Origin of the sequence: Pseudosulfitobacter koreensis (assembly GCF_024733015.1) — a bacterium.
GTDB lineage: Bacteria > Pseudomonadota > Alphaproteobacteria > Rhodobacterales > Rhodobacteraceae > Pseudosulfitobacter > Pseudosulfitobacter koreensis.
In genome coordinates this window covers 112,014-168,072 of the sequence record NZ_JANKJG010000007.1, presented here as the reverse complement: position 1 = coordinate 168,072, position 56,059 = coordinate 112,014, and the positions used below count along the sequence as shown (strand labels likewise).

Annotated in this window: 53 protein-coding genes, 1 tRNA gene and 1 other RNA gene (2 of these 55 only partly in view); 28 read left to right on the top strand and 27 right to left on the bottom strand. The window is 64.8% G+C overall.

Going from position 1 to position 56,059, the window contains the following annotated elements; all coding sequences use genetic code 11:
- Nucleotides 1-290 carry the 3' portion of a hypothetical protein gene (locus tag NTA49_RS11260; protein WP_258294865.1) on the top strand. The gene continues 13 nt to the left of window position 1, outside the view, so the window shows 290 of its 303 coding nt (coding positions 14-303); the start codon falls outside the window, past its left edge; its stop codon occupies nucleotides 288-290.
- On the opposite strand, the gene NTA49_RS11255 is transcribed toward NTA49_RS11260, so the two are convergent.
- A complete protein-coding gene (locus NTA49_RS11255) occupies nucleotides 272-1,021 on the bottom strand; it encodes a YebC/PmpR family DNA-binding transcriptional regulator (RefSeq protein ID WP_258294864.1) in 750 nt (249 codons plus the stop codon). The genes NTA49_RS11260 and NTA49_RS11255 overlap by 19 nt on opposite strands.
- Nucleotides 1,022-1,279: 258 nt before the next feature.
- Between NTA49_RS11255 and NTA49_RS11250 the strand changes: the two genes are divergently transcribed.
- From NTA49_RS11250 to NTA49_RS11240, 3 genes are all read left to right on the top strand, one after another.
- The gene (locus NTA49_RS11250) at nucleotides 1,280-3,052 is read left to right on the top strand and encodes an SLC13 family permease (RefSeq protein ID WP_258294863.1); all 1,773 of its coding nucleotides are present in this window, start codon (nucleotides 1,280-1,282) and stop codon (nucleotides 3,050-3,052) included.
- A gap of 207 nt (nucleotides 3,053-3,259) precedes the next feature.
- Nucleotides 3,260-4,462, top strand: a complete 1,203-nt coding sequence (locus NTA49_RS11245; RefSeq protein ID WP_258294862.1) for an aminopeptidase P family protein — start codon at nucleotides 3,260-3,262, stop codon at nucleotides 4,460-4,462.
- A gap of 125 nt (nucleotides 4,463-4,587) precedes the next feature.
- Nucleotides 4,588-6,243 (top strand): FAD-binding dehydrogenase, encoded by a 1,656-nt coding sequence (locus NTA49_RS11240; RefSeq protein WP_258294861.1) that lies wholly within the window; start codon nucleotides 4,588-4,590, stop codon nucleotides 6,241-6,243.
- Nucleotides 6,244-6,248: 5 nt separating this feature from the next.
- Here NTA49_RS11240 and NTA49_RS11235 read toward each other — a convergent pair whose 3' ends face one another.
- From NTA49_RS11235 to mgtE, 5 genes are all read right to left on the bottom strand, one after another.
- Nucleotides 6,249-7,280, bottom strand: coding sequence for an AI-2E family transporter (locus NTA49_RS11235; RefSeq protein ID WP_258294860.1), 1,032 nt, complete (start codon nucleotides 7,278-7,280; stop codon nucleotides 6,249-6,251).
- A gap of 76 nt (nucleotides 7,281-7,356) precedes the next feature.
- Nucleotides 7,357-9,135 carry an SLC13 family permease gene (locus NTA49_RS11230; RefSeq protein WP_258294859.1) on the bottom strand — a complete coding sequence of 593 codons (1,779 nt, stop codon included), beginning with the start codon at nucleotides 9,133-9,135 and terminating at the stop codon, nucleotides 7,357-7,359.
- A gap of 135 nt (nucleotides 9,136-9,270) precedes the next feature.
- Complete coding sequence (locus tag NTA49_RS11225; RefSeq protein ID WP_258294858.1) at nucleotides 9,271-10,095, bottom strand: TIGR00282 family metallophosphoesterase; 825 nt, start codon at nucleotides 10,093-10,095, stop codon at nucleotides 9,271-9,273.
- Nucleotides 10,096-10,206: 111 nt separating this feature from the next.
- On the bottom strand, nucleotides 10,207-10,761 hold the full coding sequence (locus NTA49_RS11220) for a 5-formyltetrahydrofolate cyclo-ligase (RefSeq protein ID WP_258294857.1): 555 nt from the start codon (nucleotides 10,759-10,761) through the stop codon (nucleotides 10,207-10,209).
- Entirely contained in the window at nucleotides 10,758-12,167 is a 1,410-nt protein-coding gene (gene mgtE, locus NTA49_RS11215; protein ID WP_258294856.1) for a magnesium transporter, read from the bottom strand. The genes NTA49_RS11220 and mgtE overlap by 4 nt, the downstream gene beginning before the upstream one ends.
- A gap of 116 nt (nucleotides 12,168-12,283) precedes the next feature.
- Here mgtE and guaD point away from each other — a divergent pair, with 116 nt between their 5' ends.
- A complete protein-coding gene (guaD, locus tag NTA49_RS11210) occupies nucleotides 12,284-13,573 on the top strand; it encodes a guanine deaminase (protein ID WP_258294854.1) in 1,290 nt (429 codons plus the stop codon).
- A 111-nt stretch (nucleotides 13,574-13,684) separates the two neighbouring features.
- On the top strand, nucleotides 13,685-14,572 hold the full coding sequence (locus tag NTA49_RS11205; RefSeq protein WP_258294853.1) for a cation diffusion facilitator family transporter: 888 nt from the start codon (nucleotides 13,685-13,687) through the stop codon (nucleotides 14,570-14,572).
- Nucleotides 14,573-14,584: 12 nt separating this feature from the next.
- Here the strand turns inward: NTA49_RS11205 and NTA49_RS11200 are convergent, their stop codons facing one another.
- The 4 genes from NTA49_RS11200 to NTA49_RS11185 all read right to left on the bottom strand — a co-directional run bounded on the left by NTA49_RS11200 (nucleotide 14,585) and on the right by NTA49_RS11185 (nucleotide 18,440).
- The gene (locus NTA49_RS11200) at nucleotides 14,585-15,925 is read right to left on the bottom strand and encodes an 8-oxoguanine deaminase (protein ID WP_258294852.1); all 1,341 of its coding nucleotides are present in this window, start codon (nucleotides 15,923-15,925) and stop codon (nucleotides 14,585-14,587) included.
- On the bottom strand, nucleotides 15,922-16,707 hold the full coding sequence (gene hisN, locus NTA49_RS11195; RefSeq protein ID WP_408637140.1) for a histidinol-phosphatase: 786 nt from the start codon (nucleotides 16,705-16,707) through the stop codon (nucleotides 15,922-15,924). Before hisN ends, NTA49_RS11200 begins: the two co-directional genes overlap by 4 nt.
- A gap of 73 nt (nucleotides 16,708-16,780) precedes the next feature.
- Nucleotides 16,781-17,152, bottom strand: coding sequence for a helix-turn-helix domain-containing protein (locus tag NTA49_RS11190; RefSeq protein ID WP_258294850.1), 372 nt, complete (start codon nucleotides 17,150-17,152; stop codon nucleotides 16,781-16,783).
- 412 nt (nucleotides 17,153-17,564) lie between these two features.
- On the bottom strand, nucleotides 17,565-18,440 hold the full coding sequence (locus tag NTA49_RS11185; protein ID WP_258294849.1) for a LysR family transcriptional regulator: 876 nt from the start codon (nucleotides 18,438-18,440) through the stop codon (nucleotides 17,565-17,567).
- A gap of 126 nt (nucleotides 18,441-18,566) precedes the next feature.
- Between NTA49_RS11185 and NTA49_RS11180 the strand changes: the two genes are divergently transcribed.
- From NTA49_RS11180 to NTA49_RS11170, 3 genes are all read left to right on the top strand, one after another.
- The gene (locus tag NTA49_RS11180) at nucleotides 18,567-18,782 is read left to right on the top strand and encodes a DUF1127 domain-containing protein (protein WP_258294848.1); all 216 of its coding nucleotides are present in this window, start codon (nucleotides 18,567-18,569) and stop codon (nucleotides 18,780-18,782) included.
- A gap of 149 nt (nucleotides 18,783-18,931) precedes the next feature.
- Nucleotides 18,932-19,669, top strand: a complete 738-nt coding sequence (locus NTA49_RS11175; RefSeq protein ID WP_258294847.1) for a Bax inhibitor-1/YccA family protein — start codon at nucleotides 18,932-18,934, stop codon at nucleotides 19,667-19,669.
- Nucleotides 19,670-19,763: 94 nt separating this feature from the next.
- On the top strand, nucleotides 19,764-20,231 hold the full coding sequence (locus tag NTA49_RS11170; RefSeq protein ID WP_258294846.1) for a GNAT family N-acetyltransferase: 468 nt from the start codon (nucleotides 19,764-19,766) through the stop codon (nucleotides 20,229-20,231).
- Between the two features lie 362 nt (nucleotides 20,232-20,593).
- Here NTA49_RS11170 and rpmG read toward each other — a convergent pair whose 3' ends face one another.
- The 6 genes from rpmG to gatC form a co-directional block, all read right to left on the bottom strand.
- On the bottom strand, nucleotides 20,594-20,761 hold the full coding sequence (rpmG, locus tag NTA49_RS11165; protein ID WP_258294845.1) for a 50S ribosomal protein L33: 168 nt from the start codon (nucleotides 20,759-20,761) through the stop codon (nucleotides 20,594-20,596).
- Nucleotides 20,762-20,887: 126 nt separating this feature from the next.
- An RNA gene (rnpB, locus tag NTA49_RS11160) (RNase P RNA component class A) lies at nucleotides 20,888-21,297 on the bottom strand.
- An 83-nt stretch (nucleotides 21,298-21,380) separates the two neighbouring features.
- Entirely contained in the window at nucleotides 21,381-21,986 is a 606-nt protein-coding gene (locus tag NTA49_RS11155) for an N-acetylmuramoyl-L-alanine amidase (protein WP_258294844.1), read from the bottom strand.
- An 84-nt stretch (nucleotides 21,987-22,070) separates the two neighbouring features.
- On the bottom strand, nucleotides 22,071-22,775 hold the full coding sequence (locus NTA49_RS11150) for a hypothetical protein (RefSeq protein WP_258294843.1): 705 nt from the start codon (nucleotides 22,773-22,775) through the stop codon (nucleotides 22,071-22,073).
- A gap of 50 nt (nucleotides 22,776-22,825) precedes the next feature.
- The gene (gene gatA / locus NTA49_RS11145) at nucleotides 22,826-24,313 is read right to left on the bottom strand and encodes an Asp-tRNA(Asn)/Glu-tRNA(Gln) amidotransferase subunit GatA (protein ID WP_258294842.1); all 1,488 of its coding nucleotides are present in this window, start codon (nucleotides 24,311-24,313) and stop codon (nucleotides 22,826-22,828) included.
- Nucleotides 24,313-24,600 carry an Asp-tRNA(Asn)/Glu-tRNA(Gln) amidotransferase subunit GatC gene (gene gatC, locus NTA49_RS11140; protein ID WP_258294841.1) on the bottom strand — a complete coding sequence of 96 codons (288 nt, stop codon included), beginning with the start codon at nucleotides 24,598-24,600 and terminating at the stop codon, nucleotides 24,313-24,315. Before gatC ends, gatA begins: the two co-directional genes overlap by 1 nt.
- A gap of 235 nt (nucleotides 24,601-24,835) precedes the next feature.
- Here gatC and NTA49_RS11135 point away from each other — a divergent pair, with 235 nt between their 5' ends.
- Nucleotides 24,836-25,528 carry a metal-dependent hydrolase gene (locus tag NTA49_RS11135; protein WP_258294840.1) on the top strand — a complete coding sequence of 231 codons (693 nt, stop codon included), beginning with the start codon at nucleotides 24,836-24,838 and terminating at the stop codon, nucleotides 25,526-25,528.
- Nucleotides 25,529-25,763: 235 nt separating this feature from the next.
- Here NTA49_RS11135 and NTA49_RS11130 read toward each other — a convergent pair whose 3' ends face one another.
- A complete protein-coding gene (locus NTA49_RS11130) occupies nucleotides 25,764-26,213 on the bottom strand; it encodes a nucleoside deaminase (protein WP_258294839.1) in 450 nt (149 codons plus the stop codon).
- Nucleotides 26,214-26,276: 63 nt separating this feature from the next.
- Between NTA49_RS11130 and NTA49_RS11125 the strand changes: the two genes are divergently transcribed.
- The 16 genes from NTA49_RS11125 (at nucleotide 26,277) to NTA49_RS11050 (ending at nucleotide 43,910) form a co-directional block, all read left to right on the top strand.
- A complete protein-coding gene (locus NTA49_RS11125) occupies nucleotides 26,277-27,395 on the top strand; it encodes a pseudouridine synthase (RefSeq protein WP_258294837.1) in 1,119 nt (372 codons plus the stop codon).
- 282 nt (nucleotides 27,396-27,677) lie between these two features.
- Nucleotides 27,678-27,872 (top strand): hypothetical protein, encoded by a 195-nt coding sequence (locus tag NTA49_RS11120; RefSeq protein WP_258294835.1) that lies wholly within the window; start codon nucleotides 27,678-27,680, stop codon nucleotides 27,870-27,872.
- The gene (locus NTA49_RS11115; protein ID WP_258294834.1) at nucleotides 27,872-28,816 is read left to right on the top strand and encodes a 5-bromo-4-chloroindolyl phosphate hydrolysis family protein; all 945 of its coding nucleotides are present in this window, start codon (nucleotides 27,872-27,874) and stop codon (nucleotides 28,814-28,816) included. The genes NTA49_RS11120 and NTA49_RS11115 overlap by 1 nt, the downstream gene beginning before the upstream one ends.
- A 26-nt stretch (nucleotides 28,817-28,842) precedes the next feature.
- Complete coding sequence (locus NTA49_RS11110) at nucleotides 28,843-30,039, top strand: toxic anion resistance protein (RefSeq protein WP_258294833.1); 1,197 nt, start codon at nucleotides 28,843-28,845, stop codon at nucleotides 30,037-30,039.
- A gap of 54 nt (nucleotides 30,040-30,093) precedes the next feature.
- Nucleotides 30,094-31,008, top strand: coding sequence for a DUF2927 domain-containing protein (locus NTA49_RS11105; RefSeq protein ID WP_258294832.1), 915 nt, complete (start codon nucleotides 30,094-30,096; stop codon nucleotides 31,006-31,008).
- An 83-nt stretch (nucleotides 31,009-31,091) separates the two neighbouring features.
- Nucleotides 31,092-32,207 (top strand): SPFH domain-containing protein, encoded by a 1,116-nt coding sequence (locus tag NTA49_RS11100; RefSeq protein ID WP_258294831.1) that lies wholly within the window; start codon nucleotides 31,092-31,094, stop codon nucleotides 32,205-32,207.
- A 57-nt stretch (nucleotides 32,208-32,264) separates the two neighbouring features.
- A complete protein-coding gene (locus NTA49_RS11095; RefSeq protein ID WP_258294830.1) occupies nucleotides 32,265-32,921 on the top strand; it encodes a hypothetical protein in 657 nt (218 codons plus the stop codon).
- The gene (locus NTA49_RS11090) at nucleotides 32,911-34,026 is read left to right on the top strand and encodes a TFIIB-type zinc finger domain-containing protein (RefSeq protein WP_258294829.1); all 1,116 of its coding nucleotides are present in this window, start codon (nucleotides 32,911-32,913) and stop codon (nucleotides 34,024-34,026) included. Before NTA49_RS11095 ends, NTA49_RS11090 begins: the two co-directional genes overlap by 11 nt.
- A 12-nt stretch (nucleotides 34,027-34,038) precedes the next feature.
- Complete coding sequence (locus NTA49_RS11085) at nucleotides 34,039-34,710, top strand: nitroreductase family protein (RefSeq protein WP_258294828.1); 672 nt, start codon at nucleotides 34,039-34,041, stop codon at nucleotides 34,708-34,710.
- Complete coding sequence (gene dtd / locus NTA49_RS11080) at nucleotides 34,710-35,153, top strand: D-aminoacyl-tRNA deacylase (protein WP_258294827.1); 444 nt, start codon at nucleotides 34,710-34,712, stop codon at nucleotides 35,151-35,153. The genes NTA49_RS11085 and dtd overlap by 1 nt, the downstream gene beginning before the upstream one ends.
- 378 nt (nucleotides 35,154-35,531) lie before the next feature.
- Nucleotides 35,532-36,617 carry a DUF4147 domain-containing protein gene (locus NTA49_RS11075; protein ID WP_258294826.1) on the top strand — a complete coding sequence of 362 codons (1,086 nt, stop codon included), beginning with the start codon at nucleotides 35,532-35,534 and terminating at the stop codon, nucleotides 36,615-36,617.
- Between the two features lie 51 nt (nucleotides 36,618-36,668).
- On the top strand, nucleotides 36,669-38,684 hold the full coding sequence (locus NTA49_RS11070; protein WP_258294825.1) for a CocE/NonD family hydrolase: 2,016 nt from the start codon (nucleotides 36,669-36,671) through the stop codon (nucleotides 38,682-38,684).
- A 149-nt stretch (nucleotides 38,685-38,833) separates the two neighbouring features.
- Nucleotides 38,834-40,438 (top strand): ABC transporter substrate-binding protein, encoded by a 1,605-nt coding sequence (locus NTA49_RS11065; RefSeq protein WP_258294824.1) that lies wholly within the window; start codon nucleotides 38,834-38,836, stop codon nucleotides 40,436-40,438.
- A 13-nt stretch (nucleotides 40,439-40,451) separates the two neighbouring features.
- Nucleotides 40,452-41,408 (top strand): ABC transporter permease, encoded by a 957-nt coding sequence (locus tag NTA49_RS11060; RefSeq protein WP_258294823.1) that lies wholly within the window; start codon nucleotides 40,452-40,454, stop codon nucleotides 41,406-41,408.
- A 55-nt stretch (nucleotides 41,409-41,463) separates the two neighbouring features.
- Nucleotides 41,464-42,276, top strand: a complete 813-nt coding sequence (locus NTA49_RS11055; RefSeq protein ID WP_258294822.1) for an ABC transporter permease — start codon at nucleotides 41,464-41,466, stop codon at nucleotides 42,274-42,276.
- Nucleotides 42,273-43,910, top strand: coding sequence for an ABC transporter ATP-binding protein (locus NTA49_RS11050; RefSeq protein WP_258294821.1), 1,638 nt, complete (start codon nucleotides 42,273-42,275; stop codon nucleotides 43,908-43,910). The genes NTA49_RS11055 and NTA49_RS11050 overlap by 4 nt, the downstream gene beginning before the upstream one ends.
- 46 nt (nucleotides 43,911-43,956) lie before the next feature.
- Here NTA49_RS11050 and NTA49_RS11045 read toward each other — a convergent pair whose 3' ends face one another.
- The gene (locus tag NTA49_RS11045; RefSeq protein ID WP_258294820.1) at nucleotides 43,957-44,316 is read right to left on the bottom strand and encodes a DUF1428 domain-containing protein; all 360 of its coding nucleotides are present in this window, start codon (nucleotides 44,314-44,316) and stop codon (nucleotides 43,957-43,959) included.
- Nucleotides 44,317-44,389: 73 nt separating this feature from the next.
- Here NTA49_RS11045 and NTA49_RS11040 point away from each other — a divergent pair, with 73 nt between their 5' ends.
- A complete protein-coding gene (locus NTA49_RS11040; RefSeq protein WP_261368272.1) occupies nucleotides 44,390-44,836 on the top strand; it encodes a MarR family winged helix-turn-helix transcriptional regulator in 447 nt (148 codons plus the stop codon).
- Nucleotides 44,837-44,922: 86 nt separating this feature from the next.
- A complete protein-coding gene (locus NTA49_RS11035) occupies nucleotides 44,923-45,759 on the top strand; it encodes an alkaline phosphatase family protein (RefSeq protein WP_258294818.1) in 837 nt (278 codons plus the stop codon).
- Nucleotides 45,760-45,773: 14 nt separating this feature from the next.
- Here the strand turns inward: NTA49_RS11035 and NTA49_RS11030 are convergent, their stop codons facing one another.
- The 9 genes from NTA49_RS11030 to urtA all read right to left on the bottom strand — a co-directional run.
- Nucleotides 45,774-46,709, bottom strand: coding sequence for an alpha/beta hydrolase (locus tag NTA49_RS11030; protein ID WP_258294816.1), 936 nt, complete (start codon nucleotides 46,707-46,709; stop codon nucleotides 45,774-45,776).
- A 3-nt stretch (nucleotides 46,710-46,712) separates the two neighbouring features.
- The gene (locus tag NTA49_RS11025) at nucleotides 46,713-48,611 is read right to left on the bottom strand and encodes an acyl-CoA synthetase (RefSeq protein ID WP_258294815.1); all 1,899 of its coding nucleotides are present in this window, start codon (nucleotides 48,609-48,611) and stop codon (nucleotides 46,713-46,715) included.
- Nucleotides 48,612-48,772: 161 nt separating this feature from the next.
- Nucleotides 48,773-50,593 (bottom strand): ABC transporter transmembrane domain-containing protein, encoded by a 1,821-nt coding sequence (locus NTA49_RS11020; RefSeq protein ID WP_258294814.1) that lies wholly within the window; start codon nucleotides 50,591-50,593, stop codon nucleotides 48,773-48,775.
- 109 nt (nucleotides 50,594-50,702) lie between these two features.
- Nucleotides 50,703-50,776 (bottom strand) — tRNA-Gly (locus NTA49_RS11015).
- A gap of 124 nt (nucleotides 50,777-50,900) precedes the next feature.
- Complete coding sequence (urtE, locus tag NTA49_RS11010; protein WP_258294813.1) at nucleotides 50,901-51,596, bottom strand: urea ABC transporter ATP-binding subunit UrtE; 696 nt, start codon at nucleotides 51,594-51,596, stop codon at nucleotides 50,901-50,903.
- 2 nt (nucleotides 51,597-51,598) lie between these two features.
- Entirely contained in the window at nucleotides 51,599-52,339 is a 741-nt protein-coding gene (gene urtD / locus NTA49_RS11005) for an urea ABC transporter ATP-binding protein UrtD (protein ID WP_258294812.1), read from the bottom strand.
- On the bottom strand, nucleotides 52,336-53,565 hold the full coding sequence (urtC, locus tag NTA49_RS11000; protein WP_258294811.1) for an urea ABC transporter permease subunit UrtC: 1,230 nt from the start codon (nucleotides 53,563-53,565) through the stop codon (nucleotides 52,336-52,338). The genes urtD and urtC overlap by 4 nt, the downstream gene beginning before the upstream one ends.
- Nucleotides 53,566-53,569: 4 nt before the next feature.
- Nucleotides 53,570-55,528: an urea ABC transporter permease subunit UrtB gene (urtB, locus tag NTA49_RS10995; protein ID WP_258294810.1), complete on the bottom strand. Its 1,959-nt coding sequence runs from the start codon at nucleotides 55,526-55,528 to the stop codon at nucleotides 53,570-53,572.
- A gap of 62 nt (nucleotides 55,529-55,590) precedes the next feature.
- Nucleotides 55,591-56,059: the 3' portion of an urea ABC transporter substrate-binding protein gene (gene urtA / locus NTA49_RS10990; RefSeq protein WP_261368262.1), read on the bottom strand. 827 nt of this gene lie beyond the right edge of the window; only the last 469 of its 1,296 coding nucleotides appear in the window; its start codon lies beyond the right edge, outside the window; the stop codon is at nucleotides 55,591-55,593.

Below are 56,059 nucleotides of genomic sequence, written 5' to 3'. Positions count from 1 at the left end.
CCCTGAGCCTTGAACTGACAGAAACCGATTTCGCGATGATCGAAAGCGCTTTGGAAACTCAGGAAAAGATCCTTGCCGTGCAGGCCCGCGCCGGGGGCGAAACCGCCAATGACCGGCTGTCCGCCCTGCGGTCGGTGATGCGCCGTCTACGCCGCCAACGTCCGCAGGCCGCCGTGTCCCATGGGTGGGGCAGCATTGCGCGCGGTCTGTTCTGCAACAAAAACGCCGCTCCGACGACGGAGCGGCGCACGGATGTTGCCGGTGGTATGGGTTACTCGTCGCCGAGCTGATCCATCACCGCGTCCGACGCTTCGAAGTTGGCGGTGACGCGCTGCACGTCGTCATCGTCTTCCAGCGCGTCGATCAGCTTCATCAGCTTTTGCATGCTTTCCAGGTCCATCTCGGTGGTGACGGTGGGTTTCCACACCAGCCGGGTCGCGTCGCTTTCGCCCAGCTCGGCCTCGAGCGCGGTCGACACCTCGTTCAGGTCCGTATCGGCGCACCAGATCACGTGACCGTCCTCGGTGCTTTCCACGTCTTCCGCGCCCGCCTCGATCGCGGCCATCATCACGGTGTCGGCGTCGCCGATGGCGGCCGGGTAGACGATCTCGCCCTTGCGGTCGAACATGAAGCCGACGCTGCCGGTTTCGCCCAGGTTGCCGCCGTTCTTGGTGAAAGTCGAGCGTACCACCGAAGCGGTCCGGTTGCGGTTGTCGGTCATCGCCTCGACGATCACCGCGACGCCGTTGGGGCCATAGCCCTCATAGCGGATTTCTTCGTAATCCTCGCTGTCGCCGCCCTGCGATTTCTTGATCGCGCGGTCGATCACGTCCTTGGGCACGGAAACCGACTTGGCCTCCTTGATCGCCAGTCGCAGACGCGGGTTCTTGTCGGGATCGGGGTCGCCCATCTTGGCGGCCACGGTGATTTCCTTGGACATCTTCGAAAACACCTTGGCGCGCAACTTGTCCTGACGCCCCTTGCGGTGCTGGATGTTCGCCCATTTTGAGTGGCCTGCCATAACGCCTCCGATATACAACTGACATGCGCCGCCGCGCGGCTTTGCTGGCTGCTATAGTGCACGCGACAGGGGGCCTGCAAGCCTTGGCACACGGGACGGCGTCCGGTGTTTCTCTTGGCCGCAAATATCCCGGGGGAGGCGCGCATGCGCCGGGGGCGGAGCCCCTGCCTGCCGACACCTCCAAGAATGCGCTGGCCAAGAATGCGCTGGCCAAGAATGCGCTGGTCCATGCCGCGACCGCACTCTAGGTTGCCGCGCATGACAACAGATCAGATTATTCTCTTCACGCTTTTCGGTGCCGTCTTCGGGATGCTGCTGTGGGGCCGGTTCCGCTATGACATCGTGGCCTTTGCAGCACTTATGACCGGCGTGGTGCTGGGCGTGGTGCCCGAAAAGGACGCGTTTTCCGGCTTTGGCCACCCCGCGACGCTGATCGTGGCGCTGGTGCTGGTGGTCTCGGCGGGGCTGGTGCGGTCGGGCGCGGTGTTGCTGATCACCCGCACGCTGATCGACGCGGGCCGCTCCTTGGGCGCGCATATCACCATCATGGGGGCCGTGGGCGGTGTGCTGTCGGCGTTCATGAACAACGTGGCCGCATTGGCGCTGCTGATGCCCGTCGACATCCAGACCGCGCGCAAGGCGGGCCGCCAGCCGGGGTTGAGCCTGATGCCGCTGAGTTTTGCCACCATCCTGGGCGGGATGGCCACGCTGATCGGGACGCCGCCCAATATCATCATCGCGTCGATCCGGCAGGAATCGCTGGGCGAGCCGTTTCGGATGTTCGACTTTGCCCCCGTGGGCGGGATCGCGGCGATTGCCGGTCTGGCCTTTGTGGCGCTGATCGGCTGGCGGCTGATCCCCACGCGCGAGGATGCGACGCTGAACAAGGAAGACATCTCGCAATACATCGCCGAATTGCGCGTGCCCGCCGAAAGCAAGCTGATCGGCCAGCGGATTGCCGAGCTGCAGGAGGCCGCGGACAGCGCCGACGTGGCCATTCTGGGGCTGATCCGCGACGGCAAGCGCCGCTATGGATCGGCGCGCAACGTCGAATTGCAGGCCGATGATGCGCTGGTGATCGAGGCGACGCCCGACGCGCTGGACGAATTCCGCACGACGCTGAACCTCAGCCTTGCCGATGCCGACCGCGAGGAACGGCTGAACGCCGATGGCGAAGGTGTCGAGATCATCGAAGTGGTGGTGCGCGAAGGCTCGCGGCTGGACGGGCGGTCGGCGCAGACCGTGGGGCTGGCGTGGCGTCAGCGCACGGTGCTCTTGGGCATTTCGCGCAGGGGTCGCAAGATCACGTCCGAGTTGCGCAAGACCGCGTTGCAGGCCGGCGACATCCTGTTGCTGCTGGTGCCGCGCGACACCGCAGGGCACGTCACCGACTGGCTGGGGGTGCTGCCGCTGGCGGATCGCGGGCTGGCCGTCACCGAGAATTCCAAGGTCTGGCTGGCGATCGGCCTGTTCGCCGGGGCCGTCGCTGCCGCGAGCTTTGGCCTGATCTACCTGCCCATTGCCCTGGGTCTGGTGGTCATCGCCTATGTGCTGGCGCGCATTGTGCCGCTGTCGGAACTTTACACCCATATCGAATGGCCTGTGGTCGTGCTCCTGGGTTCGATGATCCCGCTGGGGGCGGCGCTGGAGACCTCGGGCGGCACCGAGTTGATCTCGGGCGCGCTGGTCGGTCTGACCGACGGCATGCCCGCCTGGGTGGTGTTGAGCGTGCTGATGGTCGTCACCATGACGCTGTCGGATGTGCTGAACAACACCGCCACCACCATCGTCGCAGCGCCCGTGGGCATCCAGATGGCACAGACGCTGGACGTGTCCCCCGATCCGTTCCTGATGGCGGTGGCTGTCGCCGCCTCCTCGGCGTTCCTGACGCCCATCGGGCACAAGAACAACACCCTGATCCTGGGTCCCGGCGGCTACCGCTTTGGCGACTACTGGCGCATGGGGCTGCCGCTGGAGATCATCGTGGTCTGCGTCTCGATCCCGGCGATCCTGTTCTTCTGGCCTTTGTGAGAGGTTAGAGGCCCGCGCCCAGAAAAATCTTGCCTTCGACAGCGGTTTTCGATCATAGAATTCCGAAGGGTCGGCGATGGCGTCGCCAGCATTTACGTGCACCCCCCTTTTCCCCTTCCTGAACGCCGGGATTTTTCTTTGCTGCCGCGCAGTCGAGGAAGGTCGCCTTCCTTCGGTCCGCGCCGCGGCATGATGAAGGAGCCAGAAATGGATCGTCCAGAATTCTTTCGTTTCCATCAGGGTGAAAAGACCCTTCCCTTTGACGCGCAGGAGTACGAAACGCGCCTGGCGCGCCTGCGGGCGGACATGCAGGCCAACGGCGTTGACGCCTGCGTGTTCACCTCGATGCACAACGTAGCCTATTACTCGGGCTTTCTCTACTGTGCGTTCGGGCGGCCCTATGCTCTGGTCGTGACCCAGACCGAGGATGTGACCATCAGCGCCGGGATCGACGCGGCCCAGCCGTGGCGACGCAGCCATGGCGACAACATCACCTATACGGATTGGCAACGGAACAACCACTGGCGGGCGGTCTTGTCCGTCACCGGTGCGGGCCGAAGCATCGGATACGAGGCGGATCACCTGACCCTTGCCCAACGCGATCTGCTGGTCAGCTTCCTGAAGCCTGCAGCAACCTTGGATGTCGCGCCGATCACGATGCGTCAGCGGATGCACAAATCTGCGGCTGAAATCGCGCTGATCCGGTCCTGCGCGCAGGTGGCGGATGTGGGTGGCTATGCCATCAGGGACGCGATCAGGGCAGGCACCCGCGAAATCGACGTCGCCATGGCGGGCCGTGACGCGATGGAGTTGGAAATCGCCCGGCGTTTTCCGGATGCCGAGTACCGCGATACATGGGTGTGGTTCCAGTCCGGCATGAACACGGATGGCGCACATAACCCCGTCACCGGACGCGTGTTGCAACCGGGCGACATCCTCAGCCTGAATACCTTTCCGATGATCAGCGCGTATTACACGGCGCTTGAGCGGACGCTGTTCGTGGACACGGTGGACGCCGCCAGCCTTGCGATCTGGGAGGCCAATGTCGCCGCGCATGAATACGGCATGAGCCTTTTGAAACCGGGGGCAAGCTGCGCGGACGTGACGGACCGGATCAACGCATTCTTCGCAGAACGTGACCTGTTGCAATACCGCACCTTCGGCTACGGGCACTCGTTCGGCATCCTGTCGCATTACTATGGCCGCGAGGCGGGTCTGGAACTGCGCGAGGACATCGACACGGTCCTCGCGCCGGGCATGGTCATCTCGATGGAGCCGATGCTGACCGTGCCAGAAGGCACGCCCGGCTCCGGCGGGTATCGCGAGCATGACATCCTGGTGATCACCGATGAAGGCCACGAGAACATCACCGGCTATCCTTACGGGCCCGCGTTCAACGTGATCTGCTGACGCTAGGGGTGCAGGGGGCCTTTGGCCTGCGGTTTTCCGCAGGGCGGTTGCGTGCCCTGCACCCCTCACAAAACACTGGAACCCCTCGCCCCTGCGCGGCTACGCTCTCCCTAAGGGAGAGCATCATGGACAAGGCAGACGCCATCATCGTGGGCGCGGGGCTGGCCGGACTGGCCGCCGCGGCCGAGCTGGGCGACCGGGGCAAGCGGGTCATCGTCGTCGATCAGGAACCGCGCAGTGGCCTCGGTGGTCAGGCGTTCTGGTCGCTGGGCGGCCTCTTCATGGTCGACACGCCAGAGCAGCGGCGCATGGGTATTCGCGACAGCCGCGACCTGGCCTTGGGCGACTGGATGGGCAGCGCGGGCTTTGACCGGACCGAGGACGCATGGCCGCGCAAATGGGCCGAGGCCTATATCGACTTTGCCGCAGGCGAGATGCGCCCCTGGCTGCACGGGATGGGCCTGCGCTGGTTCCCGGTGGTGGGCTGGGCCGAGCGCGGCGGCGGTTTTGCCGACGGTCACGGCAATTCGGTGCCGCGGTTTCATATCACATGGGGCACCGGCCCCGGCACGCTCGAACATTTCAGCCGCCGCTGTCTGGAGCATGAAGCTGCCGGGCTGATCGACTTTCGCTTTCGCCACCAGGTCGACCGCATCGACATGGCGAACGGGACAGCGACCGGCGTGTCGGGCACCCTTTTGGCCGACGACCCGACCCCGCGCGGGGCCTCGACCAGCCGTGAGCCTGTGGGGGATTTCACGCTCAAGGCCGCCTCGGTCATCGTGACGTCCGGCGGCATCGGCGGCAATTTCGAGATGGTGCGCAAGGCCTGGCCGACCCAGCGGCTTGGCCCCGCGCCCAAGGAGATGATCGCGGGCGTGCCCGCCCATGTCGATGGCCGGATGATCGCGATCGCGCAGCAGGCGGGCGGGCATGTCATCAACGGCGACCGCATGTGGCATTATACCGAAGGCGTGAAGAACTGGGACCCGATCTGGCCCGCGCACGGCATCCGCATTTTGCCGGGGCCCTCGTCGATGTGGTTCGACGCCACCGGCAAGCGTTTCGCGCCGCCCGCCCTGCCCGGTTTCGACAGCATGGGCACCCTGCGCGCGATCCTGGCGACGGGCCATGATTACAGCTGGTTCGTGCTGACCCAGAAGATCATCAAGAAGGAATTCGCTCTGTCCGGGTCCGAGCAGAACCCCGATTTCACATCCGGAAAATGGGCCGAGGTGATCCGCCAGCGCATTCTGTCGGGCAGGCGCGCGACAGCCCCCGTAGAGGCGTTCAAGGAACATGGCGCGGATTTTGTCGTGGCCGACGACCTGGACACGCTGGTCGCGGGGATGAACCGCATCGGGGATGTGCCGCTGGAGGTGGATGCCTTGCGCGCGCAGATCGTGGCGCGCGATGCGCAGGTCGACAATCCATTCTCGAAAGATGCGCAGATGATGGCGATCCACGCGGCGCGCAACTATCGGGGTGACAGGCTGATCCGCACCGCCAAGCCGCACAGGTTCCTAGATCCCGCGAACGGCCCGCTGATCGCGGTCAAGTTGCACATCCTGACGCGCAAGACGCTGGGCGGGTTGCAGACCAACCTCGACAGCCAGATGATCGGCGCGGACGGGGCACCGGTGCCGGGGCTGTTCGCGGCAGGCGAAGTCGCGGGCTTTGGCGGCGGCGGCTATCACGGCTACAACGCGCTTGAGGGCACGTTTTTGGGCGGCTGCATCTTTTCGGGTCGCAATGCGGGACGGTCGCAGGCGATCGGCTGACCGCCTCAGACCTTGCCGTTCGCCGACAGCAGCATCGCGATAGGCCGCGCCGACTGGATCTCGGCCAGCACGATCACCAGACTGGCGGTCAGCGGCACCGCCAGCAGCGCACCCGGCAAGCCCCAGAGCGTGCTCCAGAACGCCAGCGCCAGCAGCACCACGAAGGGGCTGAGGTTGAACGCGCGGCCCATCAGGCGCGGCTCGAGGTAGGCACCGACAAAGACCTGCGCCGCCGTCAGCGCCACCAGCACCGCCCCCGCCATGCTCAGCGTGCCGAATTGCGCGAGGCTGAGCAGCACCGGAAAGATCACCCCGATCAGCGAGCCGATGTAGGGGATGTAGTTCAGGAATGCGATCAGAACCGCCCAGAACAGGGCAAATTCGATCCCCAGCAGCAGCATGATGCCGAACGACAGCGCGCCCAGGATGATGTTGAGCGTGGTCTTGACGAAGAGGTACTGCCCGATCCGGTCGTTGACCCGCGACAACAGCAGGATGGCACGGCTTCCGGCCTCCTCGCCGCCCATGACCATCACCACCTTGCGGGTCATCGCCCCGCGCTCGGCGATGAAAAAGCTGGCGTAGAGCACGACCAGAAACAGCGTGGTGCCGAAGCCGCGCAGCGACAGCAGCGCGGGCGCGATCCAGTTGCGGATGTCCACCTGGTCCAGCGTGACGCTGCGCACGTTTTCCCAGGTCGGCTCGTCCTCGATCCCCAAAAGGCTCGCGTTGCGGGTGATCAGCTGTTCCAGGTTGCTCTCGTAGCGCGGCAGGACGGTGGCGACCTGCGCCAGGTTGTTGATGACAAGGATGAACAGCAAGATCACGACCAGCGTGAACACCAGCAGGATGAACGTCCGCCGCGCCCAGTCGGGCAGACGGCCCAGCACCGGCAGGTTCTGCATGGCGGCGGCAGCGGCCAGCAGGATATACACCGAGATCAGTGCGGCAAGCACCGGCAAGAGCACCGGCTTGCCGATCCAGAAGAGCCAGCCAAGCATCAGGGTGAGGGCAACGCCGTAGGTCGTGTTCCGCATTCTGTTCCTGTCTCCCGCCGTCTCGAAGCGCGGTGCGCCCTGGTGTTCGGTCATGCGCTGCCCCTGCCCTGCGCCCTCATAGCGGCCACATCATCGGAATGATCGCCGAGGCCAGCAGGCCGACGCTGAGGTTCAGCGGGATGCCCACGCGCATGAAATCGGTGAACTTGTAGCCGCCGGGGCCGTAGACCAGCATGTTGGTCTGATAGCCGATGGGCGTGGCAAAGGATGCACTTGCCGCCACCATCACCGCCACCACCAGTGCGCGCGGGTCGATGCCCAGCGCCGTGCCGAGGCCGATGACGATGGGCGTCATCACCACGGCCACCGCGTTGTTGCTGACCAGTTCGGTCAGCACGCTGGTCAGCAGGTAAATTGCCCAGATGATGAAGAAGGGCGGGAAATCCCCGATCACCGGCGCGATGCCATTGGCGATCAGCGCCACGGCCCCCGATGCCTCGAGTGCGGCGCCGATGGCCAGCATCGAGAAGATCAGCGCCAGCAGACTGCCGTCGATATATTCAAACGCCTCGTCCGCGTCGATGCAGCGGGTGATCAGCACCAGTGCCACCGCCAGCACGCTCAGAAGCAGGATCGGCGCCACGCCGAAGGCCGCCAGCGCCACGATGCCGATCAGCGCGCCGATGGCAATCGGGGCATGGCCGCGCCGGAACGCGCGGCTGGAGGGATGCGAGACGTCGACCATGTCCATGTCGGACGCCAGCCGCGCGATGTCTTCCTGCGCGCCTTCCAGCAGCAGCGTGTCGCCCACGCGCACCACCAGATCGTCAAGCTGCTGGCCGATGTTCTGGTTGCGACGGTGCACCGCCAGCGTATAGACGCCGTAGCGCCGCCGCAGCCGCATCGACCCCAGAGAGCGCCCGATCATCTTGCAGCCCGGCGTGATCAGCACCTCGACGGTCTGGGTCTCCACCGCAGACACCTGATCGACGCGCTTGAGTTCCTTGTTGCTTTGCAGGCTGAGCAGTTCGGTCATCTGCGTGCGCAGCACCACGCGGTCGCCGACCTGCAGGCTGACGCCCGCCAGATTGCGCCGCAACGACAGATCGCCGCGCACCACGTCGATCAGCCGCACGCCTTCGCGTTTGAACAGCTGCACGCCCGAGACTTCACGTCCGATCAGGTTGCTTTCGGGGGGGATCACCGCCTCGGTGAAGAACTTCATCTTGCGCTTGTCGCTGAGCAGGTTGGCCATGCTGTCGCGTTCGGGCAGCAGCCAGGGGGCGATGAAGCGCAGGTAGATCATGCCCCAGACCACCAGGATGGCCCCCAGCGGCGTCACCTCGAAGATCGTGAACGGTGCCAGCCCGTTGGCCCGCGCCGCGCCGTCCACCAGCAGGTTGGTCGATGTCCCGATCAGGGTCAGCGTGCCGCCAAGGATCGCGGCATAGCTCAGCGGGATCAACAGCTTGGACGGGGCCAGGCCCATGGTCTTCGAGATCTGCATGAACACCGGGATCATCACCACCACGACGGGCGTGTTGCTGACGATGGCGCTGGACCCCACGACAAAGGCCATCAAGAGCCCGATGGCCAGCGCCGGATTGGTGCGCGCGTGGCGGCTGGCAAGGGCCGTGAACGCATCCAGCGCGCCGGTGCGCACCAGCGCGCCCATGATGATGAACATCGCGGCAATCGTCCACGGCGCCGGGTTCGCCAGCACCAGGCGCGCGTCATCATAGGGCAGAACGCCGGTGGCCAGCATCACGGCGGCCCCGGCGATCGCCACCACTTCGGTCGGGAAGGTCTCGCGCAGGAACAGGATGAACATGACCCCGACGATGCCTAGCGTCAGGAAGGCGCCGCCGGTCTGCGAAAGCTCGAAAAGGCCCATATGTGGCGGCTCTACCTTGTGAAAATGCCCGTTGGACACTTTTGCCGATCACAGGGGGGGCTGCAAGCAGATGTGGGTGTCAGATTGCTTGTCAGGTCGACAAACGCGTCAGATCATGCCGCAAAAGCACAAAACTCAGGCCACGGGCGCAGGACCCGCCGCAGGCAGCCGCCCGCCCTGACGCACCATCTCGATGCGGGTGGCCTTGCCGGTCTTGTCGTCGGTCTCGATATAGACGCCCGAAAGCGTGACCTCGCCAAGTGCGGGGGTGAACCGCTCCTTTGGCATGCCGGTGATGAAGCGGCGCAGCGGCTCGTCGCGCTGCATGCCGATGACGCTGTCGTAATCGCCGCACATGCCTGCATCGGACAGATAGGCGGTGCCCTTGTTCAGGATCATCGCGTCCGCCGTGGGCACATGGGTGTGGGTGCCCACCACCAGCGACGCGCGCCCGTCGCACCAGTGGCCCATCGCCATTTTCTCGCTGGTCGCCTCGCAGTGGAAATCGACGATCACCGCCGAGGCCTGACCGCCCAGCGGATGGGTGCGGAACACCGCTTCGGTGGCCGAGAACGGATCGTCGAAGGGGCGCTTCATGAACACCTGCCCCAGCGCCTGACAGACCAGCACCTTGCGCCCGCCACGGGCCTCGAACAGGCGCGCGCCCTTGCCCGGAGCGGACTTGGAAAAGTTCAGCGGCCGGATGATGCGCGGCTCGGCCTCGCAGAACTGCAGCATGTCCTTCTGGTCGAAGGCATGATCGCCCAAGGTGACGCAATCGGCCCCCGCGTCCAGAATGCCGCGCGCATGTGCCGCCGACAGCCCCATCCCCGAGGTCGCGTTCTCGCCGTTGACCACGACAAAATCCAGCTTCCACGCTTCGCGCAGCTTCGGCAGACCGTCGGTCACCGCCTGCCGGCCCGCGCGGCCCATCACATCGCCCAAAAACAATATCTTCATGCCGCCCCTCTTATGCGTCCCAGCCTGCCCCGAACAAGCCCCCGCATTTCTTTTGGCCAAAAATATCCTGGGGGAGCGCCGAAGGCGCGGGGGCAAAGCCCCCATACCCATTCAAAACGTAATCACACCCGTCTCGGTCACGATCATGTCCAGCGGCTGGTCCACGGGCTCCAGCGGCAGCGCCTCGGCCTCCTGCGCGGCAAAGGCAAAGCCCACCGCCAGCACGGGGCCGCGCGCGCGCAGGCCTTCCAGCGTGCGGTCGTAAAAGCCGCCGCCATAGCCCAGCCGCCCGCCGCGCCGGTCGAAGGCGACCAGCGGCACGATCAGGATCTGCGGCACCACCCAGGCATCGACCGCAGGCAGACGCGCGCCGAACGGCCCGTCGCGCAGGGGCATGTCCGGCTCCCACAGCGAAAACAGCAGCGGCTGGGCTGGCCCCTGGTTCACCGGCACGCCGACCGGGCCATAGGCAGATGCCTCGGCCATCGCGGGCAGCGGGTCGATCTCGGAGCGGATCGGCATGTAGCCTGCCAGTGGCACACCGCGGTGTCCCGCCAGCACTTCGGAGAGGACGCCGCTTGCGCCGGGGGGCGCTGCGGCGAAGGCCGCCTCGCGCCGCGCGAATGCCGCCGTGCGCGCTGCGGCCTTCTGCTGCGCCAGCGTCACAGCAGGACCGCCGCCGCCAGTCCGAGAAAGGCGAAGAAGCCGACAACATCCGTCACCGTCGTCACGAAGGCGCCCGAGGCCAGCGCCGGGTCGACCCCCACGCGGTCGAGCACGACGGGGATCACGGTGCCCGCAAAGCCCGCGACCACCATGTTGACCACCATCGCCGCCGCGATCACATAGCCCAGCGCGGGTGAGCCGAACCAGACCAGCCCGACGATGCCCATCACGACGGCAAAGACCAGCCCGTTGATCAGCCCTACCAGCACCTCGCGGCGGATCACCCGCCAGACGTTGCTGCCGGTGAGGTCCTTGGTCGCAATCGCGCGCACCGCCACGGTCAGCGACTGGGTGCCCGCGTTGCCGCCCATTGACGCCACGATGGGCATCAGGACCGCCAGCGCCACGATCTGCGCGATCGCCATCTCGAACTGCGCGATGACCAGCGAGGCGGCGATCGACGTCAGCAGGTTGACCGCCAGCCACGGCATCCGCTGCTTGGTGGTGTCGAGCACGCGGTCCGAGAGCGAGCCTTCGCCGACGCCCGCCAGACGCATGATGTCTTCCTCGTGTTCCTCGTCCAGCACGGCCATCGCGTCGTCGATGGTGATCAGGCCGATCAGGCGGCCCTCGTCATCGACCACGGGGGCGGAAATCAGGTGGTACTGGTTGAACGCATAGGCCACGTCGCCCTCGGCCTGCATGGCGGGGATCACCTGAAAGGTGTCCTCGACGATGTCCAGCAGCGGCACCTCGCGGCGCGAGCGCATCAGCTTGCCAAGTGTGACGTTGCCGACGGGGTGCAGGCGCGGATCGACCACGACGATGTGGTAGAACTGGTCGGGCAGGTCCTCTTCGGGTGTGGCGCGCAGATGGTCGATGGCGTCGCCCACCGTCCAGTGTTCGGGCGACATCACGACCTCGCGCTGCATCAGGCGGCCTGCCGAAAATTCCGGGTAGGACAGCGCCTGACGCACCGCCATGCGGTCTACGTCTTCCAGCGCGTCCAGGATGGCACCCTGCTGGGTGTCGTCCATGTCTTCGACCAGATCGACCACGTCGTCGCTGTCCAGATCGCGCACCGCCTGCGTCAGCACCTGCGGCGTCAGCAACGAGATCACCTCGTCGCGGATGCTTTCATCAAGTTCGGACAGGATGTCGCCGTCGAATTCGCGGTCATAAAGCCGGATCAGCCGCGCACGGTCGAAGGCGTTCACCTGTTCCAGAAGGTCGGCGATGTCGGCGGGGTGCAGCGGCTCCATCAGCTCGATCAGCTTTTCCTGATCTTCGATGTCGACCGCATAGAGGATCGCGGCAACCGCCTTGCGGTCCAGCTCGTAGGCCTCGTCTACGCGTTCCTCCTGGGCCTTGTGCTCTTCTTCGATTTCCTGGATTTCATCTGACATGGCACTGGTCCCCGCGTTAAGTCCGCGACCATAAACGCGGGTGTTTCAACAGACAATGGTGCGACAGTAGCAAAGGTCAATTTACCTTTTGTGATCGCCCGCTTATCTTGCGCGCCATGACACAACAGATCCTTTTGACCGGCCATGTGCTGACCACCACAGGCGACCCTTTTGCCGATCCGGACGCGGTGCAGATCCACGCAGGCCACGGCGTGCTGATCGAAGGCAGCCGCATCGTCGCCACCGGACCCGCCGACAGGTTGCGCGCGCACGCACCGCAGGCCGAGGTGCATGACCACGGCAGCCACCTGATCCTGCCCGGCTTTGTCGATGCGCATGTGCATTACCCGCAGACGGCGATCATCGCGAGCTGGGGCAAGCGGCTGATCGACTGGCTGAACACCTATACGTTCCCCGAAGAATCGCGCTTTGGCGATGCGGAGTATGCGGCACAGGTGTCGGAAAGCTATCTGGACCTCGCGCTGGCGCATGGGACCACGACGATGTGTTCCTTTGCCACCATCCACCCCGCGTCTGTCGATGCGTTTTTCGAGGCCGCCGCCACCCGTGACATGCGCGTGGTCGCGGGCAAGACCTGCATGGACCGCAATGCGCCGGACAGCCTGCGCGACACCGCGCAAAGTGCCTATGACGACAGCAAGGCGCTGCTGACCCGCTGGCACGGCAAGGGGCGCGCGCACTATGCGATCACGCCGCGATTCTCGCCCACGTCGACGCCTGAACAGCTTGCGGCACTCGGCGCGCTTTGGGCCGAGCACCCCGATTGCCTGATGCAGACGCACCTGTCGGAACAGGTCGATGAAATTGCATGGGTGCGGGATCTCTATCCGCAGGCGCGCGATTATCTGGACACCTACGAGGCGCATGGGCTCTTGGGTGCGCGCGGCGTTTATGGTCATGCGATCCACATGGAGCCGCGCGAGGTGGACAGGCTGGCCGAGGTTGGCGCGGCCGTGGTGCATTGCCCGACGTCGAACACGTTCATCGGGTCGGGGCTGATGGATCTGGCGGGGCTTGCCGCGCGCGGCATTGCCGTGGGGCTGGCCACGGACACCGGCGGCGGGTCGTCGTTTTCGATGCTGCGCACGATGGCTGCGGCCTATGAGATCGGCCAGCTGCGCGGCACGCCGCTGCACGCGCGGCACCTGCTGTGGCTGGCGACCGCCGGGTCGGCGCGCAGTCTGCACCTGCAGGACCGCATCGGCACGCTGGCGCCGGGGTACGAGGCGGACATCTGCGTGCTCGACCTGGCCTCGACCCCTGCCATCGCGCAGCGGGCGGCGAACGTGTCCGACATCTGGGAGGCGGTTTTCGCCACCATCATGATGGGCGACGACCGCGCGGTCGCGCAGGTCTGGGTGAACGGGCGGGCGGTGGCGCGGTAGCGGATCACCGCGCGCTGAAATGCGGATGATTTTCATTCGCATATTCAACAGCTTGAGCTTCGCGCCCGCGTTGCGTATCTGCAAGGTCAAGCGGCGATAAGGACGGCCACCATGACCACGATCAAGCTGGCGATTGGCAGTATTTTCATAGGCTTCGCCGTCCTGGGTCTGAAATCACTGGCCTATTGGATGACCGGATCGGTCGCACTTTTGTCCGATGCGCTGGAAAGCACGGTCAACGTCGCCACCGCCTTTGCCGCCCTGATCGCCATTCGCGTCGCCGCCAAACCCGCCGACGAAGGCCACCCCTGGGGCCACCACAAGGCCGAGTTCTTCAGCGCCGTGCTGGAAGGGGTGATGATCATCCTTGCCGCCCTGCTGATCCTGCGCGAGGCCTATGACGGGTTCATGACCCCTGCAGCGCTGGACGCCCCGATCGAGGGGCTTGCGGTCAACCTGGGGGCCACGCTGATCAACGGGCTGTGGGCCTGGGTGCTGATCACCAACGGGCGCAGGCAGAAATCGCCCGCGCTGGTGGCGGATGGCAGGCACCTGGTGACGGACGTGCTGACATCGGTGGGCGTGGCGGTCGGCGTGGTGCTGGCGGTGGTCACGGGGTGGTGGATACTGGACCCGATCCTGGCCTCGCTGGTGGCGGTGAACATCCTGTGGTCAGGCTGGAAGATCGTTCGCGAATCGCTGAGCGGGCTGATGGACGAGGCGGTGTCCGACGCCACGCTGGGCCGTATCCGCGAGGTGATCGCCGCCGAGGCGAACGGCGCGATGGAGGCGCATGACCTGCGCACGCGCCATGCCGGAACCGCGATCTTCATCGACTTTCACCTGGTGGTGCCGGGCGAGACCACGGTGTTCGAGGCGCATGAGATTTGCGACCGGATCGAGAACGCGCTGAAAAAGACGCTGGACGTGACGCATATCACCATCCACGTGGAGCCCGAGCACAAGTCGAAAGAGGACGGCGCGATCATCCTTGAGTGAGGTTTGCGCAGTCTAGAGCGCGTCCTGCAACCGCCGGGCCAGCCGGTTCTGGCGGGCGATCACAGCACCCAAGTCCAGCGTGGTGATCTGCCCGTCGCGCACGATCTGGCGACCCTCGACAAAAAGATCGCGCACTGTCGTGGGCCCCGCCATGAGCAATGCTGCGGGATCCCAGCTGCCCGCACTTTCGATACCGCTGATGTCCCAGATTGCGAGATCCGCGCGCTTGCCCACGGCGATGCGCCCACAGTCGGGACGGCCCAGAATGTCGGCCCCGCCACGGGTGGCGATTTCCAGCGCCTCGCGCGCGCTCATGGCATCGGCGCCGTTGGCGACACGTTGCAGCAGCATCGCCTGCCGCGCCTCGGAGACCAGATTGCCCGCGTCGTTGCTGGCCGATCCGTCGACGCCAAGGCCCACGGGCACGCCCGCGTCGCGCATGGCGCGCACCGGTGCGATGCCGCTGCCCAGACGGCAGTTCGAGCAGGGGCAATGGGCGACGCCGGTGCGGGTGCGGGCAAAAAGAGCGATCTCGGACGGGTCCAGCTTGACGCAGTGGGCGTGCCAGACGTCGGGGCCGACCCAGCCGAGGCTTTGGGCATAGTCACCGGGGCGCATGCCGTATGCGGCCAGGCTGTAGGCGATGTCTTCGTCGTTTTCGGCCAGATGGGTGTGCAGCATCACGCCCTTGTCGCGGGCCAGCAGGGCGGTGTCGCGCATGAGGTCCGTGCTGACCGAAAACGGCGAACAGGGGGCGAGACCGACGCGGCACATCGCCCCCTCGGAGGGATCGTGGAAGGCGTCGATGACGCGGATACAATCGTCGAGAATCGCGGCCTCGGTCTCGACCAGCGTGTCTGGGGGCAGACCACCCGCGCTTTCGCCGATGCTCATGGAGCCGCGCGTGGGATGAAAGCGCAGGCCAAGGTCGGCGGCGGCGTGAATGGTGTCTTCGAGCCTTGAGCCATTGGGATAGAGGTAGAGGTGATCCGACGACAGCGTGCAGCCCGACAGCGCCAGTTCGGCCAGACCGACCTGCGCCGAGGTGTGCATGTGATCGGGCGTGAAGCGCGCCCAGATCGGATAGAGCGTTTTGAGCCAGCCGAACAGCAGCGCATCCTGTCCGCCCGGCACGGCGCGGGTGAGCGTCTGGTAGAGGTGGTGGTGGGTGTTCACGAGACCGGGGGTGACCACGCAGCCGCGGGCCTGCACTGTCTCGCCCGTGGTCCTCAGCCCCTGCCCCACGGCGGCGATCTGGCCGTCGCGCAGCAGGATATCGGCGCCTTTCAGCTCGCGGCGGGTGTCGTCCATCGTCAGGATGTGGTCGGCGCCCTGAATCAGAACCTCGGTCATGGGTGGCGCGCGAGGATCGCCAGCGCTTCGGCGTGGATTTCGGGGTTGGCGGCTGCCAGTGCGCGCCCGCCGTTGTGGGCCGGATTGCCCTGCCAGTCGGTGACGATGCCGCCTGCGGCCTCGATCACCGCGATGGGGGCCTGGATGTCATAGGCGTTCAGGCCCGCCTCGATCACCAGATCGGCCTGCCCTGCGGCGACCAGCGCATAGGCGTAGCAATCCATGCCGTAGCGTGTCAGCCGTGCGCGCCCTGCCACATCGACGAAGGCTGCGGCGTCGGCGGGGGTGCCGACCTCGGGGAAGGTGGTGAAGACGGTGGCCTGTGACAGCGGGCGGGGGCTGCGGGTTTTCAGTGGCGCACGCCCCTGTGGCCCGTGCAGCCATGCGGCCTCGGGCGTGCCGATGAACCGCTCGCCGATGTAGGGCTGGTCGATGATCCCGATTTCGGGGCCGTCGGGGCCACCCACGGCGATCAGCACACCCCATGTCGGCGTGCCCGAAACGAAGCCGCGCGTGCCGTCGATGGGGTCGAGCACCCAGGTGAGGCCGCTGGTGCCCTGCGTGGCACCGAATTCCTCGCCCAGGATGGCGTCGTCGGGGCGCAGGTCGGCCAGAATGGCGCGCATCGCCTCTTCGGCGGCGCGGTCGGCGATGGTGACGGGATCGTAGCCGCCTTCGAGCTTGTTTTCCGCCGCGAGGTCCGTGGTGCGAAAGTGCGGCAGAATGGCCGCACGGGCCGCATCGGCCAGCTTTTGCGCCACGTCCAGCAGGGTATCATGCATATGTGTCATGGGCATGAGAGGTGCCAGTTCGGCGGGTGCAGTGCAAGTGCATCCCGCCGCGTGGACCAGACAGTCAGGCGACGTCGCTGAGAACCCGTGCAAGTTCGAACAGGCGGCGGCGCTGGTTCTTGGGGATCGCGTAATACGAGCGCACCAGATCCATCGCTTCCTTGTCCTCGAGCAGGTCACCCGGCACCGGACGGCCCGACGCCTGCGGCACCTGTGCGCAGTCCAGCCCCTCGAAAAAGAAGGATACCTTGACGTCCATCGCCGCGCCGATGTCCCAAAGACGCGAGGCGCTGACGCGGTTCGCGCCGGTTTCATATTTCTGGATCTGCTGGAACTTGATACCGACCAGTTCGGCCAGTCTTTGCTGGGTCATACCGATCAGCCAGCGGCGCTGGCGAATTCTCTTACCTACATATTCGTCGACTTTATGAGCCATCTTAACACCTTTTCTTAATAGTCCACGCAGGCGAAAATGAGGCACAATAATTCGCGTTCATAATCAGGCTTGGATAGAAAAACTCTTTAGCACTCGCGAAAACATATACGTCTGAACATCAAAAGCAACTGCCCAGACGCTCAACCACAAGCCTTCTGCGAAAATGCCTGATATTTAATTAACTTCTGAATACGCGGCTTTCCGCCCTTCCCCGATAGGGTACTGCGCAGCATGGGCTGAAATTCGGTTTTTACGGGCGAAAAGCCCTGCTGGCAGGGGTCTGACAGAAAGTCGGGTATGCCCGAAGACGCGACAGAGCCAACAGAAACAATTTCGCTAAAAAAAACCCAAGTGTGGTGGTATTCGTTAGGATTTTATTAATAAGGAGCCCGTATTAAGTTGACGAATTCAACTATACCGCGCGCAGACGCACCTGATCCTCGGCACCAAAGGAACGGCGCAGCAAATCCGCCAATGCGTCGTGCACCATGTTCTTCGACCGGGTCGCGCCATAGAGGTTGATCATCTGCGCGGGCAACTCGGGCAGATGGCCGCCGTGGTCGATGCGTTTCAGATGCGGCGGTTCGGTGCCTTCGATCATCGTGTTGATCGCGAGATCTGCGCTGACCGTCGCCTCGATGGTGCGGTCGCTGTCGGTCTCGACGATCACGTCCCAGTCGATGCCCGCCTTGTCCAGACGTTCGATCACGCGGGGCCGGAAGGTGCAGTGCCGCCCGAAGGCGAGCTTCAGCGGGCGCTGCCGCCAGGCCGAGCCGTCGGGTGCCCCGAGCCAGCACAGCGGCTTGATGCAGAGCGTTTCACCGCCCGCGTCGACGAAGGTTTCGGTGGTCAGGATCAGGTCGCATTCGCCCTTGGCGAAGTCTTCCTTGAGCGCCTTGGTGTAGCAGGAGATCAGCTGCACCTGAACACGGGGAAAGGCGGCGTTGAACTGTTTCAGCACGCGGGGAATCGCGGGGTAGACGATGTCGTGCGGCACGCCCAGACGGATCGTGCCCACATAGGCCTGGTCGGTCAGACGCACGATCACCTCGTCATTCAACGCGACCATGCGTTTGGCATAGACCAGCAGCTGCTCGCCCGCCGAGGTGAGCGCAATGGTGCGCCCGGAGCGGTCCAGAAGCTCGAGCCCCAGCGTTTCTTCCAGCCTTTTCAACTGCATGGAGACGGCAGACTGGGTCAGATGCAGAAATCCGGCCGCACGGGTCACGCCGCCGGTTTCGGCGACTGCGGCAAACGACCGCAGGGTGGTTATGTCCAGATTTCTCATTCATCAATCCTTTTGATGCATCGCAGCACAAACATTCGTTTTAAAAATGTTACATGAATTGGCATATACATCAACAGAATTGATAAGAACCCGACGTTTCATACGGACCGATAAAGGATAGACACCATGACCATGACCGATCTCATTGCCCGCTCGCCCCTGTTTACAAGCGCAGATCCCACCCGCCGCAGCCGTGGCAGCCTTCTGGGCCTGTGGCTGTCGCGCCGCGCGCTTGCCCGGCTGGACCAGGCCGCACTGGACGATATCGGCGTCACCGCCGAGGACGCACATCGCGAAGCGTCGCGCCCGATCTGGGACGTGCCTGCAAACTGGAAGGCCTGACGCCTGCCGACTTGAGGCAAAACCTGCGAAAAAGCAGCGGCGAAGGCTCCGAAAACACTTGAAACATGGCCTGCGCGCCCCGATATTTGGGACACGCAACACCGCAGGCTGAAATCTGCGGATCACCAGTGTTTTTAATGGAGGCTTTAATGGCTGATATCAACACGATCCGGACAGCAGCAGGCACGCGTGCTGCCGAGATCGACCAGGGGCTTCGCGCCCACATGAACAAAGTCTACGGCACCATGTCCGTGGGCATGCTGCTCACCTTCCTCGTGGCCTGGGCCGTCGGCTCGAACCCCGCGTTGCTGAGCGTGTTCCGTGATCCGGCGACGCTGCAACCCAACATTCTGGGCTGGATCGTGATGTTCGCGCCGCTGGGCATGGTCTTTGCCTTCGGTGCTGCAATCAACAAGCTGTCGGCCGCCGGCGCGCAGCTGTTCTTCTACGCCTTCGCGTCCGTCATGGGCCTGTCGCTGAGCTGGATCTTCGTGGCCTTCACCGGCATGTCCATCGCACAGGTGTTCCTGATCACCTCGATCGCCTTCGCGGGTCTGTCGCTTTGGGGCTACACCACCAAGAAGGACATCTCGGGTTGGGGTTCGTTCCTGATCATGGGCGTGATCGGTATCCTGGTCGCCTCGATCGTGAACATCTTCCTGCAATCGCCTGCGATCATGTTCGCAGTGTCGATCCTGGGCGTGCTGATCTTTGCCGGTCTAACCGCCTATGACACGCAGAAGATCAAGAACGACTACATCCAGCACGCCGCACATGCCGACACCGAATGGCTGGGCAAGGCGGCGATCATGGGCGCGTTGAACCTGTACCTGGACTTCATCAACATGTTCATGTTCCTGCTGCAACTGTTCGGCAACCGCGAATAACGCAGAAGCCAACGGCACGTTTTTTCGGAAGGGCTGGTCGCAGGACCGGCCCTTTTTGTTTGTGCGCTGCCTTTTGTCCCTGGAGAACGATGCCATGATCACCACCCTGCCCGCTGCTCACGCCGGAGTGCTGGAGCCTCTCTTGCGGCAGGTGCATGACCTGCACGTCGCACACCAGCCCACGCACTACCTGCCGACGCCTGCACCTTCGGTGCTGCGCGGGTTCCTGACCGATTGGCTGGCCGAGCCGTACATCACGGCGCTGGTGGCGGGTGACCCATCCGCGCCCGTGGGGTACCTGATCTATGAAGAGGAGCGGCGCGCGGCTTCGGTGCTGAAGCCTGCCCGGCACCGGGCGGTGCTGCACCACATCTGCGTTGACGCAGGGCACCGTCGCAAGGGCATCGCGGCGGCGCTGATCGCCCATATGCGGGCCGGGTGTCGCGCGGCGGGCATCGGACAGATCACGGTGAGTTACGGCGCATTCAATAAAGCGTCGGCGCGCACGATGGCGCAGGCGGGGCTGGAGCCGGTGACCGTGGTTGCGGACGGTGTCGTGTAGGGAAGGCCCGCCCGGCGAAGGAGATCAAGCGCAAGAATCGCTTGGTGGTGCGGGTGGCCTGCGCGGACTGGCAGGGCATCAGCGGCAAGGCTGTGGCAGGCGCGCAGGGCGCGTGGCGGTGCGTTGGCGGCTGGGGGTGCCCCGGGGGGTCAGTGGCGCGTAGACGTGGCGCTGTGTGCGGGCTTGCGTGTGACGCTGTCCGTGGCGCCCCGTCCGTAGCGCCCTGTCCGTGGCCCTCTAAGGAGCTGCGCGCCTGGGCGGCGGGTCGGGCCTGACGCTGCACGGATGCGCGGGGGGTATAGAGACGCAAAAGGCCGCGTCCTTGCGGCGCGGCCCTGCGTATCGAGGTCGGAGAGGCGATCTTACTTGATCTTGCCTTCCTTGTATTCAACGTGCTTGCGCGCGACGGGGTCGTATTTGCGAGTTGTCATTTTCTCGGTCATCGTGCGTGCGTTTTTCTTGGTGACGTAGAAGTGGCCTGTGCCCGCGGACGAGTTCAGACGGATCTTGATCGTGGTTGGCTTCGCCATGTCTCTTCTCCTGCTGCGCCGGTGGCCTCGGTAGGCGGGCGCGTAATTCCTGAACCCCGCCTTCTAAGCAGATCGGGGGGTGAGTCAACCGCAAAATCAGTGTGGGTGCCACAATTGCGGGAAGTAATGCGCGGAAGGCCTGTAAGCCGGATTTTGTCCCGAGGGTTGCCCCCCGTGGATGGCCATTCATCTTGGCCCAGAGTTACCCCTGCGCCTCTAGCTGCCAACCCGGACCTGCTCGGGCCAAAGCGGCCCTGCGGCTTGCGCCACACGCGGTCCCTATTTGGCATTGCTCCCGGTGGGGCTTGCCGTGCCGGTCCGGTTGCCCGTCCCGCGGTGGTCTCTTACTCCACCGTTTCACCCTTACCCCCATGTGATGTCGGTTGCCCGATCCGCATGAAGGCGGTCTGTTCTCTGTGGCGCTTTCCCTGGGGTTGCCCCCGCCGGGCGTTACCCGGCACCGTTGCTTTGTGGAGTCCGGACTTTCCTCGAAGGTCAGGGTCGCCCCTGTCCCCCGCGGCCATCCAGCCTTCCGCGCTCGGGCGGCTTAGACGGTCGGGCGGGCGCGCGTCAATGGGCAAAGCTGTGGTTTGGGGCGGATCGGCCCTCTGGGGGGAGTTTAACGGGCAAGATGAAGGGGCGCGTAGTCCTGCGGGCTGAGCGGCCCGGTGGCCTGCGGGCGGTAGCGCAGGCGCACGGCGGCAAGCAGGTCGGCATCGGAGACATCGGCGGTGTAGCCTGCGGCGCGGGCGGCTGCGCGGAAGGTATCAAGGTCTGGTTTTTGGTCCGGTGCGCCGGTGCCGCGCGGGGCTGCAAGGCCTGCGGCCTCGAGCCGGGGCCAGTCGAAATGCGGACCGGGGTCGGATTTGCGACCGGGGGCCATGTCGGAGTGACCGATGACGCCCTCAGGCGGGATCGACCAGCGCCGCAGGATGCCGCGCAGCAAGGCTTCGAGGTTTTGCATCTGGGGCTCGGCAAAGGGGCGCCGGCCGTCGTTGTCGAGTTCGATCCCGATCGAGCGGGAATTGACGTCGCCCTGCCCGGCCCAATGCCCGGCACCCGCGTGCCAGGCGCGCAGGTGTTCGGGCACCATGCAGGTCACGGTGCCATCCTCGGCGATCAGGTAGTGGGCGGAGACCTCGAACGCGGGGTCGCAGAGGCGCTCGAGCGCGGCCTGGGCGCCCTGCATCGCGGTGTAGTGGATCACCACCAGCCCGGGCAGCAACCCGTCCCTGCGGGGGCCGCAATTGGGGGAGGGGTGGCTGTGAATTTGCACGGGGATCTATGCGGGGAACTGCAACGGGCGGGTTCAGCCGCGCGCGGCGCGCCGGTAGAGGGCCGGGTCCCAGTTGCAGGCATAGCCGTCGCCATCGGGATCGAGCCCCTTGCGGTCGCGCTGCGGGCCGCCACGGGCCAGGAAATCGGCCTGGGCGTCATCGTCGCTGGCGTAGTCGGCGCAATTGCGGGCCATCTTGGACTGACCGCCGAGGCCGATGCGCGTGTGCACCTTGGTGCCGCGAGGGTGGTTGGTCTGCAGCGCGTATTCGACCACGTTGGGGCCAGCGGCGTCGCTGCGCGACGGCAGGGCCGTGGGCTGGATCACTTCGTATTGCGCGCGGTTCTGCGCGATGCGGGCCTTGTCGCTTTCGATGGTCTGGCGCGCGGCCACGGCGTCAAAGTTGTTCTCGTCCGAGATGCCGGGATTGCTGAACGTCGCGGGTGCCGGGTTCGAGGGGCTGGCATTGACCACCTCGCGGCCCGAGTTCAGGGCGGCTGCGGCGTCATCCTCGGCCAGCGATGCGGCGACCAGATCGGGATCGAAGCCGCCCCGCGCGCCGCTGCTGCCGGGCGTCTGCGATGTCGATGCGGCGCCCAAAGGCTGGCTGGAGACCGAAGGTGCGGGCGGCACGGCGGGGCCCATCGTGTCGAAGCCCACGCCCGCAGCGCTGTCGGGTATCGCGGGCTGACATGCGGCCAAAGCGCCGACTGCGGCGACCATCAGAAAGTGTTTCATGTGCATCTCTGCCCGGTTGCGTGGGTCTGCGCCCACTGTTTGGGAGGGTGTTACCACCATTTGCCCGGTTTTGCCACAAAGCCTGCGGCCTGTTCGAGCGCATAGGCGGAAGACAGCAAATCCGCCTCTTCCCAGGGCCGTCCGATCAGTTGCAGGCCCAAGGGGAGCCCTTGCTTGTCGAGCCCCGTCGGCACGGCGATGCCCGGCAGGCCCGCCATGTTGACGGTGACGGTGAAGACGTCGTTGAGGTACATCTGCACCGGATCGGCATCGCTCATTTCGCCCAGACCGAAGGCGGCGGAGGGGGTCGCCGGTGTCAGGATCGCGTCGACACCTTGGGCAAAGACGTCCTCGAAGTCTTTCTTTATCAGCGTGCGGACCTTGCGGGCGCGGTTGTAATAGGCGTCGTAGAAGCCTGCGGAGAGCACGTAGGTGCCCACCATCACGCGGCGCTGCACCTCGGCGCCGAAGCCTTCGGCGCGGGTTTTCTCGTACATCTCGGTGATGCCGTCGCCATGATCGAGCCTGGCGCGGTGGCCAAAGCGCACGCCGTCATAGCGTGCGAGGTTCGACGATGCCTCGGCGGGGGCGATCACGTAATAGGCGGGCAACGCGTATTTGGTGTGCGGCAGGGTGATGTCGACGATCTCGGCCCCGGCGTCGCGCAGCATGGCGGCACCGTCGTCCCACAGCTTTTCGATGTCGGCGGGCATGCCGTCCATGCGGTATTCGCGCGGGATGCCGATCTTCTTGCCACGGATGTCGCCGGTCAGCGCCGCCTCGAAGTCGGGCACGGGCAGGTTGGCGCTGGTGCTGTCCCTGGGGTCGTGGCCGCACATGGCACCCAGCATGATCGCGCTGTCGCGCACGGTCTTGGTCATCGGGCCGGCCTGATCCAGCGAGGAGGCAAAGGCCACCACGCCCCAGCGCGAGCAGCGCCCGTAGGTCGGCTTGATGCCGACGATGCCGGTGAAGGCCGCAGGCTGGCGGATCGAGCCGCCGGTGTCGGTGCCGGTGGCCGCAAGGCACAGATCCGCGGCCACGGCAGAGGCCGAACCGCCGGACGAGCCGCCGGGGGTCAGTTGCGTATCCTCGCCGCTGCGCCGCCACGGGTTCACCGCGTTGCCGTAGACGGAGGTTTCATTGGACGAGCCCATGGCGAATTCGTCCATGTTGAGCTTGCCCAGCATCACGGCACCTGCGGATTTCAACTGTGCCGTGATGGTGGATTCGTATTGCGGCAGGAAGCCTTCGAGGATGCGGCTGGCGGCCTGCGAGGGCACGCCTTCGGTGCAGAACAGATCCTTGATGCCGATGGGCAGGCCACACATGTCCGGCGCGTCACCTGCGGCGATGCGCTTGTCGGCTTCGGCGGCGCGCTCCAGTGCGATTTCCGGCGTGTGATGGACGAAGGCGTTCAGCGCCCCTGCCCCGTCGATGGCCCTGAGGCAGGCTTCGGTCAGGTCCTTGGACGTGGTGTCGCCGCGGCGCAGGGCATCGCGGGCATCGGCCAGCGTCAATGTGTTGAGATCGGTCATTATTCCACCACCTTCGGCACGGCAAAAAATCCTTCGCGGGCGTCGGAGGCATTGGCCAGAACCTTGGGCTGCTGGCCCCCGTCGGTCACCACATCCTTGCGGCGCGTCAGGCGCTGCGGGGTCACGGATGTCATCGGCTCGACGCCGTCCACGTCCACTTCGTTCAACTGCTCGATGAAGCCGAGGATCGTGTTGAATTCAGCCGCCAGTGCGGGCAGCGCGTCTTCTTCCACCTTGATGCGGGCCAGCTTGGCCACGCGGGCGGCGGTGCTTTGGTCAATCGACATCGGAAACTCTCCTTCATCTGCTTGGAAAGCGCTTTACCGCCCCCTCTGCCACGCTGCAAGGGGCGCGCCGCCGGGGCATGGGTGCAATGCGCGCGATTGCGGGGCAAAAACGTCTGGTGCCGCGTGAGGAGGCTGCCGCCGCGCTGCCGATGGGGTGGAGGAAAAATGCGGCGGCGGGCTGCCCAAACAGTTTGGACGCCCTATAGTATGGCCGGACTACAAAGGGAGAAGATTTATGAATATCATCTGGCTGGGGCACGGATCGTTCCGCATTGAAATCGAGGATCAGGTGCTGCTGATTGATCCCTGGCTGACCGGCAATCCGATGCTGGACGACGGTGCCGCGCGCGACGCCTGCAAAGGGGCCACGCAGATTCTGGTGACGCACGGGCATTTCGACCACACGCAGGATGTGGCGTCACTGAGCAAGGACAGCGGCGTGCCGGTGTCGGGGATTGTCGAGCTGGTGGGGTATCTGGTGTCGCAGGGCGCGGTCGAGGGCAATGCGTTCAACCGGGGCGGCACGATCCGGCTGGGCAAGGTTTCGGTGACGCTGGTGCCTGCATCGCATTCGTCGTCGATCATGGAGGGCGACACGCCGGTCTACATGGGGCAGGAATGCGGGTTCATCATCCGGGGCGAAGGCAAGTGCATCTATGTCTCGGGCGACACCGACATCATGGCCGACATGGAATGGATGGGCGATTACTACAAACCCGACATCGGCATCCTGTCGGCGGGCGGACATTTCACCATGGACATGGCGGCGGCGGCCTATGCGGCGAAGCGGTATTTCAATTTCAAGACGGTGATCCCGTGTCATTACCGCACCTTCCCGCTGCTGGCGCAGGATGCGACGGTGTTGATCGACGGGTTGCCGGGGGTCAATGTGATCGAGCCGCAGTTGCTGGAGGCGATCGAGGTTTAGGATCAGCACCAAAGCCCGGAATCAAGGCACGCAGTGCCGCCGGGCAGCGCCCGACCGCCCGTCACGCCAAAGGCGTGCTTTCAGCACGACGGGCGGGCGCTTCCTCACCGTTGTGTGCTTCTTCATCGTCGAGCCAAGGCGGTGACATAAAGTGGCATGAACGTAGGTATCCGCGCCCACCCGCGGTCAGGCGCTGCCCTGTGTTCCGCTACGCACTGGCCTAGATTGACGTAACCTACCGCCGCTCCGCAAAGAACGCTTTCAGCATCGCTTCTGCCTCGACGGCGGCGATGCCGTCGTAGACTTCGGGGCTGTGGTGGCTTTGCGGATGGGCGAAGACCCGTGCGCCTTGGGCCACGCCGCCTGACTTTGGGTCGGAGGCACCGTAGTAAAGCCGACCGATGCGCGCGGCGGCGATGGCGGCGGCGCACATCGCGCAGGGTTCCAGCGTGACATAGAGATCGTATCCCACCAGCCGTTCCGACCGGGCGGCGGCACAGGCGGCGCGGATCGCCAATATCTCGGCGTGGCCCGTGGGGTCGCACATCTCGCGGGTGCGGTTGCCTGCGACGGCCACAACTTGCCCCATGGGGTCGACGATCACGGCACCCACGGGCACCTCGCCGCGCAGGGCGGCGGCGGCGGCGGCATCCAGTGCGCGGTCCATGAAGCTGCGAAAACTCATACCTTCACATGCCCCGATCACGGACGCTTTCGCAAGGTCGCGAATTGCTCTATGCCGCACTGCATGAGCACAGACACACCTCAGGGCGACCGCATCGCCAAAGTCCTCAGCCGCGCAGGCGTCGCCAGCCGCCGCGAGGCCGAACGCATGATCGAAGCCGGACGGGTCACCGTCAACGGCGTGCAGATCGACAGCCCCGCGCTGAACGTCATGCCCACCGACGTGATCGTGGTGGACGGCAAGCCGGTGGCCGAGCCGGAACACGAACGCCTGTGGCTTTATCACAAGCCTGTCGGGCTGGTGGCGACCGATTCCGACGAAAAGGGCCGCAAGACCATCTTTGACGACCTGCCCGAGGACATGCCGCGGGTGATGAGCGTCGGGCGACTGGACATCAACTCGGAGGGGTTGCTGCTGCTGACGAACGATGGCGGGATCAAGCGCAAGCTGGAGCTGCCCTCGACCGGCTGGCTGCGGCGCTACCGGGTGCGGGTCAACGGGCGCCCGACCGAGGACACGTTCACCCCCCTGCGCGACGGGATCACCGCCGACGGCGAGCGATTCCAGCCGATGCAGGTGACGCTGGACCGCCAGCAGGGCGCGAACGCCTGGCTGACCGTGGGTCTGCGCGAAGGCAAGAACCGCGAGATCCGCCGCGCGATGGAAGAGATCGGGCTGAGCGTGAACCGGCTGATCCGCGTCAGCTATGGTCCGTTCCAGCTGGGCGATCTGAAGCCGGGTGCGGTGGAGGAAATACGCCGCAAGATCCTGCGCGATCAGTTGGGGCTGGAGGCGCTGGAGGTGGCACCGACGGGGACGGCCGTGAAGAAACCCGTGGTCAAACGCCCCGGCGGGCCGAAGACTTCCGGCCAGCGGCCCGGTGCGGCTGCGCGTTCGGGTGGTGGCACCTTTGCGGGCGGTAAGCCTGCGGGGCGGACGTTCAGCTCTGGGAAGCCCGGTGCTGGAAAACCTGGTGTGGGCAAGCCTGCATCGGAGCGGTTGGAGCGATCCGAGCGCCCGGACGGCAAGCGCTTTGGCGGCAAACCGGCGGGCGGCAAGGCAGGCCCCAAACCCGGCGGCAGAGCCGACAGCAAACCCGGCAGCGCACGCCCTGCCCGTGGCGGCACGTCGGACACGCGCCCGTCGCGCGGCCCGAACACGGGCAAGCCGCCCCGGCGTTGACCCCCGAGGGACCGCGCGGGGAACTTTACCCCCGCGCGTCCGGTTGTCCCGTCACATGCAACCTGTGGGGAAACACCATGACCGAACTCATGACATTTGAAATTCTGGGCGCGCTTTCGGCGCTTGGCCTGTTGCTGGTCGCGTCGAGCCGCGCTGCGGTGCGGTGCCGCGCACCTGCGCAAAAAAGGGCTGCGTCATCGCCATCACGACCACGCTGAGCACTGGTTAAATTCCCGTGGCGGCCTTATGTAGAAGCCACTGCTGAACAAAGGACCCTCCCGGATGTCCCGACTGATCCTGATCGCGATCCTGATACTTGCCGTTCTGGTGGCCGCCAGTGCGGTGACATCGGTGTTTCGCGAGGCGCCGCGCGCGGGGGCCGATGGCGCGCCTTCGGGCACGATCCCGAAAATCTCGTTCGGTCTGCTGATGGTGGTGATGCTGGGCGTCGGCACCGGCTGGCTGGGGGCCGACTGATGGCACAGCGGTATGGTGGCAAATACAGCCCCGATGGCGGCCCCGTTGGCGGTGATGTGTCCGGCGCGTCCAGTGCCGCGCAAAAGCATGGCATCCTGCCCGCCCCTGCGCAGGTCGATCCGGCGGGGCTGCGGTCGAACCTGATGTTCCTGCCGCCGCTGGCGCTGGCGCTGACCTCGTTCGGCGGCGGTGCCGTGCCGCTTGCGACCGGGCTGGTGGGGGCCGCCATCTGGGCGCTGGCCGCCGCGCTGACCCGCGAAGGCCTGCGCGCCGAGGCCGCCTATCATGACCGCAAGATCGCGCGCCGCCCTGCGCTGCCGCGCAAGCTGGTGGCGAGCTTCGCCGTGGCGGCGGGCGCGTTTCTGGCGGGGCTGACCCATGCCTCCGATGTCGTCTCGTCGGTGATATACGGTGTGGTCGCAGGCGGGCTGCATATCGCCGCCTTCGGCATCGACCCGATGCGCGCCAAGGGCATGGAGGGCATCGACACCTTCCAGCAGGACCGCGTGGCCCGCGTGGTCGACGAGGCCGAAAGATACCTGCGCGAGATGTCCGAGGCGCTGTTGCGCGCCAATGACCGCAAGATGGAGGCGCGGCTGGCACAGTTTCAGGCCAAGGCCCGCACCCTGATCCGCACGGTCGAGGAAGACCCCCGTGATCTGACGGCGGCGCGGCGTTACCTGGGCGTCTACCTGATGGGTGCCCGCGACGCGACGATCAAGTTCGCGGACATCTACGCCCGCACCCGCGACGCCAAGGCACGCGCCAATTATGCCGCCTTGCTGGATGATCTGGAACAGAATTTCGATGCGCGCACCGAGGCGCTGCTGCTGGATGACCGCAGCGATCTGAATGTCGAGATTGACGTCCTGCGCGACCGTTTGCAGCGCGAGGGCGTTCATATTGCCCCCGACAAAAGCGCCTCTGATAAAACCGAAGAATAAATCTGAATAATTTAGGAATGACAGATATGTCCGACACAGTGCGCCAACAGGCACAAAAATCGCTGGCCGACGTCGACCAGATCAACGCGGTGATCCTGCCAGAGCCCAAAGCGGCGACCGAAGTCGTCGCGTTGAAAGACGCCGATGCCCCCGTCAGCGCCGAGATCCGCAAGCGCATGGACGAGATCGACATCACCGACACCCAGTCCATCGTCTATTTCGGATCGGGCGCGCAGGCGGAACTGCAGACCATCTCGCAGGCGATGCTGACGGACGTGCGCAACAAGGACGTGGGGCCCGCGGGCGACAGCCTGCGCAGCATCGTGACCACGATCCGCGGCTTCTCTGTGTCGGAACTGGACGTGCGCCGCGACCGGTCGTGGTGGGAAAAGCTGTTGGGGCGTGCCGCGCCCTTTGCCAAGTTCACCGCCAAGTTCGAGGATGTCCAAGGACAGATCGACAAGATCACCGACAACCTGCTGACCCACGAGCACAAGCTGCTGAAAGACATCAAGTCGCTTGATATGCTCTATGAAAAGACGCTCGATTTCTATGACGAACTCGCGCTCTACATCGCGGCGGGCGAGGCCAAGATCGAGGAGATGGACAGCGACGTGATCCCCGCCAAGGAGGCCGAGGTCAAGGCGGCGGCGGAGAACGATCAGGTGATGAAGGCGCAGGAGCTGCGCGACCTGCGCGCCGCGCGCGACGATCTGGAACGCCGGGTGCACGATCTGAAACTGACCCGCCAGGTGACGATGCAGTCGCTGCCCTCGATCCGGCTGGTGCAGGAGAACGACAAGTCGCTGGTGACCAAGATCAACTCGACCCTCGTGAACACCGTGCCCCTGTGGGAAACCCAGCTGGCGCAGGCGGTGACCATGCAGCGCAGTCTGGAGGCCGCCGCCGCCGTGCGCGACGCCAACGATCTGACCAACGAGTTGCTGACGTCGAACGCGAAGAACCTGCGCGACAGCAACAAGGTGATCCGCACCGAGATGGAGCGTGGCGTCTTTGACATCGAAGCGGTGAAACAGGCCAATGCCGACCTGATCGGCACCATTCAGGAAAGCCTGCAGATCGCCGACGAGGGCAAGACCAAACGCGCCGCCGCCGAAGCGGACCTGCAAAAGCTGGAAGCCGACCTGCGCGACACGCTGGCCTCGGCCAAGGCGCGCAAGGACGGCACCGGCGACACTTCCGGCACATCTGTTCCGGGTTAAGTCATGGGCATCGCGGCGTTACCTGACGTGCGGGGGGCAAGATGGCTTGGTGCGATGGCGCTGGGGCTGGCGTTGGTCGGCTGCGACCTGGTGGCCCCGGTGGAGCCTGTCCTGACCCCGCGCGCGCGGCCTGTGTCCGTGGCGGTGCCTGCCCCCGTGGCGCTACCCACCTCGGAGGAAAGTGCCGCCAAGCGCAGCTATCTGGCGCAGGTGCAGTCGGCGCAACTGTCCCAGGGGCTGATGCGTCAGGACGGCGGCGGGCCTGACACGCCGTTCAGCGCCGACATGCTGGCCCGCAACTTCAACCAGATCGTGTTCTACAATGAATACGGTGCGGGCAACGTCGCATCGGGCATACCGGACAGGCTGCGCCGCTGGGACGGACCGGTGCGCATGGCGGTGTCGTTCGGCCAATCGGTGCCCGCCTCGCAGCGCAGGCAGGACCGCAGCGATGTCGCAAGCTACGCCGCGCGGCTGGCGCGCGCCTCCGGCCATCCGATCGCGATGGGCAACGCCCCCAACTTCATGGTGTTCTTCGTGTCGGAAGACGAGCGCGTGCAGATGCTGACCGAAGAAGCGACTCGCATTCCGGGCATCACCGCCGCCTCGCTGGCCCCGCTGATGAACCTGGGCGATGACATCTATTGCGCCGTGGCCGCCTATGCGACCGGCCCGGACAAGTACACCTATACCGCCGCCGTCGCGGTGATCCGGTCGGAAAATCCCGATCTGATGCGCCTGAGCTGCATCCACGAAGAGCTGGCGCAGGGGCTGGGGCTGGCCAACGACAGCCCGCGTGCGCGCCCGTCGATCTTTAACGATGACGACGAATTCGCGCTGCTGACCGACCACGACGAGATGCTGCTGGGGATGCTTTATGACGACCGGCTGGACATCGGGATGAGCCTGGCCGAGGCCGAGCCGCTGGTGCGCATTCTGGCGCGCGAAAAGACGGACGGGCCGCTTTAGACCGCGCCTTTTTCCCAGTTTTTCTGGCGAGAACGACCAAGCTGTGACAGGCTGCAAGGCAACACATCAATTGCGAGGGCCACATGGGCATTTTCGATTTCCTCTCCGGCGAATTCATCGACGTCATCCACTGGACCGACAACACCCGCGACACGATGGTCTGGCGGTTCGAGCGGCATGGCCACGAGATCAAATACGGCGCCAAGCTGACCGTGCGCGAGGGTCAGGCGGCGGTTTTTGTGCACGAGGGCCAGCTGGCGGACGTGTTCACCCCCGGTCTCTACATGCTTGAGACCAACAACATGCCGATCATGACGACCCTGCAGCACTGGGATCACGGGTTCAAATCGCCCTTCAAATCCGAAGTCTATTTCGTCAACACCACCCGGTTCAACGATCTGAAGTGGGGCACCAAGAACCCGATCATCGCCCGTGATCCCGAATTTGGCCCCGTGCGCCTGCGCGCCTTCGGCACCTATTCGGTCAAGGTTTCGGACCCCGCCAAGTTCCTGCTGGAGATCGTCGGCACCGACGGCGAATTCACCATGGACGAGATCAGCTTTCAGATCCGCAACATCATCGTGCAGGAATTTTCGCGCACGCTGGCAGGTTCGGGGATTCCGGTGATGGACATGGCCGCCAATACCCGCGAGCTGGGGCAGCTGGTGGCCAAGCAGATCACGCCGGTGATCGCGGACTACGGGCTGATGCTGCCCGAGCTTTACATCGAGAACATCTCGCTTCCGCCTGCGGTCGAGGCGGTGATGGACAAACGCTCGTCGATGGGGGTGATCGGCAACCTGAACGAATACCTGCAGTTCCAGACCGCCGAGGCGATGGGCCGCGAAGGTGCAGGCGCTGCGGCGATGCAGACCGGTCTGGGCGCGGGGCTGGGCATGCAGATCGGCCAGCAGGTCGCGGGCGGTGCGGGGCCGTGGGGGGCACGGCCCCAAGGTGCGGCACCTGCGCCCGCAGCACCGCCGCCACCGCCGGTCGAACATGTCTGGCACATCGCCGAGGACGGCAAGACCGACGGTCCGTTCTCCAAGGCGCGGCTGGGCCGCATGGCGACGGAAGGCACGCTGACCCGCGAAACCTATGTGTGGACCGCAGGCCAGGACGGCTGGATGCGCGCCGAGGACGTAGGCGAGCTGGCGCAGCTGTTCACCATCCTGCCGCCGCCCCCTCCGGGAGCCTGAGGCTGACCGGGGCGCGTGGCGTGAAACTAATCCCGTCCGCCCCACGTGTCAGATGACATGACAGAGGCCCATGATATCCGCCCGCGCAAGCCGCATCTGCGCGACCGCGTCCCCTCCCGGCGGGTCGCGCTGAAATGGCTGCACTGGATCATGGTGCCTCTGTTCATCTGGTTTCTGCTGGTCCAGCCCAAGGATGTCACCCCCTTTGGTCCGCGTGCCTTTCAGGCGCATTCGATGCTGGCGCTGGTGTTCGTGTCGCTGTCGCTGGCGTGGACTGCCGATCTGATGCGGCGCGGGCTGGCCAGCCGTCCGGGTCCGAAGCTGCGCGGCTGGCTGCGCCCTGCCCACCGCTGGCTGCATCTGACGTTGATCTGGGGGCTGTTCTTCGTGGCGTTCACCGGGTTTCTGCTGGGGCTGACCTCGGCTGTGCTGCTGAAAGCGGGGGGCTTTCTGCCCATCGCGCCGCCGATGGACATGGACACCGCCAACGGGATCATTGGAACCGTGCATATCGTGCAGTTCTATGCCCTGGGCGTGGTGGCGGGCGCCATGCGCTGTTCCACATCTGGCGGCATTACCGGTTGCGCGACAACGCCTTGCGGATCATGGTGCCGGTGCGGTTTCACCGCTATCTTTAACGCCCCCGCAATCAAGCAAAAGACACCAGATGACACCCCCGACGATCAGTGGCATGGTCTGAGCCATGAGCTTTGAAGACGACCAGATGCCCCCCGCGCCCGCCGGCGAACACCGATTTCCCTGTGACGCCTGCGGTGCCGACATGCGGTTCGCGCCCGGTCAGGGCCAGCTGAAATGTGACCACTGCGGCCATGTTCAGGCGGTGGACGAGGCCGCGCCGAGGCGCGTGGCGATCCGTGAACAGGATTTCCGCGCGGCGATGGACGCCCGCCTGCCCGAGGCCGAGATCGAGGAAACCCGTGTTTCCAAGTGCCCCAATTGCGCCGCCGAGGTGGAATTCGACCCCAAGGTGCACGCCACCGAATGCCCGTTCTGCGCGACGCCCGTGGTGGCCGACACCGGCGTAAACCGCCATATCAAGCCACGCGGGGTGCTGCCGTTTGGCCTGACCGAAACCGCCGCGCGCGAGGCGATGACCGACTGGCTGGGACGGCTGTGGTTCGCGCCCAACGGTTTGCAGGACTATGCGCGCAAGGGCCGCACGATGCAGGGCATCTATGTGCCCTATTGGACCTTCGACGCGGACACCAAGACCTCGTATTCGGGCGAACGCGGCACGGTCTATTACGTCACCCGCACGGTGATGCGCGATGGCAAGCCGACGATGGTGCAAGAGGCCAAGGTGCGCTGGAACCGTGCCGCGGGCCGGGTCGCGCGGTTCTTTGACGACGTGCTGGTGCTGGCGTCGACCAGCCTGCCGAAACGTTATACCGACGGGTTGCAGCCGTGGGATCTGTCGGCGCTGGAACCCTATGCGCCGGAATATCTGGCGGGCTTTCGCGCCGAGGCCTATTCGGTCGCGCTGAAAGACGGCTATGCCGAGGCGCGCGCCCATATGGACCGGGTGATCGAGCGCGATGTGCGGTTCGACATCGGCGGCGACCGTCAGCGCATTCACCAGATGGACACCACGCTGGGCGAGGTGACGTTCAAGCACATCCTGCTGCCGGTCTGGCTGGCGGCGTACAAATATCGCGGGAATACGTACAGATTTGTCGTGAACGGGCGCACGGGCCGGGTGCAGGGCGAACGGCCCTATTCGGCGATCAAGATCACCATCGCGGTGGTGCTTGGGTTGCTGGTGGCGGGTGTTGTCGGCTTTTTTGCCGCGCAAGGTTAACAAGAGGTTCAAATGAGTGAGATCGACACCCTGAACGCGGTGCTGGACGCCCGCTACTCCTGTCGCGGCTACCTGCCCGACCCTGTGCCGCAGGCGACCGTCGAGGCGATTGTTGCTGCTGCCCAGAAGGTGCCAAGCTGGTGCAACGCGCAGCCCTGGCAGTTGACCGTGACCCGAGGTGCGGCGACCGAACGCTTTCGCGAGGCGCTTTATGCGCACGCGATGGCCAATGCGCCCGCGCCCGATCTGGAGTGGCCCGAGAAATATCGCGGCGTCTACGGTGACCGGCGTCGGGCCTGTGGCTTTCAGCTTTATAATGCCGTGGGCATCGAAAAGGGTGACCGTCCGGCGGCAGCCAAGCAGATGATGGAGAACTACCGACTGTTCGGCGCGCCGCATGTGGCGCTGGTGACTGCGCCCAAGGAGCTGGGGCCATATGGCGCGATGGACAGTGGCGGCTTTGTCACCGCGTTCACGCTGGCGGCGGCGGCACTGGGCGTGGCGTCGATTGCGCAGGCGGCGATTGCGGCCCATGCGCCGATGGTACGCGCGCATTTCGGGCTGCCCGAGGATCGCAACCTGCTGTGTGCCATATCCTTCGGCTATGCGGACCCCGATCATCCGGCCAACAGCTTTCGCACCGAACGCGCGGCGCCTGCCGACGTCATCGACTGGCAGGACTGATGCGCGCGCTGCTGCAACGGGTGACCGAGGCGTCGGTGCATGTGGACGGCGCGCTGGTGGGCCGGACTGGCCCCGGCCTGCTGATCCTGGTCTGTGCGATGCCCGAGGATGACGCCGACACGGCCCGCGCGCTGGCGCTGAAAATATCGAAGCTGCGGCTGTTCAAGGACGAGGCGGGCAAGATGAACCTGTCGGTGCTGCAGGTCGGCGGCTCGGCCCTGGTGGTCAGCCAGTTCACGCTGGCGGCTGATACGTCGCGCGGCAACCGTCCGGGATTTTCGGGGGCGGCGAAACCGGATCGGGCGGAGGCGTTGTATCTGCAGTTCGCGCAAGACCTGCGCGATCTCGGGGTCGCCACGCAGACCGGGCAATTCGGTGCGGATATGGCCGTCAGCCTGACCAACGACGGGCCGGTGACCGTGTGGCTGGATACGGCGGATTAGGGGCGGATCAGAGGCTGAAAAACGCCGCGGGGGTGGTTAGGCCGCTTGCCTTCCACCCCTCACGTGCCTGCCAGTCTGATGTGCCGCGCGCCGATGTCGGCGCGGGCGAATTTTGCCTGTATCGGATTGAATAATATGAGACTTTGCCGCTCGCCCACAGTTCTGCAGGCGGCACGAAAGTACCAGTTTACACCATCCGGGGCCCCTCACCTGCCCATCTGATGCGGGCGTTTGTCGTGATTTGCGGAACCTGAGGTGATTCTAACCGAATCATGATTCGGCGCATAGAGCCTTTTTCACTTTTCTCGGTCTTCTTTGGTGGCCTGCCCGCACGGCAGGGTCTAGGCTTTGCGCAAATGCTCAAAGCTGAAGGACGCCATGACATCCCTTGCAGATCTTTGGCACATCGGCGTCGATGCGGTGGGCGGCGACGCCAGTGTCCGCCGCGCGTTGGATGCGCAGCCGATCCCGAAGCCCGACCGGATCATCGCCGTGGGCAAGGCCGCGACCGCGATGGCAAGCGCCGCGGCATCGGTGTTTCCCGACGTGCCGGTTCTGATCGTCACCAAGGACGGGCACGCGAGCGGCGCGCCGCCCCACGGGCAGGTGATCGAAGCGGCCCATCCGGTGCCCAATACCGCAAGCCTGCGGGCCGGCGCGGCGATCCTGGACGCGGTGCAGACCTGCGGGCCGCATCTGCTGATGCTGGTCTCGGGCGGGGCATCATCGCTGGCCGAGGTGCTGGAGGACGGGCTGACGCTGGAAGATCTGGCGCGGCGCACGCAAGAGAAGCTGGCCTCGGGCGCGGATATCCATGCGATCAACCAGATGCGGCGCGGGCTGTCGCGGATCAAGGGCGGCAAGCTCCTGGGGGCCTTTGGCGGGGCGCGTGTCACCACGCTGGCGATTTCGGACGTCGAGGGGGACAGTCTGGGGGTTATCGGGTCGGGCATCGGGGATGCGCCTGAAAATGCGGCATTTGCCCATGATGCGCGCATCGTCGCATCGAACGCCATCGCCCGCGATGCCGTCGCACAGGCGGCGGGGGATGATTTGCGCGGCAATTCCGAGACGCTTTACGATGACGTCACGGCACTGGCCCCGCGCATCGCCGCCGCGCTGAAAACGGCGGAACCGGGCCTGCATGTGATCGGCGGCGAGCCGACCGTGATCCTGCCCGAGAACCCCGGTCTGGGCGGGCGCAACATGATGCTGGCGCTGCTGCTGGCGCGCGAAATCGCGGGGCGTGACGATCTGGAAATCCTTGTTGCGGGCACCGACGGGTCGGACGGGCCGACCGACGCCGCCGGGGCGGTGGTGGACGGGCAGACGTGGGCGCCGAGCGGACAAAAAGCCATCGAAACCGCAGCGCCATATGACTGGCTGGAGGCGCGCGGTGCGCTGCTGAAACCGGGGCCTACGGGCACCAACGTGATGGACCTGCTGATTGCACGCAAAACATGAATGCCGCCCCATCACCTTGACATCCGCGCCCAGACAGGAAAATCAACGCCCATGAGCGACGCATCCAACGCCCCCCGCGACATTACCGAAGACCCCGACCACGCGATCACCATGTCGGACGGCACCCGCCTGTCGGCGCGCCTGTGGCGCCCGAAGGACGAGAGCGAACAGGTCCCGGCCATTCTGGAATTCCTGCCCTATCGCAAACGCGACGGCACCTGCGCACGCGATGCGCTGACCCACCCGTATTTCGCAGGCCACGGCTATGCCTGCGCGCGCGTCGACATGCGCGGCAACGGGGACAGCGAAGGCATCATGGAAGACGAGTACAGCCAGCAGGAGCTGGACGATGCGGTCGAGGTGATCCGCCATCTGGCGTCGCAGCCGTGGTGCAACGGCAATGTCGGCATGATGGGGATCAGCTGGGGCGGCTTCAATTCCCTGCAGGTGGCGGCGATGACCCCGCCCGAGCTGAAGGCGATCATCACCCTGTGCTCGACCGTCGACCGCTTTGCCGATGACATCCACTACAAGGGCGGCAACCTCTTGAACGAGAACCTCGGCTGGGGGGCGACGATGTGGTCCTATTCCAGCCGCGCGCCCGACCCTGCCCTGCGCCCCGACTGGCGCGAGATGTGGCTAGAGCGGCTGGAGGCGGAACCGTTTCTGCCGTCGCTCTGGCTGCGTCACCAGCGGCGCGACAGCTATTGGGAACATGGCAGCGTCTGCGAAAGCTATGACACGATCAAGGCCAAGGTTCTGGCCGTGGGCGGCTGGGGCGACAGCTACAAGAACACGGTGCCGCTGATCCTGCGCAATATCCCCGGATCCAAGGGGATCATCGGCCCGTGGACGCACAAGTACCCGCATTTCGCCGTGCCCGAACCGCGCATCGGCTTTCTGCAAGAGGCGTTGCGCTGGTGGGACCGCTGGCTGAAGGACATCGACACCGGCGTCGAGGATGACCCCGATTACCGCGCCTATCTGATGGACGGCGTGCGCCCGGCCACATGGTACACCGAGCGTCCGGGGCGCTGGGTGACGCAAGACGCAGCCGTTGCGGGCCGCGAGACAATGCACGAGGCCCCCGTGACCAACCGCGATTTCTGGCTGGGCGACGGGGTGCTGAGCCCCGATCCGGACGTGGCCGACACCCGGGTGCAATCGCCCGCCGATACCGGTGCGGACGGCGGGGAATATTGCGCGATCTGGCTGGGACCGGAAATGCCCGGCGACCAGCGGCGCGACGATGCGCTGTCTGCGACGTGGACCTCGGCCCCGCTGGATGCCGATATGGACATCCTCGGCGCGCCGACGCTGGAGATCAGCCTGCGCAGCGATGCGCCGCAGGCGCAGCTGGCGGTGCGTCTGTGCCATGTGCACCCTGATGGCGCATCAACGCGGATCACCTATGGCGTGCTGAACCTGAGCCACCGCGACAGCGCGTCGGACCCCGCCGCGATGCCGGTGGATCAAGACCAGTTCGTGACGCTGAAGCTGGACCATGTGGGGTACAAGCTGCCCAAGGGCCACCGCCTGCGGGTGTCGGTCTCGACCGCCTATTGGCCGTTGCTCTGGCCCGCGCCCACGGCGGCGGCGGTTCACATTCAGCGCGCGCAACTGGGCGTGCTGCTGCACCAGCCGCGCCCCGAGGACCGCACCGTATCCTTTGCGCCCCCCGCCGCCGCCGAGCCGTGGGAAGTGGAGGAGCTGCGCCCGGAACACCATGTGCGCAGGCAGGAGACCGATATGGTCAGCGGCGTCACGACGCTGGTGATCGAGGATGATTTCGGCAAGCTGCGCGACAGCGACCACGGGCTGATCAACGGATCTGTGGCGCGCGAACGCTGGTCGATCCACCCTGACGATCCGCTGAGCGCGCGCGGCACCTGCCACTGGACCGACGAGATCGAGCGTGACGACATCCGCCTGCGCACCGAGACCCGCTGCGAGATGTGGTCGGATGCGACAAGCTTCTACCTGACGGCGAAAGTCGAAGCATATGAAAATGACACATTGATATACGACAAGTCATTGGAGGACTGCATACCGCGTGATCACCTTTGATCACACAGCGGCTTGGCGCGGGAATAAGTCTTGCGACAATGCCACAAATGCGCAACGTTGACTCTGTAGTCAATAATAACGCGCGCAAAAGTCGGGCGACTGGCTGGATTGCGCGAAAGCGTAAAAACAACTCAAAGGGAGACCTGAAGATGAATGAACAACTGCAACATATGACCGGCGAAGTCGCCAAGGGCCGCATGACGCGCCGCGAATTCGTGGGCCGCGCCGCGGCCTTGGGCGTGTCGGCGGTTGCCGCCAACGCGATGCTGGCAGGCCACGCACAGGCCGCCGCACATGAAGCGCCCAAGCGGGGCGGCATGATCAAGATCGGCTCGTCGGGCGGCGAATCCACCAACACCCAAGACCCGGCCCTGACCGCGTCCGAAGTGCCGCTGAACAACCTTTATGCCTGGGGTGAAACCCTGCTGGACGTCGATCCCGAAGGCAAGATCGACTACCGCATGGCCGAAAGCGTCGAAGCCTCGGCAGATGCGCAGCAGTGGGTGTTCAAGATCCGCAAGGGCATCCCGTTCTCGAACGGCAAGGAAATGACCGCCGAAGACGTGCTGAAAACCATGCAGCGCCATTCGAACGAGGAAAGCAAATCGGGTGCCCTGGGCATCATGAAGGGCATCGCCAACATGAAAGTGGACGGCGACAACTTTATCGTCGATCTGGAATCGCCCAACGCCGACCTGCCGTTCCTGATGGCCGACTATCACCTGATCATCCAGCCCGATGGCGGCATGGACAATCCCGGTGCGGCAATCGGCACCGGCGCCTATACGCTGGAAATCGACGAGCCCGGCGTGCGCCACGCGTTCAAGCGCCGTGACGATTTCTGGGATGCGGAAAACCGTGGTTTTGCCGACGAAGTCGAAATTCTGGTGCTGAACGATGCCACCGCGCGGACGGCGGCGCTGCAATCGGGTCAGGTTCACGCGATCAACCGCGTCGATCCCAAGGTCGCCAGCCTGCTGGACCGCGCACCGAACCTGTCGGTGCAATCGTCCTCGGGTCGCGGCCACTATGTGTTCATCGCGCATATCGACACCGCCCCCTTCGACAACAACGAACTGCGTCTGGCGCTGAAATACGCGGTCAACCGCGAAGAGCTGGTCGACAAGATCCTGCGCGGCTATGGCTCGATCGGCAACGACTTCCCGATCAACGCGTCCTACCCGCTGTTCGACGCGTCGATCCCGCAGCGCGAGCATTCGCTGGAAAAGGCGAAAGAGCATTACGCGGCCTCGGGTCACGATGGCAGCCCCATCATCCTGCGCGTGTCCGACGGTGCCTTCCCCGGTGCGGTCGATGCCGCATCGCTGTTCCAGCAGTCGGCCCAGGCGGCCGGTATCCCGCTGGAGATCAAGCGCGAGCCGAACGACGGTTACTGGTCGGAAGTCTGGAACGTGCAACCGTTCTGCGCCTCCTACTGGGGTGGCCGTCCGGTGCAGGACCAGATGTATTCGACAGCCTATCTGTCGACCGCAGACTGGAACGACACCCGCTGGAAACGTCCCGAGTTCGACGCCATGCTGAACGAGGCCAAGGCCGAGCTGGACGACGCGAAGCGCAAGGCGATCTATTCCGAAATGGGCCAGATGCTGCGCAACGAAGGCGGTCTGATCCTGCCGATGTTCAACGACTTCGTGAACGGCGTCAGCAACGATCTGGGCGGCTGGATCAACGACCCGAACGGCGAGATGATGTCGAACCAGGCGGCGATCAAATGCTGGCTGAAGTCGGCTTGAGGGCGCATATCAGATGCACCCCGTACTGAAACTGATTGCCCAGCGCTTAGCGCTGGGCGTCATTTTGCTCCTTGCGGCCTCGGTCCTGATCTTTGTTGGCACCACGATCCTTCCGGGCGACGTCGCGCAATCCATATTGGGACAGTCCGCCACGCCCCAATCCCTGGCCAACCTTCGTGCCGAACTGGGACTGAACGACCCTCCTGTTACCCGCTATTTCGCCTGGCTGGGCGGCGTGTTGCAGGGCGATCTGGGCACCGCGCTGACCAACGGGCGCGACATTGCCGAAAGCCTTGGCTACCGTTTCCGCAACACCATGTTCCTGGCCTTCTGGGCCGCCATCATCTCTGTCCCGCTGGCCATCTTGCTGGGCCTGACCGCGGTACGCTACCGCGACCGCTGGCCGGACAAGCTGATTTCGGCGATTACGCTCACATCCATTTCCATCCCTGAATTCCTGATCGGCTACGTCCTGATGTTCTACGTGGGCGTCAAGCTGGGCTGGGCCCCGTCGGCTGCATTGATCAACGATTCCATGACCCTGGGGCAAAAGCTGAACACCATCGCCCTGCCCGTGACGGTGCTTACGCTGGTGGTTCTGGCGCATATGATGCGCATGACCCGTGCCGCGATCCTGAACGTGATGCAATCGGCCTATATCGAAACCGCCGAACTGAAGGGCCTGAGCGTGTTCGAAGTGATCCGCAAGCACGCCTTTCCCAATGCCATCGCCCCCATCGTAAACGTGGTGATGCTGAACCTGGCCTATCTGGTGGTCGGCGTCGTCGTGATCGAGGTGGTGTTCACCTATCCCGGCATGGGGCAATATCTGGTCGACCACGTGTCCAAGCGCGACGTGCCGGTGGTGCAGGCCTGCGGGCTGATCTTTGCCGCCGTCTACATCCTGCTGAACATGGTAGCGGACATCGTCTCGATCCTGGCGAACCCAAGACTGAGGCATCCGAAATGACTTTTACCCCTGACACCACCGCAAAACTCAGTCGGTCCAAGCGGGGGGCAGTCTGATGCGCATACCCCTTGCTGCCCTGATCGGGCTGTTCTTCACCGCGACCTATTTCCTGATGGCGATCTTTGCGCCCTGGATTGCACCCTATGGCATGGCCGAAGTTGTCGGCGACGTCTGGGAGCCCTCGTCCGCCGAGCATCTGCTGGGCACCGACACCATCGGGCGCGACCTGCTCAGCCGGATGATCTATGGCGGGCGCACCACGATCTTCATCGCCACGATGGCCACGGCACTGTCGTTCATCACCGGATCGGTGCTGGGCTTTGCCGCCGCCGTCATGGGGGGCTGGCCCGACCAGCTGTTGTCGCGCTTTGTCGATCTGATCATGTCGATCCCCTCGCTGATCTTCGCGCTGGTGGTCCTGTCGGTGATGCCGGTGACCATTCCGGTGCTGATCGTCGTCATGGGCCTGCTGGACAGCACGCGCGTCTACCGCCTTGCCCGTGCGGTCGCGGTGGACATCACCGTGATGGACTATGTCGAAGCGGCGCGTCTGCGCGGCGAAAAACTGGTCTGGATCATCTTCCGCGAGGTTCTGCCCAACGCCCTGTCGCCGCTGGTGGCTGAAATGGGCCTGCGGTTCATCTTCGCGGTTCTGTTCGTCTCGACGCTGTCGTTCCTTGGCCTGGGCGTGCAACCGCCCGAAGCCGACTGGGGCGGCATCGTGAAGGAGAACAAGGACGGTATCGTCTATGGCATCGGCGCGGCGCTTTATCCGGCGGTGGCGATTGCAACGCTGGCGATCAGCGTCAACCTGGTGGCCGACTGGGTCCTGAACCGAACCACTTCACTGAAAGGGGGCCGGGGATGAGCGAACCTCTGGTAAGAGTCCGCGGACTGAAAATTGGCGCCACGGTCTATCCGCCGGGAGAAAAGCCGCATGACATCGAAATCGTGCACGGGGTCGATTTCGATCTTCAGGCGGGCGAGGTTCTGGGGCTGATCGGCGAGTCCGGTGCGGGCAAGTCCACCATCGGCCTTGCCACGATGGCCTACGGGCGTGGCGGTGTCGAACTGACGGGCGGCGAGGTCTGGGTCAATGGCCGCGACCTGCTGCAGGCCAGGACGCGCGACATCCGGCGTCTGCGCGGCGCCGAGGTCACCTATGTCTCGCAATCGGCGGCGGCGTCGTTCAACCCGGCCAAGAAGATCATGGAGCAGGTGACCGAGGCGGCGATCAGCCAGGGCAAGTTCAGCAAGAAGGACGCCGAAGCGCGCGCCGTCGATCTGTTCAAGTCGCTTGGCCTGCCCGACCCCGAAACCATCGGCAACCGCTTTCCGCACCAGGTGTCGGGCGGGCAGTTGCAGCGGTGCATGACGGCGCTGGCGCTGTGCCCGCAACCCGATCTGGTGGTCTTTGACGAGCCGACCACCGCGCTGGACGTGACCACGCAGATCGACGTTCTGAAAGCGATCAAGGACGCGATTGCGGTGACGGGTGTGGCCGCGCTCTATATCACGCACGATCTGGCCGTGGTGGCGCAGGTGGCCGATCACATCATGGTGCTGCGTCAGGGGGATATGGTCGAATACGGCACCACCGACCAGATCATCAACCACCCGCAGGAAGAGTACACGCAGGCGCTGGTGTCGGTCCGTTCGATCAAGCACATCGAGAAGGAACCCACCGACGAGGCGGTTTTGCGGGTCGAGAACATCACCGCGCGCTACAAGGGCACCAGTTTCGACGTGCTCAAGGACATCAACGTGGAACTGCACCCCGGTCAAACGCTGGCCGTGGTCGGGGAAAGTGGGTCGGGCAAGTCGACGCTGGCGCGGGTGATCACCGGCCTGCTGCCGCCGTCTTCGGGCAACATCCACTTTGCCGGACGCGATCTGCCGCCTGCCCTGCCGCAGCGCCCGCGTGACGACCTGCGCGAGTTGCAGATGATCTATCAGATGGCGGATACCGCGATGAACCCGCGCCAGACGGTCGGCACGATCATCGGACGCCCGCTTGAGTTCTACTTTGGCCTCAAGGGGCGCGAAAAGCAGACCCGGATTCAGGAACTGCTGGACGAGATCGAACTGGGTGAGGGGTTTCAGGACCGCTATCCGGCGGAACTGTCCGGTGGGCAGAAACAACGGGTGTGCATCGCGCGCGCACTGGCGGCCAAGCCCAAGCTGATCATCTGCGACGAGGTCACCTCGGCGCTCGATCCGCTGGTGGCGGATGGTATCCTGAAACTGCTGCTGAAGCTGCAAAAGGTCGAGGATGTCGCCTATCTGTTCATCACGCATGATCTGGCGACGGTGCGCGCCATCGCGGACAGCATCGCGGTGATGTATCAGGGCAAGGTCGTGCGCTACGGGTCGAAGTCCGAAGTGCTGTCGCCGCCCTTCGACGCCTATACCGACCTGCTGCTCAGCTCGGTCCCCGAGATGAAGATCGGCTGGCTGGAAGAGGTGATCGAACACCGCCGCATGGAAAGCGCCGGGAACTGATCCGGGCTGCAGGGCGCCACGCTGCGCCCTGCCCCTACGCCTGTGCTTAATCGGCGGTCAGCGTCACCAGCGGCTCGAAGCCGCCCCACATCATCCGCATCCCGTCGAAGGGCATCTCGGGCATGTCCTTCATGCGCGGATCGTTCATCATCGCCTCGAAGCCCTTGTCGGCGCTCGCCTTGTCGGGCCATGTCATCCACGAGAACACCACGGCCTCGCCCTCTTCGCGTTTGACCGCCATGGGGAACGAGGTCACCTTGCCGTCGGGCGTGTCGACGCCCCAGTTTTCCTGCACCGACAAGCAACCGTATTCCTTGAAGATATCCCACGCCGCTTCGGTCATCGCCTTGTAGGCCGCCTTGTTCTTTTCCGGCACCGCCAGCAGAAATCCAGACACATATGACATCACGTCACCTCCCTTGCTTAGATTCGCTTATCAGATTGACATGAGTTTAGGTTGATATCAACTTATATGCATGATGGACCCATCCCTTCCCCTTTCCGTGACCCATGAAGTGCGCGAAAGATGCCTGTGCCTGCATGTTCAGCGGGCTGCGCGGGTGCTGGCGCGGCGCTTTGACGAGGCCTTGCGCCCGTTCGGCGTCACCAATGGGCAGTTTTCACTGATGATGTCGCTGAACCGCCCCGTCGGGCCTCGGATCAGTGATCTGGTGCCGTTTCTGGGCATGGACCGCACGACGCTGACGGCGGCGCTGAAACCGTTGGAGCGTCGCGGGCTGGTTGTGTCCGATCCGGATGAGGCCGACCGCCGTGCGCGGCGTCTGCGGTTGACCGATGCGGGGCGCGCGCTGTTGGCTGAGGCGTTGCCTGCGTGGCGGGCCACGCATGACGCGGTGGATGCGGCGCTGAAGCCTGTCAATCCGCAAGACCTGCGTGACGGGTTGATGGCGCTGGTGACGGACTAACGGCACCCTCGGGCGGGCCTGCCATTGATCGCATTGCGTCCCGTGCTGCGATCCGGTCATATGGGCCGCAAAACAGGGAGACCCTCATGGACAAGAAACTGTTGCTGATCATTCTGGACGGCGTGCCATGGCGCAACTGGCGGCGGCTGTTCGGCAATCTGGAAGGCTGGGTCGACAGCGGCGATGCCCGCGTGTGGAAACTGCGCGCGGTGCTGCCGTCGATTTCGGCGTCGTGCTATGCGTCGATCCACACCGGCGTCGCCCCTGCCGAACATGGCTGCACCGGCAACGGCAACGTGTTCCGGCTGTCGCATCCGGACGTGTTCTCGTCCACCCGCGCGGCGGGCGGTATCACGGGGGCTGTCGCGCACAGCTTCTGGTCGGAGTTCTTTAACCGCCACCCGTTCGATTACGTCCGCGACATCGAATATGACGAGGCGGACAGCGACACCATCAACCATGGCCGGTTCCACACGATGACGGGCTATGGGCACAACAACCAGATGACGCCCTCGGACGTCGATCTGTTCGGCACGCTGACGAACCTGTGCCTGCGTTTCGGGCTGAACTATGGCATGTTGCACACCTGTACGCTGGACAGCATGGGGCATCGGTTTTTCCACGATTGCCAGGAGATGGACAGCGCCTGTTTCATCATGGACGAGATGCTGGCACCGTTCATCCCCAAGTGGCGTGCGATGGGCTATGAGGTGATCGTGACCGCCGACCACGGACAGGACGAGCGGGGCCACCACGGCGGGCGCGGGCCCCTGCAGCAAGAGGCGGCGCTGTATTATTTCGGGGATGCCGAAGGGCCGCACGAGGACACTGTGATCGACCAGTTGCAGCTGGCACCGACGATCCTGTCGCGGCTGGGCGCTACAATCCCCGACACGATGAAGGCGAAACCGTTCCTGACGTGATCTGACCCCGCGGGTCAGTCCAGATCGGTGATCTGACCCGCGCGCAGCAAGGTCAGCGCCTGGATCATCCGCGCAAAGCTGGTCGCGGCACGCTTTGACATGTGCCGCGCCCGCAGGTGAGCGTGGACCAGCCCCGCCTCTTCGATCCAGACGGCACGGCCGCCTGCGGCCTGGATGGCATCGCGGTAGGCTTCGCCGTCGCTGGACAGCGGATCGAACTCGGCCGTCAGCACCACGACGGGTGGCAGGCCTGAAAAGTCGGTGTCCTGCAAGGGCGCAAAACGCGGATCGCCCGTGCGGTCCTGCCCGCCGGAACGCAGGGTCTGGTAGAAGTCCATGTCGCGCACGCTGAGGCCCGGCGCATCGGCATGGGTGACATAGCTGCCGCGCGTGCGGTCGCCGCCGAGGCCGGGATAGATCAACAGGCTGCCCGAAATGCGCCCGGTGATGCGGCCTCGCGCATGGTGGGCGATGGCCGCGACCAGATTGCCGCCCGCGCTGTCGCCGCAGAGCACCACGGGGCCTGTGGTTTCGGCACAGATTGCCTCAAAGGCCGCCCATGCGTCGTCGAAACCGCCGGGAAAGGGGCGCTCGGGTGACAGGCCGTAGTCAACCGCGATCACCTGCATCCCCGTGCCTGCGCAAAACTCGGCGCAGATGCTGTCGTGGCTGTCCAGACCGCCGACGACAAAGCCGCCGCCGTGGCAGAAGAACACGGTGCCCGCAACCGGATCGCTGCGGGTGTAGACGCGGCAGGGCACATCGCCAAAGCTGCGGTCTTGTGCCGTCACGCTGTCGGGGTACCCTGCGTCGAAATCAGCGCACATGGCGTCATAGACGCGGCGCTGATCCGCGACGGTCAGATCCACCGCGTCGGGCGGATAATGCAGTTCGGTCCGCGCCATGAAGGCACGGACCTCGTCGTCCATAAGCTGATCGTAATCGGGCAAGGTCTATTCCGCCGCGACGCTCTGGTTTTCCAGCTCCCAGCCCTGGATGAAGGCACCCAGAACTTCGCCGATCTTTTCGGGCGTGTCGCCATTGGCCTCGACCTGTGCGGTCAGCCCGCGTTTCTTGTGATCGACCACGGATGTCACCCGCGCCTTCAGCCCGGCATCGGAGAGCGCCGCGTTGTAGACCCGCGTGATCGCGTTCTTGCGCAGATCGGGTTTGAACACCTTGCCCACCGCCGTCTTGGGCAGCTCGTCCAGGATGGTCATGTGCTTGGGGTGTGCCGCGCGTTCGTGCACGTGTTTCTTGCAATAGGCCATCAGCTCGTCTTCGGTCACGTCCGCGCCTTCGACCAATTCGACATAGGCGCATGGCACCTCGCCCGAGTGGGCATCGGGCTGGCCGATGGCACCGGCAAAGGCCACGGCCTTGTGGCCCTGCAACGCATCCTCGATCTCGGCTGGGTCGATGTTGTGACCGCCGCGAATGATCAGGTCCTTGGCGCGGCCCGTGATCCACAGATAGCCGTCGGCATCCATCCGCCCCAGATCGCCCGAGCGCAGGTGCGTGCCGTTGTAGAACAGATCCTTGTTCTTGTCGGCTTCGGTATAGGTGTGGCCGGTGTAGACGCCGGGGTTGGAAATGCAGATCTCGCCGATCTCGTCGACCGCGCATTCCAGCGGGCCATCGTTGGTCTGCTTGATGATCTTGACATCCGTATAGGGGAACGGAATGCCGATGCTGCCGATCTTCTTCATCCCGTCGACGGGGTTGCCGGAAATCAGGCAGGTCGCCTCGGTCATGCCGTAGCCTTCGACGATGGTGACGCCGGTGGCTTCCTCGAAGCGCTTGAACAGCTCCTTGGGCAGGGGTGCAGAGCCGGAGAACGCGGTTTTCACCGTGCTGACATCGGCGTTGATCGGGCGCTGCATCATCGCGGCAAGGGCGGTGGGCACCGACACGATGAAGGTGATCTTCCAGCGTTCGGTCAGCTTCCAGATGTTGTCGAAGACGCCTTCGCCGCGATAGCCCTGCGGCGTCGGGAACACCACATGCGCGCCGCTGAACACGGCGCCCATCAGGATCACATGCACCGCCATGACGTGAAACAGCGGCAGCGGGCAGAGCAGCACGTCTTCTTCGTTCAGCAGCAGCTCGCCGCCGACCCAGCCGTTGTAGACCAGCCCCGAATAGAGGTGCTGCGCCACCTTGGGCATGCCGGTGGTGCCGCCGGTGTGGAAATAGCAGGCAACGCGGTCTTCCTGCACATCCTCGAAGTCGAGGCTGGTGTTGTGCTTTTTCATCTCGGCGTTGAAGTTCAGGTAATCGGCATGGCTTGCCTTGCCCGCCTTGGGCCGGATCAGCGGAATGATCCACGATTTCGGCGGCGTCACGTAGCGCAGCAGGTCAACCTCGAGCACGGTCTTGACGTTCGGCGCATGCTCCACGGCCTCGGCCACCTTTTCGGCCACGTCGGTCTTGGGAAAGGCACGCAGGGTGACGACGACCTTGGCCCCGGTCTCGCGCAGGATCGACGCGATCTGCTCGGGGTCCAGAAGCGGGTTGATCGGGTTGACGATGCCCGCGGTCGCACCGCCCAGCATGGTCAGGATCGCCTCGTTGCAGTTGGGCAGAACGTAGGCCACGACATCCTTTGGGCCGACGCCAAGGGCGCGCAGCATGTTCGCGGTCTGGGCGGTCTTGGCCTTGAGCTCGGTCCAGGTGAGTGTCTCGGCCTTGTCCTTTGGCCCCGAGAAAATCTGGTAGCTTACGGCCTTGTGGTTCGGAAACTTTGCGGTGGTGTCGCTGAGCATCCCGAACAGCGTGACCGGCAGATCGCGTTTCGCCCAGGGGCCTTCGGCCTCGATGCGTGCGCGGTCCTTCAACCCTTCGTATTTCATGGTGTATCCTCCCTGATACCGCCGCTGACCGGCGACTTTTCCCTTGATGGAACAGGATGGTGTGGAATCCGGCGATGCGCAAGTAAATCAGGCGAAAACGCAGCCATGGTGGACGCAGCGTAAGCCGCGCAGCCCCTTAAGCGGACCGGTCTGAAGAGGCCTCAGGCGCTGATCACATCGCCGGTGAATTGCAGCTTGGCCAGCCGCGCGTACAGCCCGCCTTCGGCCACCAGTTCGTCGTGGGTGCCCACGGCCACGATCCGGCCCTGTTCCAGCACCACGATGCGGTCGGCTTTCTTGACTGTGGCCAGACGGTGCGCAACGATCAGCGTGGTACGCCCGTGGCTGAGCGTCTCGAAGGCCGCCTGCACCGCGCGTTCGCTTTCGGCATCGAGCGCGCTGGTGGCCTCGTCCAGCAAAAGCACCGGCGCGTCGCGCAGGATGGCGCGGGCGATGGCGATGCGCTGCTTTTGCCCGCCCGACAGCATCACGCCGCGCTCGCCCAGATAGGCGTCATAGCCATCGGGCAGCGCGGTGATGAAGTCATGCGCCGCTGCCGCCTTGGCTGCCGCGACGATCTCGTCCTCGGACGCGCCGGGACGGCCAAAGCCGATGTTGTCGCGCGCCGAGGTGGCGAAGATCACCGGGTCCTGCGGCACCAGCGCGATATGGCGGCGAAATCCGTCGCGGCTGAGCGTGCTGAGGTCCACGCCGTCGATCATGATGCGGCCCGACTGCGGCTCGTAAAAGCGCAGCAGCATCTGGATGATCGTCGTCTTGCCCGCACCGGACGGTCCGACAAAAGCCACGGTCTCGCCGGGCGCGATGTCGACGCTGACATGGTCCAACGCCGAGATGTCGGGGCGCGATGGATAGCTGAACGAGACATCCTCGAAGCTGATGCGCCCCTGCACCGGTGTCGGCAGTGCGGCAGCGTCGGTCGCGTCCTGCACACTGTCCTCGACGGTCAGCAGCTCGACCAGCCGTTCAGTGGCGCCCGCCGCACGCTGCAATTCGCCCCAGATCTCGGACAGCGCCGCGACGCCGCCCGCGACCATGACCGCGTAGATCACGAACTGGATCAACGCGCCCGACGACATCGCACCCGCGCGCACGTCATTGGCCCCGATCCACAGCACGCCCACGACGCCCGCAAAGACCAGAAAGATCACGATCACGGTCATCAGCGCCCGCGTGCGAATGCGCCGCCCCGCTGCCTCAAAGCTGCGCTCGGTCACCTCGCTGAACTGGGTGCGGGTTGTTGCCTCCTGGGTGAAGGCCTGCACGGTCTGCACGGCCCCCAGCGCTTCGGAGGCGCTGCCCGACGACGCGGCGATCCAGTCCTGGTTTTCGCGGCTTATCACCCGCAACCGACGCCCCAGCACCAGAATGGGGATGACCACGGCGGGCACGATCAGCAGCACCAGCCCGGTCAGCTTGGCCGAGGTCAGCAGCATCAGCACCAGACCGCCCGAAAAGATCAGCATGTTGCGCAGGGCGATCGACGCGCTGGACCCGATCACGCTGAGGATCAGCGTGGTGTCGGTGGTGATCCGGCTGAGCACCTCGCCGGTCATGATCTTTTCATAGAACGCGGGGCTCATCCCGATCACGCGGTCGAACACCGCCTTGCGGATGTCTGCCACGACCCGTTCGCCCAGCTTGGTGACCAGCGCGTAGCGCAGGGCGGTCCCCACGGCGAGCAGCCCGGCGATGCCCAGCGCCGCCAGAAAATACTGGTCCAGCAGTGCGGCGTCTTCGGTGCGGAAGTTGTCGACCACGCGGCGCACCGCCAGCGGCAGGGTCAGCGACACCACGGCCGTCAGCACCAACGCGCCAATCGCGGCCACCAGCAGGGTCCGGTAGGGCGTCACGAAGGGCCACAATGCCGCCAGCGCGCCGATCTGCCTGGAGGTCGCACGCTGGTCATCAGCCTTGCCGGGATGTTGGGGAGTTGCGGTCTGCGGGGTCTGCTCGGCCATAACGGTTCCTGAATTCACTTCGCGCAGACTTGTGGCGGCTGCGCGCCACGGGGTCAATGCGACAATGGCCCCCGCTTTGGGCGCAGGTCAGCGTATCAGGGAGGGAGATTGGAGCGGGCGGCGGGAATCGAACCCGCGTCATTAGCTTGGAAGGCTAAGGTCTTACCACTACACAACGCCCGCGCAGTAGGGGTTAGGTATGACATGGGCGGCGCAAGGTCAAGAAGACGCGCGGCGGTGAATGGCACAAAATGGCGCGTGACCCTGCCGCCTGCGGCACCCTGCCCCAGCTTCGGTCGGCGCAGGCTCAGACGGAGACGCCGCGCAGCACCGCGGCCTTGGGGATCTCGCTTTTGGACCCTTCCAACACCACGGAGCCGCGCCGCAGCACCACGAAACGGTCGGCCAGGTCATAGGCAAATTCAAAATACTGCTCGACCAGCACGATCGCCATGTCGCCCTGATCGCGCAGCAGGCGGATCACATGGCCGATCTGCTGGATGATGTTGGGTTGGATGCCCTCGGTCGGTTCGTCCAGCAGCAACAGCTTTGGCTTGGTGATCAGCGCGCGCGCGATGGCCAGTTGCTGTTGCTGGCCGCCCGACAGATCGCCGCCGCGCCGGGCGGTCATGTCTTTCAGCACAGGAAACAGGTCGTAGATGTGGTCGGGGATGACGTGTTCCTCGGGCGGCAGGCAGACAAAGCCGGTCTCGAGGTTCTCTTTCACCGTCATCAGCGGGAAAATCTCGCGGCCCTGCGGGACGTAGGCCACGCCCAGATGCGCCAGCTTGTGCGCGGGCAGCACCGGCAGGTCCTGCCCGTCCAGCGACAGGGTGCCCGCGCTGCGCGGATGGGTGCCCGAGATCGCCTTGATCAGGCTGGTCTTGCCCACGCCGTTGGTGCCCATCACGCAGGTGACTTCGCCCATGGCGGCCTGCATCGAAATCCCGTTCAGGATCTGGCTGTGGCCGTAATGCAGGGTCAGATCGGTCAAGCTCAGCATGTTCAGCGCCCCAGATAGACGTCGATGACGTTTTGATTGGATGTAACGTGGTCCAGCGATCCTTCGGCCAGGACCGATCCCTCGTGCAGCACGGTGACCTTGCAGTTGAGGCGGCGCACGAACTCCATGTCGTGTTCCACGACGACGACGGCGCGTGTCTTCGCGGCCTCGACCAGAATGTCGGTGGTCTTTTCGCGCTCTTCCGGGGTCATGCCGGCGGCAGGCTCGTCGACCAGCAGCAGACGCGGTTCCTGCGCCAGAAGGATGCCGATTTCGAGCCATTGCTTTTGCCCGTGGCTGAGTTCGCCCGACTTGCGCAGCAGCGCGTCGCCCAGTCCGATGTCATCCGCCAGCGTGGCGACCTTGGCCAGATCCTCCTCGGAGGGGCGATAGGACAGCACCGGGAACCAGCCGCGCGGTTTCTTCAGCGCCATCAGCAGGTTTTCCTGCACGCTTTGATCCTCGAACACCGTGGGTTTCTGGAACTTGCGGCCCACGCCCGCCTGCGCGATCTTCGCTTCGGACATCTTCAGCAGCGACACCGATTTTTCACCCCAAAGCACGCGGCCCTCGTCGGGTTTGGTCTTGCCGGTGACGATGTCCATGAACGTGGTCTTGCCCGCGCCGTTCGGCCCGATCACCGCGCGCATTTCGGCGTCAGCGATGCGGAAGGACAGGTTGTTGATGGCGCGAAAGCCGTCAAAGCTGACCGAGACGCCGGAGACTTCGAGAAGCGTGCTCATTTATGCGCCTCCTTCTCGCGCAGCGATCCCTGATCGGGGCCAAGGTCGGCCCCGTGCCGGTCGGGCCGCAACCTGTCGCTGATCAGATCGACCAGCCCGCCAATGCCCTGCGGTGCGAAGAGCGTGACCCCGACAAAGGACAGACCCAGCAGCACCAGCCACCAGTCGACCCATTTGACCGTGTAGAAGCCCAGCGGAATGTCGGGCGCCTGCCCGCCGGTGAACCATGTGGACAGCAGGCTGACGACAGCCGCCCCGATCACAGCACCATAGAGCCGCCCGCGCCCGCCGATGGCGACCCAGACCGCCAGATAGATCGACGCGATGGGGGCGATCTCGGCGGGGTTGATGATGCCCGCCTGCGGATAATAAAGCGCGCCCGCGATGCCCGCGATACAGGCGGTCAGGGTGAACAGGGCCAGCTTGTACGCCTCGACCGAATATCCGAGGAAACGCACGCGCGCCTCGTTGTCGCGGATGCCGCGGATGACCGAGCCGAACTTGCCCGAGACCACCCATGCCGCGAGCAGATAGCCCGAGCCCAGCGCCAGCGCCGAGCCCCAGAAGAACCACATCGACACCACGTCCTGCGAGGCGGTGACATTGGGCAGGTTCTGCAGCCCAGACAGGCCGTTGTTGCCGCGCAATCCGCTGTCGTTCTGGAACAGGTAAAGCGCGAGCGCCAGTGTCATCGCCTGCGTCAGGATCGACAGGTACACCCCCGTCACACGGCTGCGGAATGCCAGCCAGCCGAACACCAGCGCCAGCAGCCCCGGCACCGCCACGACCAGCGCCAGTTGCAGCACCAGACTGTCGGCGAAGGCCCAGACCAGGGGAAATTCGCTGCTGCCGACCACGCCGAAAATCTGGTTGCCGATGCCGTCGACGACCTCTTGCGGGGTGGGCGGCATCGACCCTTGGGCCAGTGCGTCAACCACGATCAGGCGGGTGCGTTCGTACATCAGCCACATGCCGATCATGTAGCCGCCCAGACCGAAGAACGCGAAATGCCCCAGGCTGAGGATACCGGCAAAGCCCCAGATCAGGTCCATCGCGACGGCCACCAGACACAGGCACAGTGTCTTGCCCAGCGTCTTGACGAAGCTGGTCGAGATCATGCCGACGCCGAAGCCTTCGGACAGGACCGTGACACCAAGGGTGAACAGCGCCAGCAGGGCCAGGAAGATCAGAACCGAAGGGTTTCGCGCAACAAATGAACGGTTCATGGCCCTAGTCCCCCGCCGCGCGGCCCTTGAGGGCGATGATGCCCCTTGGCCGGAACTGGATGAAGATGATGATGAAGATGATCATGTAGGTCTGTGCCGCCAGCGTGTTGCTGGGGTTGCCCCATTCGATGCCCTTTTGCAGAAAGCCGATCATCGTGGCCCCCGCCAGCGTGCCCCAGATGTTGCCGACGCCGCCGACGACCACCGTCATGAAGCTTTGCACGATATAGTCCGAGCCCATTTCCGAGGTGACCTTGGCAAAGAGCCCGATGGCCACGCCCGCCACCCCGGCGATGCCCGAGCCAAGGCCGAAGGTCAGCATGTTGACCCGCCCCGGATTGATCCCCATCGACGCGGCCATGCGCGGATTCTGCGTCACCGCGCGGGTTTCCAGCCCCAGCCGCGTGCGTTTCATGATGAACAGGAACACCGCCAGAAAGAACAGCGCCAGAAAGAAGATCGCGATGCGGATATAGCTGATCGACACCACATCGTTCAGCGTCAGCGCCCCGTCCAGCCACGCAGGCGCGGTCAGCGGGCGGGCCTGCGTGCCGAAGATGTTCTTGGCCAGCTGTTGCAGCGCGATCGAGATGCCGAAGGTCGCCAGAAGCGTTTCCAATGGACGGTTGTAGAGCCAGCGGATCACCAGACGCTCCATCGCGACACCGGCGGCGAAGGTCACGGCGAAGGCCAGCGGGATCGCGACAATGATCGACAGCGTGTGGTTCGGCACGATCTGCTGGACAACGTAACCGGTGTAGGCGCCCATCATGATGAATTCGCCGTGGGCCATGTTGATCACGCCCATGACGCCGAAGGTGATGGCAAGGCCGATGGCCGCCAGAAAATAGATCGACGCCAGCGACAGTGCGTCCAGCGTCAGGTCAGCCGCCTGATTGAGCCCCACCTTCAGCTTGATCGCGTTCAGCGCATCGTTCGCGGCATCGGTGATCTGCCGCGATGGATCGGCGTAGGCGTCGTAGAAGGTGAACCCGTCCAGCGTCTCCTGCACCGTCTCTTCCGATATGAACGGCGGCACGGTGCCTGCGTCGGCCAGAGCGATATAGGCCGCGCGGCGCACCGCGTCGCTGCCCAGTTGCTGAACCGAGACACCGCCCACGCGCCCGTCGGCGATGTTCGCCTCGAGCGCGGCGCGCATGGCGGCATTGGTGACACGCGGCTGCGCCAGATCGGCGGCGACCAGCATGTCGTAGGCCTCGACCCTTGGCAGCGCGTCCGAGCCCGGCGTCAGGATGCGGGCGACGTTGGTGCCTTCGGGGACATCGCCCTGCACCACGGCGCGGCGGGTGGCGACCAGCGGGTTAAGCGCTGCCCGCACGTCGACGCTCAGATCGCCGGACATATCGGCCATCGCCTGCACCCGTGCGTCCGAGTCTGCGTCGTAGCCGATGGTCAACAGCCGCTCCTGCCGCAGCTTTTGCGCCCTCAGGGTCGGGTCGGTCTCCATCTCGATGGAATTGCGCAGCGGTTTCAGCAACGCGGGGTCAGGCGCGCGCGAGATCGAGGTCAGCGCCTCCTGTCGGCGCAGGGGATCGGGGTCTTTCAGCTGGAACTGCACCAGCGCCGTGCCGATCAGCGCGCGAATGCCGCTGTTGGGCTTGATCTGGTCCAGCGCGTCCTTGTCGAACACGCCCACCACTTCACCGGTGTCGAAATCGGTCAGGCTGTAGCCGCCCTCGGCTTCGGTCGCGCGAAAGAACAACCCGTCGGCTTCGCGCACCCACATGTTCTTGTCCGACCACGCCTGCAGCACCGCCTGCGCCTGCTCGAGGCCACTGTCGGCCACTGCGTCGATAGCGGGACCGATGGTCATGCGCGAGCTTTTGAGGATCGCGGCACTGTGCTCTTGCAGCACCTGCTGGATCGCACCTGTGGTGTCCTGCGCCGAGACGCTGAACGACGTCAGCAGCAGGGCCAGCGTGGCGGCAATAACTCTGATCATGGGAATGCAGTCCGGGAATGGGGTCGGAGAGGGCACATGTCGCGCCCTCTCTTCGGTTGGTTTCAGTAGTTCGACAGGATCTGCACGCAGGTCTTGGTTTCGGTGTTGTACATACCGCAGCCCAGATCCTTCCAATCCGATTCCAGCACGGCGGATTCGGGCAGGAAGTCGGTCCAGGCGTCGCCCGGCACCGGATCGGTTTCCGAGATGATGTCGAACTGGCCGTCGGCCTGGATTTCACCGATCAGGACCGGTTTCGACAGGTGGTGGTTCACGCCCATCACCGCGGTGCCGCCGGTCAGGTTGGGATATTCCAGCCCGTACATCGCGCTGCGCACGGCATCCACGTCGGTGGTGCCTGCCGCCTCGACCGCGGCCACCCACATGTTGAAGCCGATGTAATGCGCTTCCATCGGGTCGTTGGTCACGCGGGCCTCATCCCCGATAAAGGCGTGCCATGTCTCGATGAACTCGGCGTTTTCGGGGCTGTCTGCGGACATGAAGTAGTTCCACGCGGCCAGGTGCCCGACC

Coding starts and splice junctions, on each gene's coding strand:
- guaD (WP_258294854.1), top strand. CDS start 12,284: ATGACACAACAGATCCTTTTGACCGGCCATGTGCTGACCACCACAGGC.
- NTA49_RS11205 (WP_258294853.1), top strand. CDS start 13,685: ATGACCACGATCAAGCTGGCGATTGGCAGTATTTTCATAGGCTTCGCC.
- NTA49_RS11095 (WP_258294830.1), top strand. CDS start 32,265: ATGACAGAGGCCCATGATATCCGCCCGCGCAAGCCGCATCTGCGCGAC.
- NTA49_RS11170 (WP_258294846.1), top strand. CDS start 19,764: ATGATCACCACCCTGCCCGCTGCTCACGCCGGAGTGCTGGAGCCTCTC.
- NTA49_RS11250 (WP_258294863.1), top strand. CDS start 1,280: ATGACAACAGATCAGATTATTCTCTTCACGCTTTTCGGTGCCGTCTTC.
- mgtE (WP_258294856.1), bottom strand. CDS start 12,167: ATGTCAGATGAAATCCAGGAAATCGAAGAAGAGCACAAGGCCCAGGAG.
- urtD (WP_258294812.1), bottom strand. CDS start 52,339: ATGAGCACGCTTCTCGAAGTCTCCGGCGTCTCGGTCAGCTTTGACGGC.
- NTA49_RS11120 (WP_258294835.1), top strand. CDS start 27,678: ATGTCCCGACTGATCCTGATCGCGATCCTGATACTTGCCGTTCTGGTG.
- NTA49_RS11020 (WP_258294814.1), bottom strand. CDS start 50,593: ATGGCCGAGCAGACCCCGCAGACCGCAACTCCCCAACATCCCGGCAAG.
- NTA49_RS11065 (WP_258294824.1), top strand. CDS start 38,834: ATGAATGAACAACTGCAACATATGACCGGCGAAGTCGCCAAGGGCCGC.
- NTA49_RS11150 (WP_258294843.1), bottom strand. CDS start 22,775: ATGAAACACTTTCTGATGGTCGCCGCAGTCGGCGCTTTGGCCGCATGT.
- NTA49_RS11240 (WP_258294861.1), top strand. CDS start 4,588: ATGGACAAGGCAGACGCCATCATCGTGGGCGCGGGGCTGGCCGGACTG.
- rpmG (WP_258294845.1), bottom strand. CDS start 20,761: ATGGCGAAGCCAACCACGATCAAGATCCGTCTGAACTCGTCCGCGGGC.
- NTA49_RS11135 (WP_258294840.1), top strand. CDS start 24,836: ATGAATATCATCTGGCTGGGGCACGGATCGTTCCGCATTGAAATCGAG.
- NTA49_RS11100 (WP_258294831.1), top strand. CDS start 31,092: ATGGGCATTTTCGATTTCCTCTCCGGCGAATTCATCGACGTCATCCAC.
- NTA49_RS11090 (WP_258294829.1), top strand. CDS start 32,911: ATGAGCTTTGAAGACGACCAGATGCCCCCCGCGCCCGCCGGCGAACAC.
- NTA49_RS11055 (WP_258294822.1), top strand. CDS start 41,464: ATGCGCATACCCCTTGCTGCCCTGATCGGGCTGTTCTTCACCGCGACC.
- NTA49_RS11125 (WP_258294837.1), top strand. CDS start 26,277: ATGAGCACAGACACACCTCAGGGCGACCGCATCGCCAAAGTCCTCAGC.
- urtC (WP_258294811.1), bottom strand. CDS start 53,565: ATGAACCGTTCATTTGTTGCGCGAAACCCTTCGGTTCTGATCTTCCTG.
- NTA49_RS11115 (WP_258294834.1), top strand. CDS start 27,872: ATGGCACAGCGGTATGGTGGCAAATACAGCCCCGATGGCGGCCCCGTT.
- NTA49_RS11225 (WP_258294858.1), bottom strand. CDS start 10,095: ATGAAGATATTGTTTTTGGGCGATGTGATGGGCCGCGCGGGCCGGCAG.
- NTA49_RS11245 (WP_258294862.1), top strand. CDS start 3,260: ATGGATCGTCCAGAATTCTTTCGTTTCCATCAGGGTGAAAAGACCCTT.
- NTA49_RS11255 (WP_258294864.1), bottom strand. CDS start 1,021: ATGGCAGGCCACTCAAAATGGGCGAACATCCAGCACCGCAAGGGGCGT.
- NTA49_RS11180 (WP_258294848.1), top strand. CDS start 18,567: ATGACCATGACCGATCTCATTGCCCGCTCGCCCCTGTTTACAAGCGCA.
- NTA49_RS11230 (WP_258294859.1), bottom strand. CDS start 9,135: ATGGGCCTTTTCGAGCTTTCGCAGACCGGCGGCGCCTTCCTGACGCTA.
- NTA49_RS11185 (WP_258294849.1), bottom strand. CDS start 18,440: ATGAGAAATCTGGACATAACCACCCTGCGGTCGTTTGCCGCAGTCGCC.
- NTA49_RS11200 (WP_258294852.1), bottom strand. CDS start 15,925: ATGACCGAGGTTCTGATTCAGGGCGCCGACCACATCCTGACGATGGAC.
- urtB (WP_258294810.1), bottom strand. CDS start 55,528: ATGATCAGAGTTATTGCCGCCACGCTGGCCCTGCTGCTGACGTCGTTC.
- NTA49_RS11175 (WP_258294847.1), top strand. CDS start 18,932: ATGGCTGATATCAACACGATCCGGACAGCAGCAGGCACGCGTGCTGCC.
- NTA49_RS11050 (WP_258294821.1), top strand. CDS start 42,273: ATGAGCGAACCTCTGGTAAGAGTCCGCGGACTGAAAATTGGCGCCACG.
- NTA49_RS11110 (WP_258294833.1), top strand. CDS start 28,843: ATGTCCGACACAGTGCGCCAACAGGCACAAAAATCGCTGGCCGACGTC.
- hisN (WP_408637140.1), bottom strand. CDS start 16,707: ATGCATGATACCCTGCTGGACGTGGCGCAAAAGCTGGCCGATGCGGCC.
- NTA49_RS11085 (WP_258294828.1), top strand. CDS start 34,039: ATGAGTGAGATCGACACCCTGAACGCGGTGCTGGACGCCCGCTACTCC.
- NTA49_RS11045 (WP_258294820.1), bottom strand. CDS start 44,316: ATGTCATATGTGTCTGGATTTCTGCTGGCGGTGCCGGAAAAGAACAAG.
- NTA49_RS11040 (WP_261368272.1), top strand. CDS start 44,390: ATGGACCCATCCCTTCCCCTTTCCGTGACCCATGAAGTGCGCGAAAGA.
- NTA49_RS11025 (WP_258294815.1), bottom strand. CDS start 48,611: ATGAAATACGAAGGGTTGAAGGACCGCGCACGCATCGAGGCCGAAGGC.
- NTA49_RS11190 (WP_258294850.1), bottom strand. CDS start 17,152: ATGGCTCATAAAGTCGACGAATATGTAGGTAAGAGAATTCGCCAGCGC.
- NTA49_RS11130 (WP_258294839.1), bottom strand. CDS start 26,213: ATGAGTTTTCGCAGCTTCATGGACCGCGCACTGGATGCCGCCGCCGCC.
- dtd (WP_258294827.1), top strand. CDS start 34,710: ATGCGCGCGCTGCTGCAACGGGTGACCGAGGCGTCGGTGCATGTGGAC.
- NTA49_RS11070 (WP_258294825.1), top strand. CDS start 36,669: ATGAGCGACGCATCCAACGCCCCCCGCGACATTACCGAAGACCCCGAC.
- NTA49_RS11075 (WP_258294826.1), top strand. CDS start 35,532: ATGACATCCCTTGCAGATCTTTGGCACATCGGCGTCGATGCGGTGGGC.
- NTA49_RS11105 (WP_258294832.1), top strand. CDS start 30,094: ATGGCGCTGGGGCTGGCGTTGGTCGGCTGCGACCTGGTGGCCCCGGTG.
- NTA49_RS11235 (WP_258294860.1), bottom strand. CDS start 7,280: ATGCGGAACACGACCTACGGCGTTGCCCTCACCCTGATGCTTGGCTGG.
- urtE (WP_258294813.1), bottom strand. CDS start 51,596: ATGCTGAGCTTGACCGATCTGACCCTGCATTACGGCCACAGCCAGATC.
- NTA49_RS11060 (WP_258294823.1), top strand. CDS start 40,452: ATGCACCCCGTACTGAAACTGATTGCCCAGCGCTTAGCGCTGGGCGTC.
- NTA49_RS11035 (WP_258294818.1), top strand. CDS start 44,923: ATGGACAAGAAACTGTTGCTGATCATTCTGGACGGCGTGCCATGGCGC.
- gatA (WP_258294842.1), bottom strand. CDS start 24,313: ATGACCGATCTCAACACATTGACGCTGGCCGATGCCCGCGATGCCCTG.
- gatC (WP_258294841.1), bottom strand. CDS start 24,600: ATGTCGATTGACCAAAGCACCGCCGCCCGCGTGGCCAAGCTGGCCCGC.